The sequence below is a fragment of the Anoxybacillus ayderensis genome (assembly GCF_013761015.1).
Classification (GTDB): domain Bacteria; phylum Bacillota; class Bacilli; order Bacillales; family Anoxybacillaceae; genus Anoxybacillus; species Anoxybacillus ayderensis.
This window is the reverse complement of sequence record NZ_JACDUV010000007.1, coordinates 56,338-114,008: the sequence shown is the minus strand read 5'-3', so window position 1 is coordinate 114,008 and position 57,671 is coordinate 56,338. Positions and strand designations below refer to the sequence as shown.

Here is a 57,671-nt window from a genome sequence, read left to right as displayed (position 1 = left end):
TATAAATCTGATGAGTATTCAACTTTTACAGTAGCTAACACTTCTATTTTACTTTCCACGACCCGATCCTCCATGTGCACAAATTTTGTTACTTATATCGTTCATCGCGAACGGAAACAATACAACTACACACCGATTTTAGTGTATAAACATCTTCATTGTAGCAACGGTTTCCTACATTGGTCAATTTGAAATAAAAAAATTCCTATCGTACACACCGCGGGCCGAACGTTGGCCCTTTTTTTAAAACGTCATGACGTCATATTCGTGTAAATTACATTTCACAGCAATGACTCCGAAACGGCTCGTTTCATAGCAATCAATCCAGGCCGCATACAACCGTTCAAGCAATCGTTCATTCGGCCAACTTCCGTGCTTTTTAAAGATGATGGCCACTTGCGGATCGACATGTTTTAAAAAAGAGGTGCGCGGATAATCATTTAAACCAAAATGTGCAATTTTCAATATGTTTACATCGCTAAGTGGCATCGTCATTAATTTTCGTTCAACGTCATTGTCAGCATGCGCCATATATAAAAGGCGAAGCTGGCCGTATTGAAGCGACATCGTCACATCCCCATGGGCAATATAGAGCGGCTGCATACGAAAATGCGGAAACGGCTCATACACTTTTTGTTCTTCCCATTCATTCACAATTTTCGGACCGTACGTTTGTTTAATCCATTCTACATTCCCCACATACTCTTCATCATCGCTCGTGAGAATGAGTTCATCAATTTCAGTAATATGAAAATGTTCAAACCATCTTTTTAGTTCCCGTTCTGTATGTGGGGCACCTGTATTGAACAATATCGTCTTTCCGCTTGCATGTTTAAACAACGTCGCTTCCCCGTTACTGAGGGGCAAAAAAATGATCGCCATTTCTTCTTCTTCAAGCATCATATCAATTTTTTGAATATGCTCTCCTGTCGCAGAAGGATGCATTAAACTATTGAGTAGCAAAAATAATAACGCCCACGGCAAAACCGCCCACTCCCTTCATCTACCCCTTTTATTTTTCACCGATGAAGGGAAAATTATAGCCACTCATTTACATGTTGTAAAAGTTCCGCAAGCGGCGCATGATATACACGGATAGGCGGTAAAGACTGCAAAAAATATTTACTGTATGATGCGGTTAATACACGTTGGTCTAAAACGAAAATGATCCCGCGATCTTCTTTTGTGCGAATTAATCGTCCGAATCCTTGTTTAAAGCGCAAAATCGCTTGTGGTAACGATAAATCGTAAAATGGATTGCCCCCTTTTGAACGAATATAATCGCTTTTTGCCGCCATGACCGGATCGTCTGGTGGAGCGAAAGGTAAACGAACGATAACGACGCATGTCACTTCATCTCCCGGAAGATCTACCCCTTCCCAAAAGCTACTTGTCCCAAATAAAATGGCTTGCTCAAACTGTTGAAAATGGCGTGTTAATTTAGCTACATTGCCTCCGCTCACTCCTTGCGCAAGCAATACAAATGATTGCTCGTCATTGAGCTGTTTAGCAAATGCATACGTTTGTTTCAATAGCTCATATGACGTAAATAATACGAGCATTCGTCCTTTCGTATGTTTAGCGATGCGTATAATTTGTTGTGCCGCTTGCTCAGCGTATTGTTCAACCGTAGCGGAAGGAAACGTCGGCAAATCGGTCGGAACCATAAGCGCCGCTTGTTTTTCATACGAAAATGGCGACGGAATGGTACGTGTAAACGGATAAAAATCATCGAGACCAAGCCGTGAAATCATGAATGAAAAACGATTGTTTGTCGTTAACGTAGCCGACGTTAAAATGACGCTTCGCTTACATGAAAATAGTTGATCTGCAAAAAACTGGGCTAAATCAAGCGGCTGTGAAATAACCGTAACCGCATTGACTGCCGCTTTTGTATCTACCTCTAGCCAGCGGACGATGTCGTCATCGTCGCTCGTGAGTAAATGTTGTAACGTATATAAAACGTCTATAAACGTTGTAAAAGGTTTGACATCTTCTTTCGGAACATCGTTCATCATATGTGACAATTGCTGTACATCGCTCATAATACGCATAAGCAATTCTATCGTTCCGCTCCATTCTTTTCCGTACTCTTTCCAAGGAACGAAACGGTAACGGATGCGACCGTCCCCTTTTTGTCGGCGCAGTACGTAATGGCGAAGAGATTGAAACAGTTGATTTAGTTCATATTCTAAATCCCCAAGAAGCGAGCGAAGTGCGCCCATTTGGTGCATCGTGGCTATATCGTTCATCCGCGTCCATAATAGACGAACGTACTCATATGATACGTGCCGTCCGAAAAAATGAGCAGCGACATCTTCTAAATGATGTGCCTCATCGATAATAAGCTGTTCGTGTGGCGGCAAAAACTTTTCGTCTGCTGTTAAATCATGCATAACGAACGAGTGATTTGTAATAATCACATGCGCGTGTTTCGCTTTTTCTTTAGCGCGCACAAAAAAATCGTGTTCTTCATTTGTTTCATCGCTATGCACCTCTTCCCAAAATAGCGCGCCCCCTGCAGTTAAGTTTAATTCATCGACATCTCCTGTTTCCGTTTCCGTTAGCCAAACGAGCAATTGACATTTTGTTAAAGCAATATCATAGTTTGCATCGACATGTTTTAACGTACGGGCAAATTTTCGCACGCTCATATAGTTTCGTTTACCTTTTAACATCGCGGTCGTAAATGAAAAAGGAACGAGCTTAGCGACGCGTGGTAATTCTTTTTCAATCATTTGTTTTTGCAGCTGGATGGTATGTGTGCTAATGACGACAGGGCGCTGTTGTGTTACTGCATAAAACGCTGCAGGAAGCAAATAAGCGAGCGTTTTTCCAACGCCTGTTCCTGCTTCAATGAGCGCATGTTGACACGTTTGCAACGCTTCGTTTACGTCGATCATCATTTGCTGTTGCCCGTCGCGATATTCAAATGGCGCAACAAACGGATTTGTCGCAAGCCATTGTGAAAAAGACGGAACATGTTCATTCCGTTCTTCACGTTTCGGCAAAAACCATGCTTTTAAAGCGATTCCTTCATATTCAACGATCGATTCGTCGGTTTGAACCGTGCGTTCTTTTTTAGCAATGAAATGATTGAAAAGAGCGGTCAAATCGCTTTTTAACGGTTGGCTATGTCGGCGTAATTGCTTTAATGTCACAAGCGGTAAACGAGATAGCTTGTGAAGTAAAAAAAGAAGAAGTTGGGCAGTCGCTTCCGCGTCGTAATCGGCTTGATGTGGGCGATCGTGCGCAAGCGACAACGATTCAGCTAAATGGCTAAGCTTATAACTTGATTGTGTCGGCATGAGAAAACGTGCGAGCTCTACCGTATCTAAAAGCCGACATGTCGGTGGTTGTACGCCGCTACGAATAAATTCCTCTTGCAAAAACGCCCAATCAAAATGGACGTTATGGGCAACAAAATAAGCTCCTTCCCATTTTTCAACAAGCATCGGTGCAATATGATGAAACGAAGGAGCATCATGCACCATCGTATCATCAATGCCTGTTAGCTGTTGAATAAATGGCGGGATGTCCCGCTCAGGCTGAATGAATGTTGAAAAACGTTCGCTAACTTTGTCGCCCTCGATGACGACAAAACCAATTTGAATGATACGATCTTCTTTTTTCGGGGCATTTCCTGTCGTTTCAATATCGACGACGACAAAGCGATCATTCATATTTCTCCACCTCACATGTATAACAAATAAAAAGAGGCGGCATGGCTCCCGTTATAAAACGGTCGCCGCCGGCTCTTGAACAATAAGCTCTTTAATGCGATTATGCTCGTCCATAATCGCGATTTTCGGACGGTGTGAAGCGACTTTTTCTTCTGGTACGAGCACATATGAAATGACGATAATGACATCGTCTTTTTGAACGAGACGAGCTGCTGCTCCATTTAAACAAAACACGCCGCTCCCTCTTTCGCCTGGAATAATATATGTTTCAAATCGTGCACCGTTATTGTTATTTACAATTTGCACTTTTTCATTTGGAACCATGCCGACTGCATCTAAAATATCTTCATCGATCGTAATGCTACCAACATAGTTTAAATTCGCTTCTGTCACGCGAGCACGGTGAATTTTAGCGTTCATTAATGTGCGAAACATGATGTTTCCCCCTTATTGTACGTTCATAACGATATTATCAATCAAACGAGCGTTTGTAAACCGCACAGCGAGCGCAATAATCACATTTCCTTGCAACGTTTGAATTGGCTTTAATTCAGGATACGAATACATTTCAACATAATCAATCACACCGCTTGTATGTTGCTCGATATGGTGGACAATGGCTTGTCGTACTTTCTCTACGTTGCGTTCCCCGGCTTCGATGCATGCTTTTCCTTTTTGTAAAGCAGCATATAATGCAGGGGCTTCTTGTCGCTCACGCTCGCTTAAATACACGTTGCGCGAGCTTTTAGCAAGTCCGTCCTCTTCACGAACAGTCGGAACGGCAATTAACTCAATCGGAAAATGAAAATCCCGAATAAGCCCATCGATCACAGCGACTTGTTGTGCATCTTTCATTCCGAAATAGGCGCGATGTGGCATGACAATATGAAATAGTTTCGTCACAACCGTCGCAACACCATCAAAATGACCTGGGCGCGATTTTCCACAAAGCACATCAACGCGCTCATGCACCTTTACCGTCACAGATGGCTCGTGTGGGTACATTTCATCGACGGATGGATAAAAAACAATGTCGACACCTGCCTGTTTAGCCATTTCACAATCGCGTTCAAAATCGCGCGGATAACGATCAAAGTCTTCATTTGGTCCAAATTGGAGCGGATTGACAAAAATGCTTAAAACAACGATGTCATTTTCTTGGCGTGCTCGTTTTAATAATGCGACATGCCCTTCATGTAAATAACCCATCGTCGGTACAAAACCGATTGTTTTTCCTTTTTGTCGTTCAGCAATGATATGCGCTTGCATTTGTTCGATTTTTTCGATGATAACCACCTTATTTCCCTCCATACAATGCGATCCATTGTTGCTCGTTCATCGTAAATGATTGTTCATCGCTCGGGAATTGACGTGTTTTGACGTCAGCAACATACTCGGCAAGCGCTTGTTGCATCGTTTGTTGAACGTTCGCATATTGTTTAACAAACTTTGGCACACGGTCTACACCATATCCAAGCACATCGTGATAAACGAGCACTTGTCCGTCAGTACCAACTCCCGCTCCAATGCCAATCGTCGGAATCGTTAGTTGTTTCGTGATCGCCTCTCCAAGTTGTTTCGGCACACATTCTAACACGAGCGCGATTGCTCCTGCTTGCTCACACGCTTTCGCTTCTTCTAAAAGGCGCTTCGCACTTTCGGCATCTTTTCCTTGCACTTTATATCCTCCTAATACGCCGACCGATTGTGGCGTTAAGCCGAGATGGGCAACAACAGGAACGCCCATTTCTGTTAAAGCAGAAATGACTTGTAATACAGAACCTGCCCCTTCGACTTTCACGGCATTTGCACCGGATTGTTGCATGATCGCTTTTGCATGTTGCAAAGCGTCGTTCACGGTACTATAAGACATAAAAGGCATGTCTGTAACGATAAACGTATTCGGCGCACCACGTCGAACAGCTTTCGTATGATGAATCATCTCTTCAACGGTGACCGGGATCGTGGAGTCGTATCCTAATACGACCATGCCGAGCGAGTCGCCAACTAAAATCATATCAACACCGGCCGCTTCAGCAAGCTTGGCTGACGGATAATCATAAGCCGTCAGCATGACGATTGGCTCGTGATTTTTTTTCATGCGAAGAAAATCTAATTTTGTTTTCATATACATCCTCCTCTCATATGCAGAGGAAATGGATAAAAAAAGCCTTCTTTCTGCCAACATCGAGAAAGAAGGACTTTTTGTTTCGCTCCATCCCTCTGTCCCCGTCCGCTTCATCGGATCAAGGCAGAAACTATTTTCAACGTATCGTCGTGCGTGGTGCAGTTCTTACAAAGATACTGCCCAATTTCAACCGCTTTCATTTTAACAAACATTTCGAAATTTTCCTACTGTTTTTTTATTTCAATGTCCGCTGAGTAGACGTAATGAATCGCTCCGTCTTCTGTTTGTACTTTTAATGTTCCCGAATCTGTAATGCCAAGTGCAACACCGCGAATCGCTCCATTTAGCGTACGCGCTACAATTTGTTGACCAATCGTTACGGAATAACCTTCCCACAACAGTTTAATTGGTAAAAATCCGTGTTGTAAATATTGTTCATATAACTGTTCTAATTTTTGTAATAACGTTTGAACAATTTTCGGACGATGAAACGTTCGTCCTGTTTCGATCGCAAGCGATGTCGCAATCGGAGCAATATCGCTCGGAAATTGTGTTTGATTGACGTTCATGCCAATGCCGACGATGACCGCCCGCACTTGATCGGGATCCGCTTGCAATTCTGTTAAAATGCCCACAACTTTTTTCCCGTTGATTAATACATCGTTTGGCCATTTAATGTCCGGTACGATGTTTGTTACTTCTTGAATCGCTTGGGCAACCGCAACGGCAACTAAAAGCGTCAGCTGAGGGGCTTGTTGTGGCGGAACGGACGGACGTAAAATGACGCTCATCCAAATGCCCGTTCCTTTCGGTGAATGCCATGAACGGTTTAAACGCCCTCTTCCTGCTGTTTGTTCCTCGGCAATGACAATCGTTCCTTCTTCGGCACCTTCGTGTGCAAGTTGATGGGCTAATTGTTGCGTGGACGACACGCTTTCTTGATCGTATACGTTCCAACCAAAACGTTTCGTTTTTAACCCAAGTTGTAATTCATTCGCGTTCAGTTTGTCAGGCATTTGTTTTAGGCGATAGCCGAGCCTTCGAACAGCTTCGACCTCAAACCCTTCTTTTCTTAAGTCTTCAATATGTTTCCAAACTGCTGTTCGTGAACAACCGAGCAACTCGCTAATTTTTTGTCCCGATAAAAATGACTCGCCCGCTTCTGTAAATAGTTTTAATAGTTGTTTTCTCGTCTCTGATTGCACACCGCCCACTCCTTTAACTTCTCTTTCTCGTTTTCCACTTGACGATGCAGTACGGCACGCTCCATATTTTCAATCATTTCGGCTAACCACGGACCGGATTTTTTTTCGAATAAAGCAAGCAAATCGTGACCGTTGATCGCAAGCTCTTTCCGATCACGAATCGGCAACGCCTCCCACTGTTTCATTAACAGAGACACATGCGGTTCGTCACCATAAAGCGCTGCGCGTGTACGCTCGATATGCGGAATGTACGGTCCGTATTTATACAGGGCATCGATTGTCCAATCCGCAAGAGAACGAATATGTTCGAGCGCTTTTAAACAAATCGAAACGTCGCGAATGAGGTGGTTTGGCAATTTCCATTTTTTCAATTGCTGGTTGTCAAAATGGACGACAAATGCTAATCGCGCCCACGCTTCAATGCGATGAGCTGGCACAAATGAAGAAGCACCGAGTTGAGCAAGCTCTCCTTTTTTTGTCGCAAGCTCAGGCAAGTACAAAAATAAATTCGTTTCCATTAAAAGCTCGATCGCTTTAGACATGAACGGGCCGAGCAACAACTTTTCGAATTCAACGGCAACGCGCTCAACTGCAATATGTTGCAATAAATGACCGTATTGCATGATCGCTTGTTTTGTCTCTGTTGATAAAGAAAAGCCGAGCTGACTAACAAATCGAAGCGCGCGCATCATTCGCAACGCATCTTCGTTAAATCGCTCTGCGGCATCGCCAACCGTTTCGATGATGCGTCGTTTTAACGCTTCGATTCCGCCAAACGGATCGATCATCTCACCGTGTTCATTCATCGCAATGGCGTTCATCGTAAAATCCCGCCGCTGCAAATCTTCATAAAGAGAACGAACAAACGTGACGTCTTTCGGTCTTCGATAATCTTCGTAACGCCCCTCTTTTCGAAATGTCGTCACTTCATATGAAATGCCGCGCTCAATAACCATCACTGTTCCGTGAGCAATACCAACAGGGACGGTTTTCGGGAAGATGGCCATCACTTCTTGCGGATGGGCGGATGTCGCAATATCAATATCTCCGATTGGTCTTTGCAATATATAGTCACGAACGGCACCGCCGACAAAATACGCTTCATGCCCGTGACGTTTTAATGTTTCAATGACAGAAAGCGCCTGTCGAAATTGTTCGTTCATCATTCATCCCCTTTAAGTTGAAAATAAATATGTTCATATTGTGCCACAATTCGCTCGGAATAAAATTTTTCATACACCGTTTCGTACGCCTTTTGTCCCATCGTTTCCCGAAGATCTTCATCCGTCAATAAGCGAACCGTGTGACGCGCCGCTTCATTTATATCACCGAGCGCACATAAAAAGCCGTTTGTTCCATCTTCAATCACTTCAGGAATGCCGCCAATCGCCGTTCCTACACAAGGAACGCGACAAGCCATCGCTTCAAGCAAGACGAGACCGAAACTTTCTTTTTCTGACAATAACAATTTTACATCGCTCATGGAATATAACTCGGCTAAGTTTTCTTGTTTTCCTAAAAAACGAACGTGATCGCATAGTTTTAATTCTTTTACAAGGCGACAAACGACCGTCATTTCCGGTCCGTCGCCGACAAGAAGCAGTTTCGCAGGGACTTGTTTCACGACGAGCGCAAACGTGCGAACGACATCGCATACCCGCTTCACTTTACGAAAATTCGAAACGTGAATGACGACTTTTTCATGTGGGGCGATGCCGTATTGACGACGAAGTTCATCATTTCGCTGTTTGCTGTATACACGTTCATCAACGAAGTTGTACACCGTTTGAATTGGCTTTTGTACGTCAAGTAGCTCATACGTTTGAATCGCTAACGCATTCGATACCGCCGTTACAACATCTGATTGTTCAATGCCAAACTTAATTAAGTCGCTTAATGACGGGTCGTATCCAAGAACGGTAATATCTGTCCCGTGTAGCGTCGTCACAATTTTTAAATGGTCGCCAACCATTTGTTTTGCTAAAAAGGCGCAAAGGGCGTGCGGAACAGCGTAATGTGCATGAATGATATCTAGCTGTTCCCGCTTCGCCACTTCCGCGATTTTACTCGCCAACGCTAAATCGTATGGCGGATATTGAAATACAGAATACTGATTGACTGTCACTTCATGATAATAAATGTTTGGATACACTTTATTTAGCCGAAACGGAATGCTTGAAGAAATAAAATGAATATCATGACCGCGTTCGGCAAGCATTTTTCCTAATTCCGTCGCAACGACTCCAGAGCCGCCGACTGACGGATAACAAACAATTCCTATTTTCAGTTTCATCGTTCTTCCCCTAACAAGTCATGTGCAAGTATAAGTGGTTTTTTCGAAATAAATCCTTCCGCAAACGAAACACCAACTTCTTTTCCGAACAATCGCTCGCGGCTTTCAACGGTTTCAATATAGCCGTTTGTTAACGGCGTGTCAACTGAACCGCTCATTCGTTCAAACTGACTTTCATATGCTCGTAAACTCGCCAATTTTTTGTCGATCGTATCGCTAATATCAACGACAAAATGAGGGCGATGAAATCCGTTAATCATATAAAAATAAACCGCTTGCACGCGATGAGGAGGAAGTTCTCCGTAACGGCGAATGGCGGCTGAAAATACCGCTTCTTCTACTAACTTCGCACATTGTCCATGATCGGGATGGCGATCTTCCCAATATGGTGCAAATACGATGCGCGGCCGATACGTACGAATGACAGTCACGATCGGATCAATATGCTCCTTTTGGATCGTTAATCCGCGATCAGGAAGTTGTAGCTGTATACGCGTGCGAACGCCGAGAATGTCGGCTGCCCGCTTTGCCTCTTGTTGCCGAATATGTACGGTTCCGTTCGATGAAAGTTCTGCTAGCGTCAAATCACATATGCCGATGTCATATCCTTGTTGGGCGTATTTCGCAATCGTCCCGCCCATTCCGATCTCTACGTCGTCCGGATGGGCGCCAAACGCTAACATATGCATTATTGTTTTCCTCTCTTCACAATATTTCGCCATGCAAAATCGCCGCGCTCTAAACCGTGTATGAGCACCTCAGCTGTTCCCATGTTCGTCGCTAACGGAATGGCATACACGTCACAAAGGCGAATGAGCGCGCTCACATCCGGTTCATGTGGTTGGGCAGTCAATGGATCGCGAAAAAAAATCACCATATCCATATCGTTATTTGCAATCATCGCACCAATTTGTTGATCGCCGCCAAGCGGGCCGGATTGGAAACGATGGACAGAAAGCCCTGTCGCTTCTTGAATGCGCAATCCTGTCGTACCTGTCGCATATAACTCATGTTCCGCTAAAATATGTTGATAAGCTGTCACAAATTGGACCATGTCTTCTTTTTTCTTGTCGTGCGCAATTAATGCAATTTTCATTGTCCTCGCCTCCTTATTCAATTAAATGCTCTAATCCATATACGAGCGTTTCTAGCTTCATGACCGTTTCAACAGCAAAGCGAACGCCTGACATAAACGATGCGCGGTTAAACGAATCGTGACGAATCGTAAGCGTCTGTCCATCGCCACCAAAAATGACTTCTTGATGCGCCACAAGTCCCGGCAAGCGAACGCTATGAATGCGCATGCCATCATATAATGCACCGCGGGCACCTTCAATCGTCTCTTTTTCAGCATGATGCCCTTGCATAAACGAAGAGCGTACTTGCTGAATAAGCTGAGCTGTTTTTAACGCTGTCCCTGATGGGGCATCAAGCTTTTGATCGTGATGAAGTTCAATGATTTCTACGTGAGGAAAATATTTGGACGCCATTTGTGCAAATTTCATCATTAAAACGGCACCGATCGCAAAGTTTGGCGCAATGATTGCACCTATTTTTTTCTCTTCAGCGACTTGTGTTAAACGTGCGATATCATCTTCTGTAAATCCCGTCGTACCAACAACAGGCCGAACACCATAGCGCAATGCGATTTCTGTATGACGTTTTCCGACTTCTGGCGTCGTTAAATCGATCACTACATCCGCTTGCACCGTTTGCAAGCACCGTTCTAAATCGGTAAAAATCGGCGCCTCTATCGCAGGAAAGCCGTCAAGTTCCGCTAACGTTTTTCCTTCATTCATTCGATCTACAACTGCCACGAGTTGAAAATGTTCTGTATGATGAACGAGAGAAACAGCTTCCCGTCCCATTCGTCCACGTGGTCCAGCAATGACAATTCGAATCATCGTTCCTCTTCCTTTCTTGTCCAACGATCGCGGTCTCGCGTTTGAAATTTATGCATGACTGCATCATGTGCCTCTTGTAAATCGATATGTAACGAATTCGCCATACATATAAGTACAAACAATAAATCGCCTAGTTCTTCTTGAATCGTTTTTTCTTGTTCCGTTTTCTTTTTTGGTTTTTCTCCATAGTAATGGTTGACTTCACGAGCGAGCTCCCCCAATTCTTCTGTTAAACGAGCGATCATCGCCAGCGGACTAAAATACCCTTCTTTAAACTGTCCGATGTATGCATCGACTTCTTGTTGTAGTTGCCTCATCGTTTTCTCCATTGCGATCACCTCTTACATTCATGTTAGCCAAAAGTGGGACATTTGACAAATGTTTTTGACGGGTATGCTGACATTCCTCTATAATAAAAAACGCAGTCATATTCAAGGGGTGAAGTTAATGAAGCTAAAAAACATAGCATTTATTTTACTAGGATCGGCTATTTTTGCATTTGGACTTGTCCATTTCAATATGGAAAATAAATTAGCGGAAGGCGGGTTTACAGGGATTACGCTTCTTTTATACTTTTTGTTCGGGATCGATCCTTCGATTTCGAACTTAGTGTTAAATATTCCTCTCTTTTTTATCGGTTGGAAATTGCTCGGGAGAACGACGTTTTTTTATACGATTCTCGGAACGGTTAGTTTATCTGTCTTTCTTTGGATTTTTCAACGATACGGATTTCACATTCCGTTAAATAACGATCTCACGTTAGCTGCGTTGTTTGCGGGGGTGTTTATCGGAGTTGGTCTCGGGATTATTTTCCGCTATGGAGGAACAACAGGCGGTGTCGATATTATCGCTCGACTCGTTTATAAATATAAAGGCATTAGTATGGGAAAAACGATGTTTCTATTTGACTCGTGCGTCATTTTTCTCTCATTGCTTACGTATTTACCTTATCGTGAAGGGATGTATACGCTCGTTGCGGTGTTTGTCGGTGCGCGCGTTATCGACTTTTTACAAGAAGGAGCATATGCAGCAAAAGGGGCAACAATTATTTCTGAAAAAAGCGACTTAATTTCCGAAAAAATTATGACAGAAATGGAACGAGGGGTTACGATTTTAAAAGGAATCGGCTCTTACACAAAACGCGAGCGCGATGTTTTATATTGCGTTGTAGCGAAAAACGAATTATCCCGTTTAAAATCAATTATTACGTCCGTCGACCCGTATGCATTCGTTGCGATTAGCGATGTGCATGATGTGCACGGGGAAGGATTTACGTTAGATGAAAATAAACAACCGCTACATGAATAAAAGCGTCCGACGTTGGACGCTTTTATTGTTTATCCCTTACCATTTTTCGTTCTTTTTCACCACGGTATTTCCGCCAACCGACATACGTTAACGTCATCACGATCATGCCACCGATCGACGTCATCACCCACCAAAGTGAAGGGAGTGCCGTTTCTTTTTTTCCATCCGCAAACAACGCTTGCAAATCTTCTTCCATTTGCCGCAACTCTTTCATTCGCTCCGTTGCATGCAGTTGACGAAAAGCGGGTGCTTCCAAAAGGGAAATATGGGCAGATACACGTTGTACTTGTTCACGATCAGCGTTAATTTTCACGCTCGGTTCAATGAGTTGGTACCGTTGTAAAAATTGATGAAACGCCTGTTGAAACGATTGCTCGTCTTCTTGCTCCATCGCTTGCTTCATCTTGTCAAACGCGGACATGACAGCGTCTTTCATTTCTTTCCAAAGCGGTTGATGTTTGGCGTGAACAGCATCCACCGCAAGCCGAAATTGCGTCAATTGGTTAATTCGTTGTTCCATCGGTACACTCGATGCTGTGACCGCTTTCAACGCTTCTTCGTGTGTAGCTGTTAACACATATATGACATCCATCGAATGAATATCTTCACGAAATAAAGTGAATTGTTGTTCAAAGTATTCCAATAACTGCTTTGCTTCTTGCAAGCGGTCATTTTTTGTTAGCTGAAGCGCTTCGTCAGAAATTTGATCTAGTTTGTCCCATTCATGACCGGTTGCATATACTGTATACGGAAATAAATAAATGATGATAAACATCACGACGAGTCGAATGCGCATCTCCTTGTCCCTCCTTACGATCTTACTATTGAATATATGACCGTAAAAAGAGACATAGACCATGATTTATCGCCGACGTGAAAAAATGTAAGCCACAGCAATCGAAACGATGCTTAGCCAAAACGTAAAATAGCCGATTTGTAACGTATATTGCGCTAACATATGATATTGCGGCATCATGCCAAACACGTAATCGATGACGTCGTTATGCAACGTCCAAATCGCTGCGACAACAACATGAACGAACGACATTCGATAGTGTGGAGCATACAACAACGCTTGCGCCGCCATCGCTCCGTGCGATATGACGAGCATCCATCCTGCCCAACCGAGCTGTCCCGTCACAACAAATACAAGCATATTCATCACAACCGCCCAAATGCCATATTTCACAAGCGTCACAACGGCTAACGCTTCCATAAACGGCCAATGCGTATGACGAAGCCATGCCATTAAAACAAATACGAAAAATAAACTCGCTGTCGGACTATCTGGAACAAACGGAAGAAAGATCGTTGGCGTTTCCGACAATTGTGGTCCGTACCATATGTAGCCGTAAATCGTTCCAATGACATTTACGATCAACAAAAGCATAAGAAACGAGCGATGCATTAACAAAGTACGTATGTGTAGCATATATTGACCTCCCATATGTACAAAAAAGCTGACTGATGTTCAGTCAGCTTTTACAAATTATTCTGCTTTTAAACCGGCGACAAACTCTGCAAGTTTTTGCAATTCTTCATCTGTGCCTTTGAAAATACCAGCTGGCATGCCACCTTTACCATTTTTCGCGATGTTAGCAATTTCTTCTGGGGATAATCCTGTGCCAACGAGCGATGGTGCCGCCGGACCTCCTTGCAAGTTTTCACCGTGACATGTTAAACATGTATTTGCTTCTAAAATTTTATATCCTTCTGCATTTTTGTCAATGTCTACTTCCGCACGAATTTTTCCTTGTTCAGCCGCTGCTTCCCAGTCGTGCGTGACAACAGATTCCCATGTTAAGAAAATGATTGCCGCAAGCGTAAGCAACATCATTCCGACAGCAACTGGACGTTTTGATGGACGACGCTCTGGACCACGATCTAAAAACGGTGCAAGCAATAACGCACCAAATGCAAGTCCAGGAATAATAATCGCTCCAACAACTGTATATGGACCAGATGCAAATGAGTACTTCAATAGTTGGTATAAGAATAAGAAGTACCAGTCTGGAAGCGGAATATAACTTGTATCTGTCGGATCCGCAATTCGCTCAAGCGGCGACGGATGCGCAACGGTTAAACATAAAAAGCCGATTAAAAAGACGGAGCCGACCATCCATTCTTTTAATAAAAAGTTCGGCCAAAACGCCTCTGTTTTCCCCGGATATTCGGAATAGTCTTTCGGAATGTTCGGCTTGCGCATTGCAGGTACGCGCGAGTCGCCGACAAATTTCATCCCTTTTCCGCGATGCATAGCGTTCCCTCCCTTATGCTAAATTTTACAGTGGACCAGAAATTCCTTGTTTTCGAATCATTAAGAAGTGTGCAGCCATTAATCCTAATAACGCTCCAGGCAAGAAGAAGACGTGAATGGCAAAGAAGCGCGTCAACGTTTGTGCCCCAACGATTTCGTGATGACCTGCTAATAACGTTTTAATCGCTGGACCGATTACTGGTGTCGCTTCAGCAATTTGCAATCCTACTTTTGTCGCAAAGAGCGCTTTCATATCCCAAGGTAATAAGTATCCTGTGAAACCAAGACCCATCATGACCATAAAAATAAGTACGCCAACGATCCAGTTTAATTCACGTGGCTTTTTGTAAGCACCTTGGAAAAATACGCGCAACGTATGTAAAAACATCATCACGATAACGAGACTTGCTCCCCAGTGATGCATGCCGCGCACAATTTGTCCAAAGGCTACTTCGTTTTGTAAGTAATAAACAGATTCCCAAGCGTTTTTAATATCTGGTACGTAATACATCGTTAAAAACATACCAGATAAAATTTGAATGACTGTCACGAAAAATGTTAATCCACCAAAGCAGTAAACAAAGGCAGAAAAGTGATGCGCAGGGTTTACGTGCTCTGGCACTTCATGGTCTGCGATATCGCGCCACAAAGGCGTAATATCTAGCCGTTCGTCAACCCAATCATAAATCTTATTAAGCATGTATTACGCCTCCCCTCGTGGTTTCGCTTTCCCTAAATACAACGTGCCATCTTTTACTTCGTATTCGTAACGGTCTAACGGAGCTGGTGGTGGCGTGTTTGGCACGTTCGTTCCGTCCTTTTCATATAAACCGTAGTGACAAGGACAGAAGAAACGGTTCGGATTGCTTTTGTCACCATTCCAGTTCACCGTACAGCCAAGATGTTTACAAATTGGTGATAGCGCAACGATATCCCCTTTTTCATCTTTAAATACCCAAGCCGATCTTGGCTCTTCTGATTCGTACCACGCGTCTTTTACTTTTACTTTAAAGTCAAAGCGCTGTGGCTCTGTCGTAATGTCTTTCACTTGGGCAACCGCAACCATATCTTGCCCAGCTTCTTCTTTCAAGATTGGATCTAAGGCGAAGCGTACCATCGGTGATAAAATGCCAGCCGCCATAAATCCGCCTACACCTGTTAACGTGTAGTTTAAAAATTGCCGTCTTGACACGCGATGCTTTTTCTCGCTCATCGTTTTCCCCCCTCTATGCGAAGTTAAGTCCATCCGGACGAATTGTTATAACACATATATAAAACTAGGACAACCTAATGATATATCATGTTTTCACCAAGGTCAATATAATGATAGTGTAAACGCTATCTAATTTTTTAACGTCCATTTTGCGACTAACGCATCCATTACTTGTTCCACTTGTTGACGAACAACTTTTTGCTTATATGCTTCATCTGCATGTTCAAGCGGAAGCGCTGGTACATAAATAAACGAATCATCAGCAATGTCCGCATGTGAAGTGACAAAACATACATGTTGAAATCCCGCTTGTTTAAGCACGTTTGTCCATTCATGCACGCGCGCTTGTATTTGTTCTTGCACGAAATATGTCAATGGTGGAAATAACATCACCCTCCCTTTAAACTGTCGTTCTACTTCATTTGTAATAAACAACGTATGCTCGCTCATTTCAGCAAACGCTTTCATATTTGTGCTTCCTATCGGTATGCACGGAACGAGCGCTGTATCAACATACTCTTTTGCTTGATGATACGCATCTACATCTTTTGCTGTCCATTTCATTGAAACCACTCCTTATGTTTCCATCTTACACGAAACGCATATGTATTTTTTTGAACATTTTGTGAAAAATATATGCATCGTAAAAAGCGTTGCGAAACCACGAGGTTAACGCAACGCTTTTAATTGTTCGGTCAGCTCGCGAAATTTTTGTTCATCTTGCTGATCAAGCGCCTCGTCAATTAATCGCATAATTTTTTGCCGTTGAAAATGTTGAATCGATTGATGAACGATTGTTTCTACCAGTTGTTCATCTTGTTTATTCACCCGTTTTGGCATGTACGGGTTTTCTTCAAGCACCGCCACATATTGTGGCGAATGAAAGGCCCCACGAAAGTTTAGTTGAATGAAAATATCTTCATCGCGGTTTAACCGAATGTCATGAAACGATTTTTCTGCATCCGTCGTGATGACGTTTTGCTTATAAAACCGAAACGGTACGTCGTCTACACAATGCGTCGACATCATCATGCCGCGCGGGCAATATTCAGCATGTTCTACAAAATGCACTTTTTCCATCAGCGCATCATGGCTAAGTAAATAGTTTAAAATCCATACGCATTCGCGCCGTTTTAATTGGTAATTGTTTAAAAACCAGCGCACGAACTCTTTTTTCTCCCGAACGGAAACCATTCCCTTCCCCCCTTGCATCCGAATGACATCTTCATTCAAATTGCAACATCATGTGGGCAATCTCTTCGTTTGTCGGATCAATACGCAATAGTTGTTCAAATATGTCTTTCGCCCTTTCTCTTCTTCCCTCCTCAAATAAAAAATAGCCAAAATCATATAAAAAGTTTGGGTCATCTTTAAAAAAAGTATATGCCTCTTCATAATGATTTAATGCCTGATCATACATTTCAAGCTTTTGCTTCGCTTTCGCAAGCTCCCACTCAAATTGCGGATCGTATTCCCCTTGATCGAGCGCTTGTTGAATGATACGAACGACATCTTCGTACCGTTCTTCGTGAAACAACAAGCTTGTCTGTATGAACAACGCTTCTAAATAGCCCGGATCGATATGAAGCGCTTGTTCGATATACCCGATCGCTTCTTCCCGCTTCCCAAGCTTCAATGCAATTTTTCCAGCATATACAAGCAATTCTTTATTCCATTCATCAATCGTTAACCCTTCTTTTGCTATTTCGTAACTTTGTTGTATATCTCCTTCTTGTTCATACGATTTTGCTAAAAATAAATAAAGCGGCACGTATTCGCGGTCAAGCGCCTTTAACTCACTTAGTTTGGCAATCGCTGTTTTATATGCTTCCGCTTGATATGCCGTAAATCCGTATTGGAATAACGTGTGAGCATCGAAACGTTCATTTAATGCTTGTTCATAATAAACCATCGCTTGTTCAAATTCACCTAGCAAACTGTATGCTTCCGCCATGCGCTGGGCGATTACTGTACCTGCCATCATTTTTGCTTGCTTCATGACTTTCTCATAATACGGCAAGCTTTTTTGATATTGTCCGCTCGTGAAATATAGCTCAGCTAACGCAAATTGAACAAGTGGTTCGTTTGGCATTTTTTCGTACGCTTTTAATAGTTTTTGTTCACTTACTTCATCTAACCCTTGCATTTGATAAAGATCCGCCATTAACAAGCATGCGCGCACGTAATACGGATCGTCTTCTTCTATATCAATCAACAACTCAAGCGCTTCTTCCTCTTTATCCATTTCTGTATATATTTCTGCTAAAAAAAGTTGCAGTTCACGTTCATCTGGATAGCGCGCAAGCAACATGTGAACGAGCGCTTCCGCTTCTTCTAACAACCCCCATGAAAACAATTGATCGGCTAACATATATCGCTCTTCATCGCTTCCGTTTTGTTTCACTTCCTCCGCAAGCGCTAACGCGCGTTCAACGTCACCTTGCTCAACAAGTTGCACGATTTCATCTAGTTTTCCCATCAATCTCACCCTTATCATTCATATCGTCACGCTTTATCATACCATCGAACAAATAAGCATGCAAAAAAAGAAGCTGATCCATGATCGAATCAGCTTTGTAATATGCGGAGATGGTCAAAAAACGTCGGATATGACACTGCAATCGCTTCCGGACGTTGAAGAGTAACATGTCCTTTTGTGATGCACGATGCGATCGCTAACATCATGCCGATGCGATGGTCGCCATAACTATCGACGAGAACATCGTTCGCATGCAGCGGCGTTTTCCCATGAATAATCATTCCGTCTTCTGTTGCTTCAATGTGTGCGCCAAGCTTTCGCAATTCAGACACGACCGTCGCAATTCGATCTGTCTCTTTCACTTTCAACTCGTTCGCATCTGTAATGACTGTCGTTCCTTCTGCTTGCGTTGCCAAAAGAGCAATGATTGGAATTTCATCAATTAATCGCGGAATGATGTCACCACCAATATGCGTTGCCTTTAACGTCGATGTGCGAACAGTGATGTCAGCTACCGGTTCACTTTCTTCGTGGCGAACATTTTCGATGGAAACGTCTGCTCCCATGTCTTTTAACACATCAATAATCCCTGTGCGCGTCGGGTTTATTCCGACATGCTTTAGCGTAATTTCGCTGTTTGGAACGATCGCACCAGCGACTAAAAAGAAAGCTGCTGAAGAAATATCCCCTGGCACTTCTATATCGATCGCGCGAAGCGTTTGCCGTCCTGTAATAGAAACGCTCAATCCATCCACGCGCACATCTGCACCAAATGCCCGCAACATTCGCTCAGTATGATCGCGCGACTGATGTGGTTCGATCACGGTCGTCGTTCCGTCCGCATGCAAACCTGCAAGCAAAATGGCCGATTTCACTTGCGCGCTTGCCACTGGGGAATGATATGTGATTGGCTGGAGTTGTCCACCACGAATCGCTAACGGTGTGTATCGTCCTTGTTCCCTTCCATCGATGTGTGCGCCCATTTGTTTTAACGGTTTTGTCACACGATCCATCGGCCGTTTAGCGATCGAATCATCCCCAATTAAACAAGCATGGAACGGACAAGCAGCTAAAATGCCTAACAGTAAACGTGTCGTTGTACCTGAGTTACCGACGTTTAATATATGTGTAGGCTCTTTTAAACCGTCAATTCCTTTTCCTTCAATGATCACTTCATTTCCTTGTTGCGTAATGGCTACACCCATTTTCCGAAAACAATCGATTGTACTTAAACAATCTTCCCCTGTTAAAAAGTTTGTCACCCGTGTCGTTCCATTCGCCAATGCTCCAAACATAACGGCACGATGGGAAATAGACTTATCACCTGGAACAGCAATTTCTCCTCGTAACGCATGGATATTTGTTTTTAAATTCACAATTTCACCCTCTTTTACACAACGTACGTTTCGTAGTTCGTATTCGCTTCAATGCAATGTTTTGCGCGTTGCCGATCATCTTCCGTTTGAAAACTTAAACGAAGCACACCGTAAATATCTTCTCTCGTTTCAATGATGCGAATGTTTGTAATGCTAATACGCTCCTTCGCCAAATAACCGGTAATTTCAGAAATAACCCCCGGGTAGTCTGGCACATCAACATATAAATCGTAAAAAGAAGGAATAGCCCCTTTCGTTCGGACAGGCAACCCATCACGAAACTGTTTCGCTTCATGAAAGTATTGATAAATCCGTTCGCTATCCCCATCAGCAACGTACGTACGAATTTTTTTCATTTCCTCTATCCAACGATCAAACAAATGTAGCAATTCCTCTTTATTATGTATGAAAATATCGCGCCACATTTCTGGGTTGCTAGAAGCAATGCGCGTAATATCACGAAAACCGCCTGCCGCTAATCGACTCACAAGCTCATCTTCCCGTTCGTACTGTTGCGCTTGGTGAACGAGGCTTGCCGCAATGATGTGCGGAAAGTGGCTAATAACGCCAGCGATGCGATCATGTTCTTTCGGTGTTAATGTAACAAAGTGTGCTTTCGTTCCTTCAAGCCATCGCTTTAATCGCGTGATTTGTTCTTCTTTTACATGTTCTGTCGGTGTTAAAATGTAAAAGGCATTTTCGAACAAGTGTGCCCGCGCAGCCGCAACTCCGCTTTTATGCGAGCCGGCCATCGGATGTCCGCCGATAAACGTGACTCCTTGTTCTAATAACGGCCATGCTTGTTTCACAATGCGCTCTTTCGTACTCCCAACATCTGTGACAATGACGTCTGGTCGTAAAGGAAGATCGGCCAATTCACGAAGCAATTGTTCCGTTTGGGCAACAGGTGCAGCAAGCACGATGACATCCGCCTCACAAGCCGCATGAGCAAACGACGGTACCGCTTCATCAATTACGCCAAGTGAGCGAGCCAAACGCAACGACTCGCCTGATACGTCATACCCAATCATTGCCGCGTCCGGATGCGCCCGCTTGATCGCAAGCGCAATCGAACCGCCAATTAAGCCGAGACCGGCAATTAAAACGTTTCCTCGCAAAGTTTTTCCCTTCTTTCTTTCAACATGTTTGTTAACGCTCGGATGATCGTTTCGTTTTGTTCTGCCGATCCGACTGTAATGCGCACAGCTGTCGGAAAACCGAGAGCGCATCCTGAACGTACAATGATGCCACGTTGAAGCAAATACGTAAACACTTCATCACCGCTAAAGCCAAAATCAATTAAAATGAAATTTCCCTCGGACTTGTAGTAGTGCAAACCGTATTGATCACAAAAAGAATAAAATTCGTTTAACCCTTGTTTATTTTTTTGGACACATTGTTGAATAAATGTTTGGTCGTTTAATGCGGCTAATGCAGCGACTTGCGCAAGACGAGATGTATTAAATGGCTCGCGTGCTGGCTCCATCGCTTGTAACATATGCTCATGTCCAATGCCGTATCCGATACGAAGCGCGGCTAACCCGTATGCTTTTGAAAACGTGCGTAAAATCATCATATTTTCATATTGTTGAAGCAAAGAAACGGTATTTGGATAGTCATCCGCTTGCACGTATTCATAATACGCTTCATCGACAACGACGAGCACATGTTTCGGTACTTTGTCTAAAAATGCACGCAAAGAAGCGTCATTGACATACGTACCTGTCGGATTGTTTGGACTACAAATCCAAACAACGCGCGTATCGTCATCGATCGCTTCAAGCATCGCTTCTAAATGATGATGTCCGTCTCGAAGCGGAATTTCACGCACTTCTGCACCTTCGATGATCGCGTTATGACGATATTGCGGAAACGTTGGTGTAGCCATCACCGTGTTCGTTCCTTTTTGTAAAAAAGCGCGACAAATGATTTGAACAACTTCATCCGACCCGTTTCCAAAAATGAGTTGCTTTTCATTGACGCCAACATGCTTAGCGAGCGCCTCGCGCAACGCTCGGCTATATCCGTCAGGGTACAACGCCAAATGAGCAAGCTCGGCAGTGATCGCTTGCTGAACGAGCGATGAGCAACCGTACGGATTTTCATTGGATGCTAACTTAATGACCGTCTCTAATTGATATTCGCGTTTTACTTCTTCAATCGGTTTGCCCGGTTGATACGGTTTTAGTTGTTTTAGTTGTTGTTTCACTTTCATTTTTTCTCACCCTCATTTTCAATGGTTCAATGAGCGAAGCGACGTATTGCGAAAAAACGCGAAGCGCCTCTTGACGTGTATGCACATCGTTCAATTCGTCTTGAAGTTGTTCAATTTTTTGTACAATGGCGCTGCCGATGACGATTCCATCACATACATGCTGAAGTCGCTCCACTTGTTCTGCTGTCGAAATGCCGAATCCGACGACAACGGGAACACGGCTATATGATTTCACTTGTTGCAAAAATTCGTGCAATTTTGTCGGCAACGAGTCACGAACACCTGTGACGCCTAATGATGAAACACAATATAAAAACGATTGTGCTTTCGATGCAATCATCGCGATGCGTTCATCAGACGTTGGAGCAACAAGTGAAATATAAGGGATGTCGTACGTTTCGCCTAACGTTCTCATATGCTCGCTCTCTTCGAAAGGCAAATCTGGAATGAGCACACCGCTCGCACCGTTTTGTTGCGCTAAAGCAAAAAAGCGTTCTTCTCCTAATTGTAACACAGGATTATAATACGTAAAGACAATAATCGGAATTTTTACACCTTTTTTTCGCATTTGGCCGATGAGAGTAAGCGCTTTTGTTAACGTCATACCATTTTTCAACGCCCGACTCGCTGCTCGCTGGATAATCGGTCCGTCTGCAAGCGGATCAGAATAAGGAACGCCAAGCTCTAACATCGTTGCCCCTGTCTGCTCAAGAGCGATCGCTAAATCAATCGTCACTTCTTCACACGGATCGCCCGCCACGATAAATGGAATAAAATGTTTCATTCCTGTTCATCCCCTTCCAAATAGTTCATCACTGTCTGCACATCTTTATCTCCTCTTCCTGATAAACAAACGAGAATGATTTCCTCTCGTGAGCGAAGGGGAGCGATTTGAAACGCTTTGGCGAGCGCGTGTGCGGACTCGATAGCTGGGATGATCCCTTCCATTTCTGCTGTCATTTGAAGGGCAGCGATCGCTTCTTCATCTGTGACACTTTCATAGCGAACGCGTCCAATGTGTGCTAAATACGCATGCTCCGGTCCGACACCTGGATAATCTAAACCGGCTGAAATCGAATACGGTTCCGTAATTTGACCGTGCTCATCTTGCAATACGTATGTGAGCGAACCGTGAATGACACCTTTTGTTCCTTTTGTGATTGTGGCGGCGTGTTCCGTTGTATGCACACCTTTTCCAGCCGCTTCAACACCGATACATTCCACGTCATCGTCTAAAAATGGATGAAACATGCCGATCGCGTTACTTCCTCCACCAACACAAGCGATAATTGTATGAGGAAGTTTTCCTTCTGCTTTTAACATTTGTTCGCGCGCTTCTTCCCCGATAATGCGTTGAAATTCCCGTACCATCATCGGATACGGATGAGGTCCAACGACAGAGCCAATCATGTAAAAATGATCATCACAATGCTCCACCCAATAACGAATCGCTTCATTTGTCGCATCTTTTAACGTACGATTGCCGCTTTTCACCGGAATGACTTGCGCACCAAGCAATTTCATGCGAAAGACATTTAATGCTTGCCGTTTCACATCTTCCTCGCCCATAAATACTTTGCATTCCATGCCAAAACGAGCGGCAACGGTCGCCGCAGCTACTCCATGTTGCCCTGCCCCTGTTTCAGCAATAATTTTTCTTTTTCCCATTCGTCTCGCTAGCAACGCCTGCCCAATGGCATTGTTAATTTTATGAGCACCTGTATGGTTTAAGTCTTCACGTTTAAAGTACATTTTCGCCCCGCCTAATCGTTCTGTCAAGTTTTTTGCAAACGTTAAGGCGGTCGGTCGTCCCGAATATTCATACAAATGGCGCATATATTCAGCGTGAAACGAAGGATCGGCTAACGCTTCATGCAGTTGTTGTTCGATGTCAGCTAACGGACGCATTAATGTTTCAGGCACAAATTTTCCACCAAACATGCCAAAACGGCCGCGTTCATTTGGTAATGTCAACATGTTTTCACCTTCTGTTCGATTGTTTTTATTTTTTGTTCACTTTTCCGCTCATTTTCTTCAATTCCGCTACTAATGTCTATCCCGAACGGATCATATGCCAACAATTGTTCAACGTTATCTGGCGTAATTCCCCCTGCGATGAAACAAGGTACACCTTGGCGATTCGCTTCTTCCATGTAATAAGGGACAACGCTCCAATCAAACGAGATACCTGTTCCACCCCATGCTCCTTTTCGGCCGCTATCAATAACAAAACCGTCGGCTATTCCTTTCCAAACGCGCATATATGTCCACGCCTCTGGGGCATGATGAATGGCTTTCCAAACAGGAAGTTGGAACGTTTCTTTTAATTGCCTTACCGTTTGGATCGTCTCCATCCCATGACATTGAATGATCGATAAAGGAACGTGCGCAAGAACAGAAGCGACAGACGTCATTGTTGGATGAACGAAGACGCCAACAATTTGTTTCGTTTCTAGTTGAACGACAGATAGCCATCTTTTTACATGTTGCGGTTCGACCTTCCGCTTACTTTCAGCAAACACGAATCCGATGTAGTCTGCTTCGCTTTTTGCGACAAGTTGCACATCTTGCAATGAGCGATTGCCACAATATTTTAAAACGGTCATACACAACGCTCCCCAAACAATTCATAAACAGCCTCATGAACATCTGGCTTGCGCATGAGCGCTTCGCCGACGAGCATCGCGTGCGCACCTGCTTGTTGTACCGTCTGCACATCATCGTATGTGTGAATGCCGCTTTCACTAACAATGATGCAATTTGGCAATAGCGGAACGATTTGTTTTGTTACATGAAGCGATGTATGAAACGTCATTAAGTCACGGTTATTAATGCCGATCACTTTTGGTGTAAACCGTTTTAAAATGGCCTCTACCGTGTTTGGAGCATGCACTTCCACTAAACAGTGCAATCCCATTTCGTGCGCTTCTTCGTATAGTTCGTGTAAAAAACTTGGATCGAGCGCCTCACCGATGAGCAAAATTGCATCTGCTCCAATACGCACACTTTCAACAAGCTGTTTGCGATCAATAATAAAGTCTTTACGTAAAACCGGTATTTGAATATGTTTTTTCACCTGCGTGACATATGAGCGATGACCGGCAAAATATCGTTCATCTGTTAATACAGACACAGCATCCGCACCTGCTTGTTCATATGCACGTGCAATATCAACGACATTCATATGTTGTCGAATGACGCCTTTCGACGGCGACGCTTTTTTCACTTCCGCAATTAACCCTAAAAAGCGATGCGGCTTTGCTAATGCGTCATAAAACGAGCGACGAGAAAATCGTTCGCACGGTTCTGGTAATTGTAACGATGCCACTTCTTCTCTTTTCGTTTGCAAAATCGTTTCAAGCATATAGTTCACCTCTTAATCTTTGTAAATACGCATATGCATTGCCGCTCTCAATCGCACGTTTTGCCATATTTACTCCATCTGAAATATTCGACACAACACCAGCGACATATAAAGCAACTCCCGCATTTAGTAAAACAACATGAGTTGCACTTTCATTCGCGCAGTTCGCAAACACGCGCTCAATGAGTTGGGCACTTTCATCTACACTATGAACACATATGTCGGACAACCGCCCGCGCGGTAAACCTACATGTTCTGGAGCGATGATGCGTTCAATCATATGTCCGTTTTTTAGTTCAATGAGTTTTGTTTCCGCAGCAATGCTACATTCGTCTAAACCATCGCGGCTTGTAACGAATACGGCATGTTCGGTTCCGATTCGCCGCAACGCTTCCGCCATTTTTCGCGCATCTTTTTCATCATGTACACCGATCACTTGTCGTTTCGGTTGAGCCGGATTAACGAGCGGTCCAAGCAAATTAAATACCGTTCGCATTTTTAAACTTTGACGGACAGGGGCAACGTGCTTCATCGCTTCGTGATAAAATGGAGCAAATAAAAAGACGAGTCGATGGGTACGCAACGCTTTTTTTGCTTCTTCTTCCGTTTTCGGCATCGGAATGTGAAAATGTTCAATGACATTTGCGCTTCCACTCTTTGATGAAACCGCCCGATTCCCATGTTTTGCAACTGCGACATCGAGCGAAGCAACAAGCAAAGCGACCGCTGTCGAAATGTTAAACGTCCCTTTTCCGTCTCCACCTGTTCCACACGTATCGATCACCGATTCCCCAAGGGAAATCGTCCGCATTCGGTCGCGCATCGCCTGAATAAAGCCGACAAGCTCATCGACCGTTTCACCGCGAAACCGTAATAAAGCTAGAAAAGCTGCCACTTGCTTTTCATCCACTTCCCCGCTCATCATCGCATGCATCGCTTCATACGCCTCATGCTCCGTTAACGTTTCGCGTCTCGCACATTTATGAAGCAACTGTTCAAACACGTTGTTCTCCTCCTTTAAATACGTGCTCTGCAAGCTGAATCGCCTGAATTAAAGCGCTCGCTTTATTTCTCGTTTCTTTCCATTCTAGCTCGGGCAATGAATCAGCAACGACTCCCGCCCCTGCTTGCACATATGCTACTTTATTTTTTAACACCGCCGTTCGAATGGCGATGCACGAGTCAATATTGCCGTCGAAGCCGATATATGCAATCGCCCCTGCATATACGTTGCGTGCCGTCGGTTCTAACTCTTGAATAATTTGCATCGCGCGAATTTTCGGTGCCCCGCTTACCGTTCCAGCAGGAAAAGCAGCGATCAACGCATCAAGCGGATGAACGTCATCGCGAAGTGTTCCCGTTACTTTTGAAATTAAATGCATGACGTGAGAAAACTTCCCTACTTGCATAAATTGAGGTGTACGAACTGTCCCATACATAGCGACGCGACCAATATCATTGCGGGCAAGATCGACAAGCATATAATGTTCCGCTCGCTCTTTTGGGTCATGAAGCAACTCATTCATAAGTGCAGCATCTTCTCGTTCATCTTTTCCGCGACGACGCGTCCCTGCGATTGGATCGATCTCAAGTTCCCGATTTCGTACTTGGATAAGCTTTTCCGGAGAGCTGCCGATAATTTGTTGTTCACCGAGTTGTAAATAAAATAAATACGGCGATGGATTTAATAGACGTAATAATCGATATAGCTCAAGTCCATCAATGGACGTTTCGATCGCAAATCGTTGCGACAAAACCGTTTGAAACACATCTCCGCTTGCAATGTATGATTGAATGTTTTCCACCGCTTTATAAAACGTTTGTCGATCCATATTCGAATGAACACGATCAAACGAAACCGAAATATTTCGATCGAACATCATATGTGCTTGTTCATTACAGCCTTGAACCATTTTGCGCGCAAGCTCATCGATTGTTCGACATGCGGCTTCATACTTCTCTACTCGCTTTGCCTCGTCATCTGTTTCTTGTACACGCACATAATGGATAAGCAACAACTCTTTTTTTACATGGTCAAACGCAAAAAGTGATTCACAAACGACGAAATGGACGATTTTCATTTGTAAATCGTTATACGCATGATAAGGAACTTTCTCAATAGAAGAAATAAAATCGTAGCTAATATAACCAACAGCTCCCCCACGAAACGGAACGTCTAATGATAACAGTTGAACGTGAAGATGTTGCTGCATAATAGCAAACGCTTCTTGAATCGTCCCGGTGCACGCTAGCACTTGTTGTTGTTCTTTTACAAAAAATTGTTTGCCATCATCGCTTTCGATGGACATGAACGGCCGAATGCCGATGAATGAATAGCGAGACCAAGGCGACATGTCGTCTCCACTTTCAAGCAAAAAGGCTGCCTCATCGCGTAAAGACATAAATAGTTGAATCGGTTGAAGCGTGTCAGCGAAAAAACGACGCACAATCGGAATCGTCCGAAATTGGGAAGCTGTCTGCAAAAATGTAGATATATTCATGATCGTTCTCCTTTCTCGGAGAATGAACATGAGGGGAAACAAAGAGGAAACAAAAAAGCCTAAAGACGGGCAGTCTTTAGGCATACGTACCTTAACGATCCTCTGCTCCGCTCTCACTCATTCTCTACTCAACTCTTACTCTACTCAGCTAACTTATAAACCATCATATTATATGTCTGACTTTTTTGTCAACTGCAGATCCGGCCGAAGCTGGATTGCATCGCGTAAATATACATGATGAATATCTTGCTGCGCTCGCTTCGTATGTACAGTCATCATGACGCGAATACATTTCGGTAATGCATGCGGAACGTTAATTTCGCGCATACACATCACTGGAACATACGTCCATCCATCGAGATGACGCAACGCTTTCGCCGGGAACGTGGCGTTTAAATCATCGGTCATCGAAATGAGTACCGATACGACGTCTTCTGCGTTCACATCGTTTTGGCGGATCATTTCTATTAACAATCGTTTCGTTTCATCGACAATCTCTCGTTCATCGTTATTGCTCACAGTCGTTGCCCCGCGAATCGCTCGAATCACATGTTTTCCCTCCTTCTTCGGCAAACGCGTATAACCATTGCAACAATTGTTCATCGCTTATCCGTTCTACACATACCGTTCCGATCTCTTTCATTAACACCATGCGCACCGTTTGATCTTTCGCCTTTTTATCTTTTTTCATTTTTTCAAGCAAACGTTCAGGCGATACGTGTGATGGAAGCGAAGTCGGAAAGCCGTAATGATGAAATAACGTCCGAAACGACGAGTAAAAAAGCGGTTGGTTGTAAAAACGTTCACTGACAAAAATGGCAAATAACATCCCGAGAGCAACCGCATCTCCATGCGTCATCACTCCGTACCCGAGCTCGCTTTCTAGCGCATGACCAAGCGTATGACCGAAGTTCAAATGGGCGCGAACCCCATGCTCTTTCTCATCTTGTGAGACAACTGCCGCTTTAATTTCAATTCCTTTTTGAATCGCATATTGTAATCGTTCGCCATTCAAATCCTCTATCTTTTCTACGTTCGCTTGTAACCAGCCAAAAAAAGCGCGATCATAAATTAAGGAATGTTTAATAATTTCCGCAAAACCAGATCGCATTTCTCTTTTTGGGAGGGTAGACAGAAAAGAAATATCATAAAAAACGAGTTCAGGCTGATAAAAAGCACCAATCATATTTTTCCCAAGCGGATGATTGATGGCCGTTTTTCCTCCAACAGCGCTATCGTGCGCTAATAACGTTGTCGGCACTTGAACAAACCGAATGCCACGCATATATGTCGCTGCGACAAAACCAGCTAAATCTCCAACGACCCCTCCGCCGAGGGCAACAATTAATGAATCACGATCTAAATGGTTTGTTAACGCTGCGGTATGACAAGCATAAAATTGTTCAAACGACTTCGCCTCTTCTCCGCTTGGAATCACATGCGCGTACACACGGTCATATGTTTGATGAAGAGCTTGTTGCACATCAGCTAAATAAAGCGAAGCGACCGTTTCATCTGTAATGATGAGCACAGCTGTCACATGCGGGCAAACGCGATCAATCATCCGATCCATCATGTGCAATAATTCATTCCCAATGACGACTTCATATCGTTTCGACGGCGTAGCGATGTGAATGCGTTTCATCATTAAAACTCCTTTGCGTACCGACGCATGTTTTCGACATTTTGAATAATCAGATCCATGCGATCTTGTCCAAATTGTTCGACAATGGCTGCGGCAATTTCCCACGCCACTACTGCTTCAGCGACAACGCTTGCGGCAGGGACAGCGCAACTATCCGAACGTTCAATGCTTGCGGCAAACGGTTCTTTCGTTTCAATATCGACACTCATAAGCGGTTTATATAACGTTGGAATCGGCTTCATCACCCCGCGCACAACGATTGGCATCCCTGTCGTCATGCCACCTTCAAATCCGCCAAGTCGATTCGTTTTTCGCGTATATCCCGTTTCTTTGCTCCATATAATTTCGTCATGCACTTCACTTCCGAAGCGGCGTGCCGCTTCAAAGCCGATGCCAAACTCAACTCCTTTAAACGCATTAATGCTTACAATAGCTGCGGCAATTTTTGCATCTAACTTGCGATCATAATGGACGTAGCTTCCAACGCCAGTCGGAACACCTTCCACAATGACTTCGACAATTCCACCGATCGAATCACCTTTTTCTTTCGCTTCATCAATGGCCGCCATCATCTTTTTTTCCGCTTCTGCATCAAAGCAGCGAACAGGAGATTGCTCTGTCACTCGTTGCAACTCTTCAAGCGATGTATATGCGGTATGCTCCGCCTTGACTCCTCCAATTTCAACGACGTGGCTTGCGATACGGATGCCTAACTCCGACAAAATTCGTTTCGCTACCGCACCAGCAGCGACGCGCACCGTTGTTTCACGCGCTGACGAGCGCTCTAACACATTGCGCATATCGCGGTGGCCGTATTTTATCGCCCCATTTAAATCTGCATGCCCTGGGCGTGGACGCGTCACTTTTCTTTTCACTTCTTCTGTATCGTCAACTAACGGTTCAATGCCCATAATGTTCGTCCAATGTTTCCAATCGCGATTTTCAACGACAAGGGTAATTGGAGAACCGAGCGTTTTCCCGTGTCGCACCCCGCTTAAAATTTTCACTTCGTCTTTTTCAATTTGCATGCGTCGTCCGCGACCGTATCCTTTTTGCCGACGCGCTAAATCTTCGTTAATATGCTCTGCGAAAAGCGTCAATCCTGCTGGAACACCTTCAATAATTGTTGTGAGTTGTGGACCGTGAGACTCACCAGCTGTTAAATACCGCAATTCCCTCTCTCCCTTCATCTCTTTAAAGCGATTATGTATGAATATAGCACATTTTTTCTACAGACGTAACCCCTTAATTATACAGAAAGCGACCGAGTTCGGCCGCGGCTACATTTTTCGATAAAAAAACGTATCTTCCACTTCAAAACCGTATGCTGCCGGATTAAAAATTTGTTCCGTGCTACCGACGAAAAATATTCCTCCCGGACGAAGAGCGCCATTAAATTTCAAATACAATTCGTGTTTTGCTTCTTCAGTAAAGTAAATGAGCACGTTGCGGCAAACGATTAAGTCGAAATTCGTATCAAATGGGTCGGCAAGCAAATTATGTTTTTTAAATGTGACCGTTCGTTTAATGTCATCAATAATTTTGTAATGAGATCCTTCTTTGACAAAAAATTTTTTCTTTACATCTTCTGGCACTTCTTGAAGGGAACGTTCCATATAAATGCCGAGCTTCGCCCGAGCCATTGCGTTATCATCAATGTCAGTCGCTAGCACACTTACTTGCGATAGCGGCATAAATTTGGACAAAATGATGGCCAACGTATACGGCTCTTCTCCTGTCGAGCAGGCAGCGCTCCATACTTTTAATCGTTTGTTTTTTTCAAGAAGTTTTGGAATAATCTTTTTTTCAAGCACTTCCCATCGTTTCGCATTGCGGAAAAATTCAGATACATTAATCGTCATGCGATCTAAAAACTCATGGAACAACGCTTGATCATGATTCATCGCCCGAAAAAATTCATCAAAATTTTTAAACCCTTTTTTTTCGTACAGAGAAGTTAAGCGCCGTTTCATTTGCGCTTCTTTATACAGAGCTAAATCAATGCCTGTTTTTCGTTTCACGTTTGCAATAAATTGTTGATAATCACTCATACAAAAAACTCCTCTTCCTTTTCTTTCATAAATACAGTATAACGAAAATGTGAAAAAACAGAAATAAAAAAATTAAAGGTAGGCGTGTGCCTACCTTTAATTTTTTTAATATATCCACTCGTTCATAAGCTTGCTGTAAGAAACGAGCTCTTCTTCTTTAAAAAATAGTTGAATTTCGCGCGCTGCGCTTTCTTTTGAGTCAGAACCGTGAATAATATTTTTTCCGACCGTTAAACCGAAGTCGCCACGAATCGTCCCAGGCAACGCTTCTTGCGGGTTTGTTTTCCCCATCATTTGACGAGCTGTAGCGATGACGTTTTCGCCTTCCCATACCATCGCAAATACTGGACCGGACGTAATAAATTCAACAAGTTCACCAAAAAATGGGCGCTCTTTATGCTCTGCGTAATGTTGTTCAGCAAGCTCGCGCGATACTTGCATGAGCTTTGCGCCTACAAGCTGAAAACCTTTGCGCTCAAAACGCGCAACGATGTCACCAATGACACCGCGTTGTACCCCATCTGGTTTGACCATTAGAAATGTTCTTTCCATGACGAATTCTCCACCCCTGATACGTTATGTATTGGAATTCACTCCTCCGCAATTATACCATCTTGTATGCAAATTAGCAATATTCCCCATGAAAACGATTTAATTTTTTCTTTTCATACGTCTAATATTTCCGTTTTCCGATATATTTCGCAATGTTGTAAAGTGCCGTCCAAGCACGGTTGCGTGGCAGTTTTTGTAATGTGTGAAGCGCTTTTTGTAAGTAGCGATCTCCGAGCTCATATGATTTTTCAATGGCGTCTGTTCGCTTAATGCCATCAATCACGTGCGCCATTTCATGACTTGTTGTATGTTCGTTTACTTTTATAATTTGTTCTTTTAACGTCTGTTCATTCATCGCGTACAAAACAGGGAGCGTCACATTTCCTTGCGATAAATCGCTGCCTGCTGGCTTACCGAGTTGTTTTTCTGTTCCGATAAAGTCAAGAATATCGTCTGTAATTTGAAAAGACATCCCAACGTAATAGCCAAACCAATACAACTTTTTATGAACCGCTTCAGGCGCCCCTGCAACGACGGCGCCAAGCTGACAGCTTGCCGCAATAAGTAGAGCGGTTTTTCTTTTGATTCGTTGTAAATAGCGACGCAAATTTTGGTCAAAGCGATATTTGTCGCTAATTTGTTCGATTTCTCCACGACATACTTCGACAATTGTTTTTGCTAAAATATGATGGGCAACAGGATCATCAATTTCACACATTTGTTCAAGCGCTCGAGCGAACAAATAATCGCCAACGTACATCGCAAATTGGTCGCCCCATTTCGCTTGAATCGTCTCTTTTCCGCGTCGTAACATCGCGCCATCAATGACATCGTCATGGACAAGAGAAGCCATATGAATAAGTTCAAGAGCAACAGCTACCCGTTTCATTTTCTCAAAATGATATGTGCCAAATTGTCCACCAAGTAAAACAAAAACCGGACGAATGCGCTTTCCGCCCGCCTCAAGCAAATGCAACGATGCTTCATTGACGAGCGGATCAGACGTTTGCACAGTCATTTTTAATTGTTCTTCAATTCGGTTTAAATCTCCGTTTAAAAACGAATACATCGCTTTTAGCTTCATCACTATTCACCTTAACGTCCATCAGGTTTATATCCGAGATGCATCGCTGCCACTCCGAACGTATACGGTTTCACTTGTACGCGCACGAGACCAGCTTGGCGAAACATGTCTGCTAGCTCGTCCATTCCCGGAAATTCACGTGCCGATTCTTGCAACCATGAGTATTCTTCATAACTTTTCGCGAAAATTTTCCCGAAAAAAGGCATGATGTAACGAAAATATGCATAGTACAGTTGTCGAAAACCGATGAGCGTTGGCTGTGACGTTTCTAAACAAACGACTTTTCCACCTGGCTTTGCTACGCGATACATTTCTTTTAATACGGTCATATAGTCGGGAACGTTACGCAATCCGAAACCAATCGTCACATAGTCAAACGTGTTGTCAGGAAACGGTAAGTTCATCGCATTTCCGTGCACGAGCGTCACATGTTGAAACCCGCGCTCTTTTACTTTTTCTTCCCCTACTTTTAGCATATTGCGACTAAAATCAAGCCCGTACACTTCGCCGCTCGGTCCGACCGCTTCCGCCAACGCAATCGTCCAATCTGCTGTTCCACAACATACATCGAGCGCTTTCGCTCCTTTTTGTACATTCATTCGTCTCATCGTATCTTTTCGCCATGCGACATGACGTTTAAAGCTAATGACTGAGTTCATGCGATCATAATGATCTGAAATTTTTTCAAATACGCGATGAACACGTTCTTCTTTCGACTGTTGCATAAAAATCCCCTTCTTTCAACTGAAATCAAGCGAGGAGATGAGAAAACCGCTCTTTTACCTCTTCGTGTATATGAAGCGGAAGAAGATCTTGTAATTTCCGCTTACAGTAGTCGATATAATCTATCGATGCTTTCGATTTCGCTCCATCACGATGAACGCGTTTCAGCGAGAACAAGTAATACGCTAATTCTCCCCATTCATCAGCATGAACATGCTCTGCAAGCTTACAAAGCAAGGCGGACTCAATGACACCGATGCAATGAAAGCGCTCAAGATCATCTAAGGATAGTTGCCGTAAACGAATTTTTTGTATATTGATCTCTTTGATCGCTTCAGCAAAGCGACGAATGAGCGAAATGTCATGCCGTCGCGCTAAAAACTCGTAATACAATCCGCTATATAAATCTCCCGCAAGCACTGTTAATTGCCTTTGTTGTATCGTTTGTTGCTCATCTATTTCATCATGGGTATCAAGGGCGAGCTGAATGAGCATCATGGCAAACACATAATCGAGTGCGATGTTTGCGTCCACTTGAGCCGAACGTAGCATAGAAAGAGCAAACAATATGCGATCTTCGTCTACGATGCGTGGCTGTATATAGCGATCGACATACGAATGGGCAATTGCCCGTTGAATGCGCGTTCGTACTTGTTCCATTTGCTGTTGCATATCCATGACTCATCACCCTTGCTTCCCAAAAACTCAAACTTTATTATATCATAAACTGCCTTTACGTTAACGATGATTTTTCGCATCAGATTGGATTTCACCGTGCTGCGTTTGAATCAGTGCTTTCCCGCGCACTTTGATCGCTGATGTATGCTCCGTAAATTGCGCAATGAGCACTTCTCCTTGATCGAGCTTTTCTGAATGATGGAAACGCGTATCTGAACCGCGCGTCAATCCAATGACGTTCACTCCGTCCTCTAACGCTTTAATGACGACATAATCTCCTTGCATCATGATCCCTCCTACTTAATGAGCGCTAATATTTCAGCACGTGCTTTCTCGTCTGTTGCAAGCGTTCCACGAACCGCAGTTGTGACCGTTTTCGATCCTGGTTTTTTCACGCCGCGCATCGTCATGCACATATGTTCTGCCTCAACAACAACCATCACTCCATGCGGCTCGAGCGTCTCCATAATCGCATCAGCGACTGTTGCCGTAATTCGTTCTTGTAACTGCGGACGGCGCGCCACTGTTTCGACTGCTCGTGCGAGTTTGCTTAACCCTGTGACTTTGCCGCCACGCGGGATGTATGCAACATGAGCCACACCGAAAAACGGGACGAGATGATGTTCACACATGGAATAAAACGGAATATCTTTAACGAGGACAAGCTCTTCATGATCTTCACTAAACACCGTTTGCAAATGTATTTTCGGATCTTCATTCAAGCCTGAAAACACTTCTGCATACATTTTCGCCACTCGCTTCGGTGTATCGAGCAACCCTTCGCGATTCGGATCTTCTCCAATCGCTTCTAAAATTAAGCGGACAGCCTGTTCGATTTGTTCTACATTCATTTGTTGCATCCTCCTAGCATTCAACTTCACGTAATCCGATTCTAGCATATAAAGATGAAAAAAGGCAAAAAAGAAGAGGTAGCTCGCAACCGGCTACCTCTTGGCTGTATGTAATTTCTTACTTTACAGCATCTTTTAACGCTTTCCCAGGTTTGAAAGCAGGAACTTTACTTGCAGCAATTTCGATTTCTTCTCCTGTTTGCGGGTTGCGTCCTTTGCGCGCCGCACGCTCACGCACTTCGAAGTTACCAAAACCGATTAATTGCACTTTATCACCGTTTTTAAGCGCTTCTGTAATCGCGTCAAAAACAGCATCAACTGCTTTAGATGCATCCTTTTTAGAAAGACCGCTTGCTTCAGCTACCGCATTAATTAATTCCGTTTTGTTCATGCCATTCACCTCCTCCCAAAGCGTATGTATCATACATTACTTTCAGTTGTTTACACTTTCTATTGTTTCTATACATTAACATGCCTTATATTAACTGATTCTTGCTCATAATTCAACATTTTTTCAGCAAAATCATGCAATTTGCCTATTATTCTCCAAGGAGCCTAACATTTTCTGAATAAAGATTATCATATTGCTCTTTTTCACTGCAAGAGAAAATTTTCGTTTAAAAGCAAAAAAGACCCCAAATGGAGTCTTTTTATAAGATGATGGCAATGAGTCCACCGGATCCTTCATTAATGATGCGCTCTAACGTCTCTTTTAATTTATAACGCGCATTTTCAGGCATGAGAGCAAGCTTGGCTTGAATGCCTTCACGAACGATCGAGCTGAGCGAGCGGCCAAATATATCTGAGTTCCAAATAGAAAGCGGATCATCTTCAAAATCTTGCATTAAGTAACGGACGAGTTCTTCGCTTTGTTTTTCTGTTCCGATGATCGGTGCAAACTCCGATTCGACATCGACTTTAATCATATGAATAGACGGTGCTACCGCTTTTAAACGCACACCAAAACGTGATCCTTGGCGAATAATTTCCGGTTCATCTAAGCTCATATCAGAAAGCGATGGAGCAGCAATGCCATAACCTGTTTGTTTCACCATGCGGAGCGCATCAGCAATTTGGTCGTATTCCGCCTTCGCATAAGCGAAATCTTGCATTAATTGCAACAAATGATCTTTCCCACGAATTTCTACGCCGACAACTTCTTTTAAAATTTGATCGTACAGTTCGTCTGGGGCGTATAAATCAATTTCTGCGATGCCTTGCCCCATTTCAATGCCAGCCAAGCGAGCTTCATCGATAAAATCGTACTCACTAAATTGTTGAACGACGCGATCGACATCACGCAAGCGCTTAATATCTTTTACTGTATCGCGCACCGCTTCTTGATAGCTTTCACGCAACCAATGGTTTTCGCGCAAAACCATGACCCAGTTCGGTAAATTTACATTCACTTCTAATACCGGGAATTCATACAATGCTTCACGAAGCACTTGATACACATCCGCTTCACGCATTCCTTCCACGCTTAACGCTAATACTGGAATATCGTATTTTTCACTTAGTTGTTGCTTCAATGTTTCTGTTTCAGGATGTTGTGGACGAACGGTATTAATAATCATAATAAATGGCTTACCAACTTCTTTTAATTCATTTACAACACGTTCTTCTGCTTCCACATAGTTTTCACGCGGAATTTCTCCAATCGAGCCATCCGTTGTAATGACAACACCGATCGTCGAATGTTCTTGAATGACTTTGCGCGTACCGATTTCAGCTGCTTCTTGAAATGGAATTGGTTCTTCATACCACGGTGTATGGATCATACGTGGCCCATTTTCATCTTCAAATCCTTTTGCCCCTTGTACGGTATAGCCGACACAATCAACGAGGCGAATATTTACTTCCAATCCATCGTCTACTTTTACTTTTACCGCTTGATTCGGAACAAACTTCGGCTCTGTCGTCATAATTGTTTTTCCCGCTGCGCTTTGTGGCAGTTCATCTTGTGCTCGAGCTTTATCTGCTTCGTTTTGAATATTCGGAATGACAACAAGTTCCATAAACTTTTTAATAAATGTTGATTTGCCTGTTCGAACGGCGCCGACAACTCCTAAATAAATATCTCCGCCTGTTCGTTCGGCAATATCTTTAAAAAGATCGACCTTTTCCAACTGCCTTCCCTCCCTTATATTTAAAACATATGAGGACACTATATGCATATGTCGTTGTCCTAATTGTTTATGACTAAAAAAATCCCTTCTCTAAAATGTATTTGCTTAGAGAAGGGATCATGACTTATTTCACAAGAAAAATAGGTTCTTTTTTCTTTTCATCAATCGTGTAGGGAAGGGAATAAGCTGGGACAAAAAGCGAATGCTTGACAAGCAAGTCGCGAATATCATCTCCATAGCGATAGTGATGCGCCTCTGATTGCAATTTTTCATACAAGTCGATACGGTAGTCGATATAAATTTCTCCCTTGCCGTCAATAATGAGCGGAAGATTTTTTCCTGAATATGGGCTGACGACATAAGGCGGTGCGTCTAAACGAAGTTTTTTATAATCGAGCGTAAATACTCCTTTAGCGAGCACATCTTTAAATGGTGGATAACCGTGAGCGTCTTGATACATGCGAATGCGCAACTTTAAATCGCGAATGGCTTCCGCCGCACGCAAATCTAGCAATTTGACCGTCGGATTTGTTTCTACATCGACAAGAACGTATTGATATACCCCGCCGCTTTCAAACGCATTGCCCGGTGGTTCAGCCATATATCGCGGCACAAGCAAATTGAAATCAATCGGATATTTTTGATAAATGGGCGTAGACATATCTCGTGTTTTAATAGGTAACAAACCGCCTGTCGCCTGCTTATATTCATTTACTGCTTGTTGAACACGTTCGACTTGTTCTTTATATGGAATTTGGTTTTGCGCTAGCCGCTCTTGCGGGTATAAACACCCAGATAATAACACAGACACGACAACGATCATTGCAGAAAGTATCCACTTTTTCATCATTCATCCATCCTTCTATTCTTGCACCGGCCCGCTAAATACGACAAATACAATAATAAGGCCAGCGATGATCATACTTATGTATGCAATCGTCGCTAAAACAATTTTTACGACCTTATTTTTCACCTTATATCGACTAAAATAAATCGAAAATACAGCAACAAACATTAACCCGATTCCTGTTAACGAAATCCACATTTTTAAAAGACCCGGTGACATTCCTCTCCCTCGCTTTCTCTTAATTGCTGCATAAAAAAGCTGAAGTAAAGCGGGGCTTCTTTACTTCAGACGATGACTAAACATGCACCATCCATTCGAGTCTGAGAATGTTTTCATAGCATTGTATGCAACATACATAACAAAGCTCTCTTCACATGCCTATTTCAAAGAAAATTATAACGAAATGTTCGCTAAATCTTCAAGTTCCGACGTTTTCCCGCGCGCCATAAGCGAGTCGACCGCGCTTTTCACATCTTTTCTGTTAAACAAAACATCGTAAAGTGCATTTGTAATCGGCATGTCCACATTCATTTTTTTCGCTAGCTGATAGGCCGCTTTTGTCGTTCGAACACCTTCAACGACCATTCCCATATTCGCGAGCACATCATCAAGCGCATATCCTTTTCCAAGCAAATTGCCCGCACGCCAGTTGCGTGAATGGACGCTTGTACACGTCACAATTAAATCACCGATCCCAGTCAACCCTGCAAATGTGAGCGGATTGGCACCGAGACGGCTACCGAGACGAGCCATTTCTGCAAGTCCGCGCGTCATAAGCGCCGCTTTTGCATTATCCCCATAACCGAGTCCATCCGTAATTCCAGCAGCTAGCGCAATAATATTTTTTAACGCCCCGCCAATTTCTACGCCAATTAAATCTGGGTTTGTATATACGCGGAAATATTGATGATTCATAAATAAATCTTGAATGCGTTCGGCTGCTTCCATGTTTTTCGATGACACCGTCACGGTCGTTGGATGGCGTAAACTCACTTCCTCCGCATGACTTGGACCTGATAAAACGACGACATCTTGCAATTGTTCTCCCATTTCTTCTTCAATAATTTCTGAAATGCGTTTATGTGTATCCGGTTCAATTCCTTTACTAACCGAGACGATTGTAATTGGCTGTTTCAAGCACGTACGAACACGCTGCAACACTTCGCGAATCGCTTTTGTCGGAACGGCTAATACAACCGTTTCAGCCCCTTCAAGCGCTTTGGCAAGATCGGTATAACCAACAATCGCCTCAGGAAGATGAATATTTGGCAAATATTTTTCGTTCGTATGTTTTTCATTTATTTCATCCATTTGTTCTTGACGTTGTCCCCATAGCCGAACGTGATGTCCGTTATCAGCAAGAACGATCGCTAAAGCTGTGCCCCAACTACCTGCACCTAATACAGTAACCATTTTATCCCCCCTTAATTTCGTGGGCGTGCAATAATTTTAATTGGCGTTCCTTCAAATCCGAACGTATCGCGAATTCGGTTTTCTAAAAAGCGTTCGTATGAGAAATGCATCAATTCCGGATCGTTGACGAATACAACGAACGTTGGTGGCTTTACCGCTACTTGCGTCATGTAATAAATTTTTAATCGTTGTCCGTTATGCGTTGGTGTCGGATTCATCGCCACGGCATCCATTAGCACTTCGTTTAATACGTTCGTTTGAACGCGCATCGCATGATTTTCACTGACCATTTGAATAACTGGAAGTAACTTATGCAATCGTTGTTTCGTTTTTGCTGATACGAATACAATAGGCGCATAGTCAAGAAATTGGAAATGATCGCGAATTTTTTGCTCAAATTCGTTCATCGTCTTTTCATCTTTTTCAATCGCGTCCCATTTATTCACAACGATTACGACACCACGACCCGCTTCATGCGCATATCCCGCAATTTTTTTATCTTGTTCAATAATTCCTTCTTCTGCGTTAATGACGACAAGCACAACATCGGAGCGCTCAATGGCTTTTAACGCTCGCAACACACTATATTTTTCGGTGCTTTCATACACTTTTCCTCTTTTGCGCATCCCTGCTGTATCAATAATGACATATTCTTGGCCGTCGCGCTTAAATGTCGTATCGATCGCATCGCGCGTCGTTCCTGCTATATCGCTCACAATGACCCGTTCTTCACCTAAAATGGCGTTCACGAGCGAAGATTTCCCAACATTTGGACGACCAATTAAACAAAACTTAATGACATCCGCATCATATTCTTTCGTCTCGCGCTTTGGAAAATGGGCAACGACAGCATCTAACAAATCCCCGATCCCTAATCCGTGCGTACCAGAAATCGGAATCGGCTCTCCGAATCCGAGCGTATAAAAGTCGTAAATGTTTTCACGCATGTCTGGATTATCAATTTTGTTTACTGCCAAAACGACTGGCTTATTGGAACGATATAAAATTTTCGCCACTTCTTCATCTGCTGCTGTGACACCGTCCCGACCATTCGTCATGAAAATGATCACATCCGCTTCATCGATCGCAATTTCGGCTTGTTGACGAATTTGCGTTAATAGCGGCTCATCGCCAATATCAATGCCGCCTGTATCAATAATGTTAAACGTTGTATTTAACCATTCTGCGCTACTATAAATCCGGTCGCGTGTCACTCCCGGTACATCTTCTACAATCGAAATGCGTTCCCCGACAATGCGGTTAAAAATCGTCGATTTTCCGACGTTTGGACGACCAACGATTGCTACAACTGGTTTCGTCATATTCTCACACTCCTTCATTAAATTTCGAAACCCGAACAAAAAAGAAGCCCTTCGACTGAAGGGTCTAGCTTTCCCATTTTATCAAAAAAATCAATGTTTCACAATAATGAGCAAATCGTCGCTTAGCGCATGGGCAATCCCGTCTAAAATCGCTTCTAAATTCGCTGCGATTCGTTGCATTTCTTCATTGTTTTCACAAACGAACGTAACGCCGCCAGCCACTTTATGCGGCGACGTTGTAATGACCGCTAAAATCATTTTTTCTACAGTCATCGTAACACTCTCCCTGCTTGATTCGTTTCAGATTTCGTCGGCATGCGAATCGCATTTTCTAACGTCGGTACATTGCGAATGATCGCTTTTGCTTTTTCGACATCTTTTTCTTGAGGCAAAATAAAAATACCGACTCGTCCATCGTCTAAATCGCGTTTCGCAAGTGGCACAAGCGCTGGCGTACCTGAATCGCGGTATACGCCTAATGCCGTTGAAATATCATGTAAAATCGCTTGGCGTTGTCCGAGATTAGCGATTGTTGAGCGAGCATTAAAGTTTTTTGGTTTCAAAATAAACCCCATACCATACCGTAAAATCTCTTCCCGCCGCGCTTCTAAACCGATGTTCATAATATAAATATTGTCGACGTATAATCCCGCTCCTTTGAAATGCGGCTTCACGTATTCTACTTCGACAATATCGCCGAGCCGACTGCCAGACATAAGTTTGCGAGCAACGATAAAGGCAATCGCTGCCGCAACAATTCCAAGCCATATATTCCAAACTAAATAAGCGAACGTGCTTAAAAATGACGCAAAAATAACTAAATAGTTTCTCCCTTCAAAAACAATAGCAATTCCTTCAATATACGTTTTTCCGCGCGGAACGAGTTCACATTGGTCAAGTTCATTTAACGTATTTCGCTCCATATTGCGCACATCACGAAACTGTGAAGCAGCGAGTGCTAAAAATGTAATGGCAGCGAACTCTTTTTCCATAATGGCAGGCACTGCAATCGTCCCAAGCCCTGCAGCAATAAAACCTAAAGCAATATGAATAATTTTCCCATGCAAATACGTCGGATATTGACGATAATCTGTTTTTAATAAATACAAGCGGGTCAATACACCAATGGTTACGCCAAATAAAATCGGATACGTATATTCGTTCACGTATTAGCCTCCTTTGCTCGCTTTTGAAATCGTGCATCGATATATATTGGTAACTGTTCGAGCCATTTCCATAAAAATAAACATACGGTTGCTAACGCCCATCCATCTAAAAACGAAAGGGAACCGATCGAATGAGGAAAAGAAAATTGCTTTAACACAAATACGTATAAAAAATCACCTTGACAGCATCCGACCGTCAAAACAAGCAAGCGTTCATCAAACGATCGATATAGCGCAAACGAAGCAAACAAAAGCACAAATACAAGCAACCATGTCGCTTCAACAAACGCCCAAACCGGATCGAACAATAACAAAAAATGAAACGCAGCATACAACATCGTGACACTTGCACTTGCAAAAGAAAAATAAATGAAGGCTGTTCCTGTTTGTTTCATGACAAACGAGTAACTAACAATCAACATCAATATGTAAGCAAATGAAATATGAAAGGAATAAATCGTTATCTCATGCGCAGATAGGGTAATTAACAATAAAATATATAGACAAATGCGTAAACGAACATGATTTTTCGGAGCGAGAAACGTATACACAATCCATAAAAACCAAGAAACCCAGTAAAAATAACTTCCTTCCAACCATAACACCTCCACTTTCCATTATGTCTTATTTTTAAAAATTTAATCTTTGTATGCGAAAAAAGGGAATGGAGAAAATAAAGGACTAAGGAGGGATGAAAATGGGGAAAGATCGCCAAGAAAAAAAATTAAAGCAATCGCGTCGTGTCGAGTCCGATCGGGATCCAGCAAAAAATTTTAAAGGAAGCACAAAAACAGAACAGTAAATATACACATAGGAAAAGGTGTCCTCTCAAGGACACCTTTCTCCGTTATCGCTGGCTATAACGGGTCGTTTCAATGCCACGCTCCCGCAACCAATGGTATGTTGTTCCCGTAACGACGAGCGGGACGTTTTGCAAATCAGCAATCGTTCGAGCACCGAGCGCAGTCATGATGAGTGTTAAATCTTCGTGCAATTGATTGATTTCGGCAATTAACGCTTCCACTCCTTGCTCGATAAGAAGACGCAACATATAGCCAGCCATTCCTACCGCGGAAGCGCCGAGTGCAATACATTTCGCTACATCAAGCGCATGCTGCACCCCTCCGCTTCCAATAACACGGATGCGTTGAACTTCCGCTGCTACTTCGGCAATCGATGCCGTCGTTGTTATTCCCCACTCATTAAAATAAGCAAGCTGTCTTTCGCGTCGCTTATTTTCAATTTGCGCAAAATTTGTGCCTCCAAAACCGCCAACATCAACGGCACATACCCCTACGTTTTCTAACTGTCGCGCCGTTTCTTTACTCATTCCAAATCCGACTTCTTTTACGATAACAGGTACATCAACAGCAGACACAATTTGTTCAATGCGTGAAAGCGCCCCGCAAAAGTTGCGATCTCCTTCGGGCATAACGAGCTCTTGAACGACGTTTAAATGAATTTGAAGGGCATTCGCCTCGATCATATCGATCGCTCGTTTTGCTTGTTCAACCGTTGCTTCGCTCCCTAAGTTCGCAAATACAATGCCACGTTTATTGACTTGGCGAATAATTGTAAACGATTGTCGCTCTCGTTCATCTTTTAAAGCGGCCATTTGCGAACCAACAGACATCGCAATACCGCATTCGTTCGCAACATAAGCGAGCTGCTCGTTAATTTTTGTCGTTTCTTCGCCTCCACCGCCTGTCATCGCATTAATAAAAATCGGCGAACGCAGAGAAAGTTCGCCGATTTTTGTTTGCAAGTCAATATGGGCAGTGGAAATATTCGGCAAGCTATTATGCACAAATGTAATATCTTCAAACCCATGCAAGCGACGTTGTCCCGTTGAGAGCGCATATTCAATATGTTGTAGTTTTCGTTTTGCACGTTCCACTGCCATCACCGTTTATTTTAATTTTTTTAACTGGTCTCCGATGACTTCACCAATTTGAAATCCTGTCGTCGTCTCTGTTGACGTTGTATATTCATGATAGTCTTCTTCCACATCTTCTTCAAGCAACTCACGAATGCTTAACGATAATCGTTTTTCTTGTTCGTTTACTGCAAGCACTTTCACTTTGACGACATCGCCTTCTTTTAACACTTCATGCGGCGTGCCGATATGCTTTGTTGAAATTTGCGAAATATGAACGAGCCCTTCAACGCCCGGCAATACTTCGACGAACGCTCCAAACGGGGCTAAACGTTTCACTGTCCCTTCTAATACATCGCCTTCTTTTATTTTTTGTTCGATTCCATCCCAAGGAGCTGGCAATGCTGCTTTCACAGACAAAGAAACGCGACCGCTTTCTTCATCAATCGCAAGCACTTTTACTTTGACGACATCGCCTTCTTTTACAACATCTGACGGATGATCTACGCGCGTATGGGCAAGTTGAGAAATATGTACGAGACCATCAACCTCGCCGATATTGACGAATACGCCGAAGTTCGTCATGCGCACGACGGTCCCTTCAAGCACTTGACCAACTTGAATCGACTGTAATGCGGCTTTCTTTTTCGCTGCCTCTTCTTCTTCTACAACCGCCCGATGTGATAAAACAACGCGATTTTTTTCACGATCGAGCTCAACTACTTTTACAGTTAATGTACGTCCTTTATAGTCTGAGAAATCCTCGACAAAATCTTTTTCCACAAGCGACGCTGGGATAAATGCGCGAACACCGACATCCGCAACGAGCCCACCTTTTACAATATCTTTCACGACTACATCAAACGTTTCACCGTTTGCAAGCTTCTGTTCAAGCACTTCCCATGCTTGTTCTGCATCTGCTGCTTTTTTCGATAAAATAAGCGCTTCATCTTCTACTTTTTTCACTTTTGCGACGACTGCATCTCCGACTGACAGAACATCGCTTGCTTTTTCGATATGAAGACTTGATAGCTCGCTGATCGGGATAATGCCGACAAGCTTGCTTCCTTCCACATCAATGAGCACTTGTTTGTCTTCTACTTTCGTTACTTGACCTTTCACCGTGTCGCCTACTTCATAGACGCGCACATCGACTTGATTCATCTCTTCCATAGTGAATACCTCCTTACACTCCACACCTGCTCGACGACAGAAATATATGTTCAATGGGCGAACAACAATATGCTCGTCCATTTGACACAAAGAAAAAACTTCCTTTTTTACTAATCTGTATTAAAACATTCATTTTGTCAAGTCATAACTATTGATGTTCATGTAAAAGTTGTTGAATATGTTCCATAATGACTGCGGTCACTTCATCGGCACTCGCCTTTCTTTCCCGCCATGGTGTAAAGTCAATTGGGGCACCGTATACAACTTTTAATTTTTTTCCAATACGATAAGGACCGACAATCGCACAAGGCACGACAACCGCATCGCTGCGCAATGCAAAAAATCCTGCCCCGGCTAGCCCTTTTTTCAACTTTCCATCCTTACTTCGCGTTCCTTCAGGAAATAGCCCAAGTACATGTTTCTCTTTTAATAAAGCTAATCCTGTTCGCAACGCTTCACGATCACCCATTCCGCGACGAACAGGGAACGCATGTAAGCGAGAGACGAGTTGTTTAACAATAGGTGTGCGAAACAGTTCTTCTTTTGCCATAAAATGAACCGGGCGCGGACATGTAATACCGACAACTGGCGGATCTAAGTTGCTAATATGATTGGCACAAATGATAACCGCACCTTCTTTCGGAATATGTTCCACTCCACTAACTTCAATACGATAAAGCGGAGTAAGCACTTGTTTCACAAGCGCGCGGGCAAACGTGTAAAAACTCACTACCCCTTCACCCTTTCTTGGACAATGCGCATAATGCGATCAACAACTTCATCAATGGATAGCGATGTTGTATCAATTTCAATGGCGTCTTCTGCTTTTTTCAACGGAGCGACGCTACGTTCAGAGTCAATTCGATCACGCTGAGCAATTTCCTCTTTTAGTTGCTCTAAATTAGAAGGAATGCCCCGCGCCACGTTTTCTTCATGACGACGTTTTGCCCGCTCTTCCACAGAGGCGAGCAAAAAAATTTTTACTTCAGCGTGTGGCAACACGTGCGTACCAATATCACGACCGTCCATCACAACACCGCCATGCTGCCCTAACTCGCGTTGGCGTTTCACCATTTCTTCTCGCACTGCCGGATGTTTAGCAACGTACGACACGTTGTTTGTCACATCGTTTTTCCGAATGGCCTCCGTTACATCTTCACCGTTGGCAAACACAAGCTGTCCAATTGGAGACGGCTTTAATTCAATATATGTATCATGAAGGACGTTCATTAATTGTTTTTCATCATGAACATCTACTCCGCGCTGAAGAGCGCAATATGTTAAGGCGCGATACATCGCTCCTGTATCAATATAAACATAAGATAATGCTTCAGCTAATCGTTTCGCAACCGTGCTTTTTCCAGCCGCTGCCGGTCCATCAATCGCGATCGAAATTTTCTTTTCCATAATGCCTCCCATACATCGTTTTGTTTTCAACAAAAAAGCAGGAACACTCCTGCTTCTTATATTGTATCATACCGTTTATCATTGGTCGAATGTTTCAACCGTTTTCGTAGCGGAATTTTTCATTACCCCTTCGTAATGAATGACTTTCACAATATAAGGGGCAATGGACGAATGGGAAACGACAAGTTGGGCGATAAATAAAAAAATAAATTGAATGATCGCTAGCTTCCATAACATTCGTTCAATCGTCTTCATTCGTTTCTCCCTCTCTAATTTTTTTATTTTTATTATGGGAGAAAACGGCTATATTTATGCGTCCAACTGTTCTTTTTTCCTCGTTTCCAGCTGTTTTTCAAAGCTGTAACGAATCAATGTCAGACGGTCTACATCGTTCACTTCTAAAAATTGCAAAGATGCTTTTAAAACATTTTCTTCAAAAATGCGAACAACGCGCGCAAGAAAACGTAAATAGTGATAATCTCCTGAACGCATATGGAGTGCGAGCCAAATTTCAATGGTCATCCCGTGTTTTAACCCTGTTTCACCGTTTGGCAATACAATCGCTGCACCACCCGCACTTATATCGCTTGTCACAGTCGTAAATGGGACAAATTCGTCATTGAGCGGATGAACAGCCACGTCTACAATCGCATCGACACGTACAAACTGACGACGTTGAATACGAATAAGATGTTGATCCCCAGGATATGACAAAACAAGAAGCGGAATATTGCGCTTTGTTCGGCCTAACACTTCTGCTTCAAACGCATAAACCGCTTCATCTTCCCCGACAAAACTTACTTTTAATTGCGTTCCGTCGAGCAAAAATGCGGTGCGATTCGTGCTCATATCAATCGGATAATCAATGTAAATTTTCCCATATTCTACTTCTGCTACTTTACATTTGTATTTTTCCATTTTTTCGCTATATTTCGGTTCAATCGTTAACGGCACCCCAATTTTAATCAACGTATAAATCCCCCTCGCTAAAAACAGTTCTTTCTTTATTGAAAGAAAATACACCTTATAGCATTTTCAATTTGACAATAACATGATACCATCAAAATGAAAAGAAAAGAATTGGGAACGAGGAAAAAATGATGTGGGCTATTATTTCTGCAGGGATTGCTCCCGGATTAGCGCTGCTCAGTTATTTTTATTTAAAAGATGAATACGAAACGGAACCGTTATCACTCGTTTTACGCATGTTTTTATACGGTACGTTTTTAGTGTTTCCACTCATGTTTATTCAACACGTATTAAAAGTCGAGCATATGCTCCCAAACGCCTTTGTTGAAGCGTTTTTGTCAACAAGTTTGCTAGAAGAGTTTTTTAAATGGTTTGTTTTTTACTATGCGATTTATGACCATCGGGAATTTAACGAACCATATGACGGCATCGTTTATGGGGTAAGTGTATCGCTCGGATTTGCTACGCTTGAAAACATTTTATATTTATTTGCAAATGGCGTTGAATTTGCGGTTACGCGCGCCCTTTTACCTGTATCAAGCCATGCGTTGTTTGGTGTCATTATGGGCTTTTATTTAGGAAGAGCAAAATTCGGTTTACCTAAAAAAGAAAAAAACTATATATGGTTATCTTTTCTCCTTCCGTTTTTCTTTCACGGCATATACGACTATATTTTATTAACGCAAGAACGTTGGATATATTACATGCTTCCGTTTATGATTTTTTTATGGTGGCTCGCTTTGCGAAAAGTCAAACTTGCGAGAGGCATGACGATCGACATCACACAATCATCAAGCCAGGCATAACGCTTGGCTTTTTTATTTATGTGTATAAAAACGTTATTGTGACAAAAAATAGCGTCAAAAGGTATTGTTTACACATCAAGGGAGGAGTCACAATGCGCAAATGGTTCATTTGTTTATTTTTGATTTTTTCGTTTAGTTATACATCGCAAGCACACGCGTTTTCGAAACAAGTCATCCAACGCGGAGCTGTCGGCGATGATGTCATTGAACTACAAGCACGATTGCAATATCTCGGATTTTACAGAGGGAAAATTGATGGTGTGTTCGGTTGGCGGACGTATTGGGCGCTAAGAAAGTTTCAATACAAATTTAAGTTGCCCGTCGATGGGCTCGCAGGAGAAACAACGAAACAAAAACTCGTACGCGCTTCAAAATATTACAAATCATTTGTTTATAACAATTTACGAAAAGGACATACGTTTACTCATTACGGCGGAGTTCCGTTAAGCAAACAAGTGAAAGCACATCAAACAAAAACGAAAAATCAAGCAACCTCTGCAAAAGCAACAAATACCCGTGCTACCTCGAAACAAATGGCCGTAAAACGCGTCAAATCGGCTGCAGTAAACGTCCCAAACGGATTCTCACAAAATGATATACAGCTTATGGCGAACGCTGTACACGGTGAAGCACGCGGTGAACCGTATATCGGACAAGTGGCTGTTGCCGCAGTCATTTTAAATCGCATCAATAGCCCTTCGTTTCCAAACACCGTCGCAGGCGTCATTTTTGAGCCAGGAGCGTTTACAGCTGTCGCAGACGGACAAATTTGGCTTACCCCAAACGAAACGTCTCGCAAAGCGGTGCTTGATGCCTTAAACGGATGGGATCCATCAAGTGGAGCGTTATATTATTTTAATCCACATACAGCGACAAACGGGTGGATTTGGGGCCGCCCGCAAATTAAACGAATTGGAAAACATATTTTTTGTAAATAGGAGGGGAGTTTTTTGCTACGAATTTTACTTATTGGAGCACTATCGATCGGCATTGCTGGCACAGCCTATTGGGGATACCGCGAGCACCAACAAAAAAATGCGATTTTAATTCATGCGGAAAACAATTATCAACGCGCATTTCATGATTTAACATATCAAATCGACTTACTTCATGATCAAATTGGAACAACGCTCGCGATGAATTCTCGCCAATCGCTGTCACCAGCACTTGCGGAAGTTTGGCGTCTTGCGTCAGAAGCACACGCGACAGTCGGTCAACTTCCGCTCTCACTTTTACCGTTCAATAAAACAGAAGAGTTTTTGTCTAATATCGGCTCATTTAGCTATCGTGCTGCCATTCGCGATTTAGATAAGCAACCATTGAACGCTGAAGAATATAAAACATTACAACAACTATATAAAAAATCTGCTGACATTCAACAAGAGTTGCGAAATGTACAACATCTCGTATTAGAAAATAACTTACGCTGGATGGATGTCGAGTTGGCGCTCGCAACAAACAATCGCCCAAATGACAACACCATTATTGATGGATTTAAAACGGTAGAGAAAAACGTTCAATCTTATAACGAAACCGACTTCGGCCCTTCGTTTACAAGCATCGAAAAGAGGACGAAAGGGTTTGAACATATTTCTGGGAAAAAGATTACAAAAGAAGAAGCAAAGCAAATTGCAAAAACGTTTCTCGGTTTAAAAGGAAATGAGGACATACAAGTCGTGCATAGCGGAGAAGGAGCAAGCGATGCCTTTTATAGTGTGACAATTAAACACCCGAAAACGAAAAACGAAACGTATATGGATATTACCGAAAAAGGAGGATATCCGATTTGGGTCATTGAAAACCGCCCGGTCAATAAACAAAACATTAGTTTAAATGAAGCAACGATGCGCGGGCTGCAGTTTTTAAAACAACATAAATTTAACAACTTCGAATTGTACGAAAGCACGCAGTATGATCACGTCGCTGTTCTCACATTCGTTACAGCACAGGATGGCGTTCGTATTTATCCTGAATCCATTAAAATGAAGATTGCATTAGACGATGGAAATATTATCGGCTTTTCCGCTCGCGATTACTTATCGTCGAAACGCGAACGGAAGATTCCAAAACCATCTATTTCTATTGAACAAGCACGAAAAAAAATGAACCCAAATGTCACCATTATGGAAGAGAGAAAAGCGATCATTATGAACAATATGAATGAAGAAGTGCTTTGCTATGAGTTTTTAGGAACGCTCGGGGATGACACGTATCGCATTTTTATTAATGCGCAAAATGGAATGGAAGAGAAAGTGGAAAAACTTCAAAATCCTGAACCTATATACGGCGAAATATAAGGGGCTGACCATTAGCCCCTTTTTTCTGTCGTTTCAATAATCGCCTCTTTCATGATCGCAATCATCGCCTCTAGCTGCTCAAACGTACTCGCTAACGGTGGCATAAAGACGATGACATCGCCAAGCGGACGTGTTAACATGCCTTTTTCTCTCATTTTTAACGTTGTTTTATATCCCATCCGTTCCGTCCATGGATACGGTTCATGGGTATGACGATCGCACACAAGCTCGATGCCGCACATGAGCCCAAGCTGTCGCACATCACCGACATGATGGAGTTCATTAAAAGATGCGAGCTGTTCGGCGACAAATGCGGCTTTTTGCTCTATTTGTTCAATGAGTCGCTCGCGCTCAAAAATTTGTATATTGGCTAAAGCAGCTGCACAGCCAAGCTGATTTCCTGTATAAGAATGGCCATGAAAAAACGTTTTAAACTCCGTGTAATCGCCATAAAACGCTTCATAAATCGTTTCCGTCGTCAACGTAGCAGCAATCGGCAAATAACCGCCCGTAATTCCTTTTGCAACTGTCATAATATCAGGTTTCACATCTTCATGTTCAATCGCAAATCGTTTTCCTGTCCGTCCAAATCCAGTCGCCACTTCATCGACAATGAATAAGATGTGATAACGGCGGCATAATTGCTCTACCCCTTTTAAATACCCCGCTGGCATGACATGCATGCCACCCGCTCCTTGAATCATCCCTTCGACAATAATCGCAGCAATTTCTTCATGACGTTCGGCTAGTAGCGTTTCTAATGCGTGCAACGCTTCATCGCGCACAACGTTTGGATCGTTGCTCGGATGGCGATAGACGAGCGGAAACGGTGCTTTATAGCTTGTAAACATAAGCGGTTCGTATACGGTATGAAAAAGATCAATTGCTCCGACGCTAATGGCGCCGACTGTATCTCCGTGATAACCATTTGTCAATGTGACAAATTTTTGTTTTTTATGTTCCCCGATGTTTCGCCAATATTGAAAGGCGATTTTGAGCGCAATTTCTACAGCTTCCGCTCCGCTGTCTGAATAAAACACGCGCGTTAAATGACTTGACGTCCATTCAATTAATTTTTCTGCCAATGCAATTGCAGGAATATTCGCTGCGCCTAAAAGCGTCGAATGGGCAATTTGCTCAAGTTGGGCACAAATCGCATCATCAATTTCTTTTTTGCGATGCCCGTGAACGTTTAGCCAAAGTGATGAATATCCATCATAATACGTTTTTCCGTTCACATCTGTTAAAAAAATTCCTTCCCCACTTTCAATGACGAGCGGATGTTGTTCATAATCTTTCATTTGCGTAAACGGCAACCATAAATATGTTTTGCTTTTTTCGATCCACTCGTTCATTGCCACCATTCCTCTCTCCATACAATGTCACTATCAGAAACGCTTGTCATATGCGGAATTTCACCGATCACCGGAACACCCGTCATCGTTTCAATCATCCGTATGTTGTCTTGTTCAATTTCATTTTTCGGTGTAGAAAAGCCGTTCATCATAATGCCGGCAATTTGCAAGCCAAACGCTTTCGCATATTCCACCGTTAACACCGTATGGTTAATTGTTCCGACGCTCGCTCGCGCAACAATAATAAGCGGAAGCGATAACAATTGAGCTAAATGAGCAACGAGAAATGATTCGTCAACGATCGGAACAGCGATTCCCCCCGCCCCTTCGACAAGCACGAAATCATACGTTTGTTGCAGCTTTTGCATATGCGCCACAATCCGTTCCGGCTCTATAGTTACCCCATCGATTTTGGCAGCTAAATGCGGAGAACAAGGGGTTTTTAATATATATGTACATCCTTCTTCATCGGTAATATCAATGATTTTTCGATACATGTCCACATCAGGGGCAATCCATTTCCCCTCTTTCCATTGCGCTCCGCTTTGAACAGGTTTATAAGCCGTTGCACGTATACGTTTGTCGATCAGTGTACGCAACATACAAGTGGTGACAAATGTTTTCCCTACATCTGTATCTGTACCTGTAATAAAAAATCCTCTCATCCTCTTCCCCTCCTTTTTGTTAACTTATATTTTACGATAGTTAACAAAAAGAAACAATAAAAAAAGCGTCCGAAAGTTATTCGGACACTTTTCCCTCTCTTTTTGCGATACACGCAGCAATTAAATCGCCATGAAAGCGACCGTTTTCAATAAAAATTTCATTCGCGTTATTTCCAGCGGCAATGACGCCAGCAATAAAAATACCTTCCACATTTGTTTCCATCGTTTCTGGATGATACATCGGTCGCCCTGTTTCAACATCGATATGAACGCCCATTTTCCTTAAAAAATCATGGTCAGGATGATAGCCTGTCATTGCAAAAACGAAATCGTTTTTGATTGACTTCACTTCATCGCCAACGCGATAAATAACCGCGTCTTCCGTAATTTCTTGCACATGAGCGTTAAATTCCATTTGAATGACCCCTTGGCGTACAAGCGAGTCAAATTCGGGCAAAATCCACGGTTTGATGCTCGAAGAATATTGTGAGCCGCGATATAATACGGTGACGCGCGCCCCTGCTTTCACGAGTTCTAATGCTGCATCGACGCTTGAGTTTTTCCCACCAATGACGACGCAATCTGTATTGTAATAAGGATGTGCTTCTTTAAAATAATGCGTCACTTTCGGCAAATGTTCCCCAGGCACGTTCATATAGTTCGGGTTGTCATAATATCCTGTCGCAATCACGACGTACGTTGCTTCGTACGTATCTTTGCTCGTTTCAATGATGAATGTTCCATCCGCTTGCTTCGTGACACGCTCTACTTTTTCAAACGCATGAACGCGAATGTTTTTCCGCGTCACCACTTCACGATAATAAGCAAGCGCTTGATTGCGTTTCGGCTTTCGATTTTCTGTAATAAACGGCACGCCACCAATTTCTAACCGGTCGCTCGAACTAAAAAAAGTTTGATGTGTCGGATAATGGTATATAGAATTCACGATATTTCCTTTTTCAATGACAAGCGGTGAAAAGTGCGCGTTTTGTAATGCAATCGCAGCAGCTAATCCACACGGTCCTCCACCAACAATAATGATTTGTTCTTTTTTCACTTTACGCTCACCTCAATGAAAAATCTCCTATCATACAATGATAGGAGATTTTTCGCATTCGTGCAAATATTAAATCCAGCCACGGAAACGGCACGCTTCCGCCATTTTCCGCACCCCGACCATATATGCAGCTAAACGCATATCAACGCGACGTGTTTGCGACGTTTCATATACGTTATTGAACGCTTTTACCATCACTTTTTCAAGCTTTTCTTCCACTTCTTCTTCCGTCCAATAATATCCTTGGTTGTTTTGTACCCATTCAAAGTAAGAAACGGTGACTCCACCAGCGCTTGCTAGGACGTCAGGAACTATTAAAATTCCGCGTTCTGTTAAAATTTCTGTCGCTTCTAATGTCGTCGGACCGTTTGCGGCTTCAACGACAATTTTCGCTTTAATGTTGTGCGCATTTTCTTCTGTAATTTGATTCTCAATCGCTGCTGGAACTAAAATGTCACAATCTAACTCAAGCAGCTCTTTATTTGTAATTGTATTCTTAAATAGTTTCGTCACCGTACCAAAGCTGTCGCGACGATCTAATAAGTAATCAATGTCAAGACCGTTTGGATCATATAAACCGCCGTATGCATCGGAAATGCCGATCACTTTCGCTCCCGCATCGTGCATAAATTTCGCTAAATAGCTTCCAGCGTTACCAAATCCTTGCACAACAACACGCGCGCCTTTTAAGTCAATGCCGCGCTTTTTCGCTGCTTCACGAATACAAATCGTAACCCCTTTGGCCGTGGCCGTTTCACGACCGTGTGAACCACCTAACACAAGCGGTTTTCCGGTAATGAATCCCGGTGAGTTAAATTCATCAATGCGGCTATATTCATCCATCATCCACGCCATAATTTGTGAATTCGTAAACACATCGGGTGCAGGAATATCTTTTGTTGGACCGACGATTTGGCTAATGGCGCGAACGTAACCACGACTGAGTCTCTCTAGCTCACGGAATGACATCGTACGAGGATCACATACGATTCCACCTTTTCCACCGCCATACGGTAAATCGACAATGCCACATTTTAAACTCATCCAAATGGAAAGTGCTTTCACTTCGCGTTCTGTTACGTTCGGGTGAAAGCGAATACCCCCTTTAGTTGGACCGACCGCATCGTTATGCTGTGCACGGTAGCCAGTAAACACTTTCACTGAGCCATCGTCCATGCGCACCGGAATTTTCACCGTTAACATGCGCAACGGCTCTTTTAACAGCTCGTATACTTCTTCAGGATATCCGAGCTTTTCAAGCGCTCTATGTATGACGATTTGCGTCGCTCGTAGGACATCATGTTTTTCTTCGTTGGTATGCTTTTCGGCTACCATTTGTAAACCTCCCATGACCTTTTGTAAAATATTGTCCGCCCTTCATGTCATAGTATACACCTTCTATGCGCATATGCAAAGAAGTTTTTATCGATTTTTTGTAATCGTTTTCAAAAAAATCGCTCATTCACATCATTATACGAAAGAGATATAATGAATGTACACATAGAAAGGGGCGAAAAAATGAAAAAGCGAATTTTATTTTGCTTTGCACATCCGGATGACGAAACGTTTACTGTTGGAGGGTTGCTTGCTTCATTAGCGAAACGTGAAGATGTAGAAACCATTGTATATAGCGCGACACTTGGCGATGCAGGAAAATGCGGGAATCCACCGATTTGTACAAAAGAAGAACTACCTCACGTACGTAAAAAAGAATTAGAACAGGCGACAGCGATTTTAGGCGTCGATCATGTCATCACTGGTACATATCCAGATGGAAAGCTGCCTGAATATGAAAAACAACTTGTCGATTCGATTTGTCATATCATTGAACAGTATAAGCCGTCCGTTGTCGTTACGTTTCCGCCACACGGCATTTCCGGTCATCGAGACCATCAAGCTATTCAACGGGCAACGTATCAAGCGGTCAAAGCAATGGATCATATCGTAGAACAGCTATATTATGTGACTGTCGTCGGTCGTCCGGATCGCTACGGTGATCCGATTGAAAATATTGATATCGTCTTCACGTTTACAGATGAAGAGGCAAAAAAAGTGCGTCAAGCGTTGCTTGTGCACCGTACGCAACATTTATCGGTCGAACGTGTATTTCCAACCGTTCATCATGATTCGTTTCATAAGTTTCAAAATCGCGAATACTTCATCCGCGCATGGTCAAAAGAAAGCGAACCACCTTATCCATTTTAAAAATAACCTTCGCTTATACGCGAAGGTTATTTTTTCACAAAGTATTGATATAGCTGGGCGATCGCTTCATTTGCGATCAATTTTTTCCCGTACTCTTCGACACGATAAATCGTTAATGTGGACGGACTACCATATTCAGCCAAAATGGCAACAAAGTTATCTGTTTGAATGACAGATTCAGCAAAATGTAAATAAAAGCGTCCTTCATAACTGTAAAGCAAGCCACCATGGCAACCGAGCGAATAGAGACGCGTCGCTAATTGAATAACATCTTCAAACGTTTGAAATTCGAAAAATATATCATCGCTTTCATCTAGCGTGACTTGCATTTCAATATAATCATCGCTAAACTCGTCTTCCTCATCTGTCATCTCACCTTCGCTCGTTACGATGACAACCATCCCCTGTGCCGGTAAAGAGTACACTTCCACAGCGACCGACCCGTTAATTTCAAAGCCGAGCTCTTCACTTGCTTCCTCAATCATATCACGAAATAGCTCATGCACTTTGAACGTATCTTTCCATAAATCTTCTTTCGTTAAACCGCGCTCGACTAAATCGTCAAATGTGAGGAATATTTTAATTTTATTGTAGTTTAAGCGTTCAAGCCGCATAAACATCCCTCCTTACCTACACAGACTTTACTGTTAGCATATGACGAACGCATAAAAACGTTCGTCATATTACTAATGAGTTTACATCGTTTTCTCCCTTTTAGACAAGTATTTTTCATTCGATTTTAGCCATTCGTCCCATTGTTCTTTCGATTGTCCAAGAAAATGAGCACCGTACGTTTTTTTCATTTGCTCATCCACTTCATCAAACGCCCGTCCACCTACTCCAATACGAATGGCTGGATACGTTTGTTTCAATTGATCGACAAGTTGTAGCGTCGCCCGTACGTTTTGTTGTAACGTGCACGATAAAAATATATAAGATGGCTTCACTTCATCAATGACAATAGGTAAGTCCTTTTGGTCAATACTTGCCCCTAAATAAATCGTTTCGTATCCTCTTCTGCGTAAGTATAAGGTAAAAATAAGCAGCCCAAGTTCATGCCATTCATTTGGCCCGCAAACTGAAATTGTTTTTGGTAACAAACGATTAACGGGTAGCATAGAAAAAGCCATTCCAAGTCGTGAACGTAAAAAAGCAGAGGCGAAATGTTCATGAGCGCTCGTAATTTTTCCGTTTTCCCATAAGTCCCCGATCCGTACAAGAAGCGGACCTAATATATCAATTGCCACTTTTTCAACCGTATATAAACTGAACGCCTCATTTAGCAATTCATGCGCTGTCCACTCTTCAAACGATAAAAGAGCTTGCAACAAACGTTCACGAAGCCCAGTCACATGATCTTCTGCTTGCACCCCCACGTCAGAAGGTTGTTGTTCTAAGAGAGATACGGCTTGACTAATCGTAAAACCTTGATTCACTTTATCAACAAGCCATTTTAATATTTGGACTTGTTCCT

The 57,671-nt window shown here is 43.0% G+C and carries 67 protein-coding genes (2 of these 67 only partly in view); 6 read left to right on the top strand and 61 right to left on the bottom strand.

The window, feature by feature from the left end:
* The 13 genes from HNR63_RS11235 to HNR63_RS11175 all read right to left on the bottom strand — a co-directional run.
* Positions 1–59, bottom strand: the 5' end (the start) of a protein-coding gene (locus tag HNR63_RS11235) for a YpmA family protein (RefSeq protein WP_006319505.1). Its footprint begins 112 nt before the window's first position; 59 of the gene's 171 nt are visible here — the first part of the coding sequence; it begins with the start codon at positions 57–59; its stop codon lies off the left edge, out of view.
* A gap of 184 nt (positions 60–243) precedes the next feature.
* Positions 244–984, bottom strand: a complete 741-nt coding sequence (locus tag HNR63_RS11230; RefSeq protein WP_181520746.1) for a ComEC/Rec2 family competence protein — start codon at positions 982–984, stop codon at positions 244–246.
* A gap of 53 nt (positions 985–1,037) precedes the next feature.
* Complete coding sequence (gene dinG / locus HNR63_RS11225) at positions 1,038–3,683, bottom strand: ATP-dependent DNA helicase DinG (RefSeq protein WP_181520745.1); 2,646 nt, start codon at positions 3,681–3,683, stop codon at positions 1,038–1,040.
* Positions 3,684–3,734: 51 nt separating this feature from the next.
* The gene (gene panD, locus HNR63_RS11220) at positions 3,735–4,118 is read right to left on the bottom strand and encodes an aspartate 1-decarboxylase (protein ID WP_009373643.1); all 384 of its coding nucleotides are present in this window, start codon (positions 4,116–4,118) and stop codon (positions 3,735–3,737) included.
* 12 nt (positions 4,119–4,130) lie between these two features.
* Entirely contained in the window at positions 4,131–4,979 is an 849-nt protein-coding gene (panC, locus tag HNR63_RS11215; protein WP_085788012.1) for a pantoate--beta-alanine ligase, read from the bottom strand.
* Position 4,980: 1 nt separating this feature from the next.
* Complete coding sequence (gene panB, locus HNR63_RS11210; RefSeq protein WP_181520744.1) at positions 4,981–5,811, bottom strand: 3-methyl-2-oxobutanoate hydroxymethyltransferase; 831 nt, start codon at positions 5,809–5,811, stop codon at positions 4,981–4,983.
* A 224-nt stretch (positions 5,812–6,035) separates the two neighbouring features.
* Entirely contained in the window at positions 6,036–7,016 is a 981-nt protein-coding gene (locus HNR63_RS11205) for a biotin--[acetyl-CoA-carboxylase] ligase (protein ID WP_181520743.1), read from the bottom strand.
* Positions 6,986–8,179: a CCA tRNA nucleotidyltransferase gene (locus HNR63_RS11200; RefSeq protein ID WP_181520795.1), complete on the bottom strand. Its 1,194-nt coding sequence runs from the start codon at positions 8,177–8,179 to the stop codon at positions 6,986–6,988. Before HNR63_RS11200 ends, HNR63_RS11205 begins: the two co-directional genes overlap by 31 nt.
* Complete coding sequence (gene bshA, locus HNR63_RS11195) at positions 8,179–9,309, bottom strand: N-acetyl-alpha-D-glucosaminyl L-malate synthase BshA (protein WP_181520742.1); 1,131 nt, start codon at positions 9,307–9,309, stop codon at positions 8,179–8,181. The genes HNR63_RS11200 and bshA overlap by 1 nt, the downstream gene beginning before the upstream one ends.
* On the bottom strand, positions 9,306–9,998 hold the full coding sequence (gene bshB1 / locus HNR63_RS11190) for a bacillithiol biosynthesis deacetylase BshB1 (protein WP_181520741.1): 693 nt from the start codon (positions 9,996–9,998) through the stop codon (positions 9,306–9,308). Before bshB1 ends, bshA begins: the two co-directional genes overlap by 4 nt.
* Positions 9,998–10,405 carry a methylglyoxal synthase gene (mgsA, locus tag HNR63_RS11185; RefSeq protein WP_042535577.1) on the bottom strand — a complete coding sequence of 136 codons (408 nt, stop codon included), beginning with the start codon at positions 10,403–10,405 and terminating at the stop codon, positions 9,998–10,000. The genes bshB1 and mgsA overlap by 1 nt, the downstream gene beginning before the upstream one ends.
* Positions 10,406–10,418: 13 nt before the next feature.
* Positions 10,419–11,213 carry a 4-hydroxy-tetrahydrodipicolinate reductase gene (gene dapB, locus HNR63_RS11180; RefSeq protein WP_085788006.1) on the bottom strand — a complete coding sequence of 265 codons (795 nt, stop codon included), beginning with the start codon at positions 11,211–11,213 and terminating at the stop codon, positions 10,419–10,421.
* The gene (locus tag HNR63_RS11175; protein ID WP_181520740.1) at positions 11,210–11,542 is read right to left on the bottom strand and encodes a nucleotide pyrophosphohydrolase; all 333 of its coding nucleotides are present in this window, start codon (positions 11,540–11,542) and stop codon (positions 11,210–11,212) included. Before HNR63_RS11175 ends, dapB begins: the two co-directional genes overlap by 4 nt.
* A 118-nt stretch (positions 11,543–11,660) precedes the next feature.
* Between HNR63_RS11175 and HNR63_RS11170 the strand changes: the two genes are divergently transcribed.
* Positions 11,661–12,521, top strand: a complete 861-nt coding sequence (locus tag HNR63_RS11170) for a YitT family protein (RefSeq protein WP_223249751.1) — start codon at positions 11,661–11,663, stop codon at positions 12,519–12,521.
* 22 nt (positions 12,522–12,543) lie between these two features.
* On the opposite strand, the gene ypjB is transcribed toward HNR63_RS11170, so the two are convergent.
* The 36 genes from ypjB to HNR63_RS10990 all read right to left on the bottom strand — a co-directional run bounded on the left by ypjB (position 12,544) and on the right by HNR63_RS10990 (position 42,992).
* Positions 12,544–13,317 (bottom strand): sporulation protein YpjB, encoded by a 774-nt coding sequence (ypjB, locus tag HNR63_RS11165; RefSeq protein ID WP_181520739.1) that lies wholly within the window; start codon positions 13,315–13,317, stop codon positions 12,544–12,546.
* Between the two features lie 66 nt (positions 13,318–13,383).
* Positions 13,384–13,953, bottom strand: coding sequence for a lipoprotein heptaprenylglyceryl N-acetyltransferase LhaT (gene lhaT, locus HNR63_RS11160; RefSeq protein ID WP_181520738.1), 570 nt, complete (start codon positions 13,951–13,953; stop codon positions 13,384–13,386).
* A 57-nt stretch (positions 13,954–14,010) separates the two neighbouring features.
* Positions 14,011–14,778 carry a menaquinol-cytochrome c reductase cytochrome b/c subunit gene (locus HNR63_RS11155; RefSeq protein ID WP_006319470.1) on the bottom strand — a complete coding sequence of 256 codons (768 nt, stop codon included), beginning with the start codon at positions 14,776–14,778 and terminating at the stop codon, positions 14,011–14,013.
* Between the two features lie 25 nt (positions 14,779–14,803).
* Complete coding sequence (gene qcrB / locus HNR63_RS11150) at positions 14,804–15,478, bottom strand: menaquinol-cytochrome c reductase cytochrome b subunit (protein ID WP_006319468.1); 675 nt, start codon at positions 15,476–15,478, stop codon at positions 14,804–14,806.
* Between the two features lie 3 nt (positions 15,479–15,481).
* Positions 15,482–15,991, bottom strand: a complete 510-nt coding sequence (locus tag HNR63_RS11145) for a Rieske (2Fe-2S) protein (RefSeq protein WP_035019805.1) — start codon at positions 15,989–15,991, stop codon at positions 15,482–15,484.
* A 129-nt stretch (positions 15,992–16,120) separates the two neighbouring features.
* Complete coding sequence (locus HNR63_RS11140; protein WP_181520737.1) at positions 16,121–16,555, bottom strand: YpiF family protein; 435 nt, start codon at positions 16,553–16,555, stop codon at positions 16,121–16,123.
* 105 nt (positions 16,556–16,660) lie between these two features.
* Positions 16,661–17,185, bottom strand: coding sequence for a ReoY family proteolytic degradation factor (locus tag HNR63_RS11135; RefSeq protein WP_033383409.1), 525 nt, complete (start codon positions 17,183–17,185; stop codon positions 16,661–16,663).
* Between the two features lie 31 nt (positions 17,186–17,216).
* Positions 17,217–18,470: a tetratricopeptide repeat protein gene (locus HNR63_RS11130; RefSeq protein ID WP_181520736.1), complete on the bottom strand. Its 1,254-nt coding sequence runs from the start codon at positions 18,468–18,470 to the stop codon at positions 17,217–17,219.
* Positions 18,471–18,559: 89 nt separating this feature from the next.
* Positions 18,560–19,846 (bottom strand): 3-phosphoshikimate 1-carboxyvinyltransferase, encoded by a 1,287-nt coding sequence (gene aroA, locus HNR63_RS11125; protein ID WP_181520735.1) that lies wholly within the window; start codon positions 19,844–19,846, stop codon positions 18,560–18,562.
* A gap of 14 nt (positions 19,847–19,860) precedes the next feature.
* On the bottom strand, positions 19,861–20,964 hold the full coding sequence (locus tag HNR63_RS11120; protein ID WP_085787998.1) for a prephenate dehydrogenase: 1,104 nt from the start codon (positions 20,962–20,964) through the stop codon (positions 19,861–19,863).
* Positions 20,946–22,061, bottom strand: a complete 1,116-nt coding sequence (gene hisC / locus HNR63_RS11115) for a histidinol-phosphate transaminase (protein ID WP_085787997.1) — start codon at positions 22,059–22,061, stop codon at positions 20,946–20,948. Before hisC ends, HNR63_RS11120 begins: the two co-directional genes overlap by 19 nt.
* Positions 22,003–22,845 (bottom strand): tryptophan synthase subunit alpha, encoded by an 843-nt coding sequence (gene trpA / locus HNR63_RS11110; RefSeq protein WP_181520734.1) that lies wholly within the window; start codon positions 22,843–22,845, stop codon positions 22,003–22,005. Before trpA ends, hisC begins: the two co-directional genes overlap by 59 nt.
* A complete protein-coding gene (trpB, locus tag HNR63_RS11105) occupies positions 22,842–24,038 on the bottom strand; it encodes a tryptophan synthase subunit beta (protein WP_181520733.1) in 1,197 nt (398 codons plus the stop codon). The genes trpA and trpB overlap by 4 nt, the downstream gene beginning before the upstream one ends.
* Positions 24,032–24,667: a phosphoribosylanthranilate isomerase gene (locus tag HNR63_RS11100; RefSeq protein WP_181520732.1), complete on the bottom strand. Its 636-nt coding sequence runs from the start codon at positions 24,665–24,667 to the stop codon at positions 24,032–24,034. The genes trpB and HNR63_RS11100 overlap by 7 nt, the downstream gene beginning before the upstream one ends.
* Positions 24,664–25,425 carry an indole-3-glycerol phosphate synthase TrpC gene (gene trpC, locus HNR63_RS11095; RefSeq protein ID WP_085787994.1) on the bottom strand — a complete coding sequence of 254 codons (762 nt, stop codon included), beginning with the start codon at positions 25,423–25,425 and terminating at the stop codon, positions 24,664–24,666. Before trpC ends, HNR63_RS11100 begins: the two co-directional genes overlap by 4 nt.
* A complete protein-coding gene (gene trpD, locus HNR63_RS11090; protein WP_181520731.1) occupies positions 25,418–26,428 on the bottom strand; it encodes an anthranilate phosphoribosyltransferase in 1,011 nt (336 codons plus the stop codon). The genes trpC and trpD overlap by 8 nt, the downstream gene beginning before the upstream one ends.
* On the bottom strand, positions 26,421–27,926 hold the full coding sequence (trpE, locus tag HNR63_RS11085) for an anthranilate synthase component I (RefSeq protein ID WP_181520730.1): 1,506 nt from the start codon (positions 27,924–27,926) through the stop codon (positions 26,421–26,423). The genes trpD and trpE overlap by 8 nt, the downstream gene beginning before the upstream one ends.
* Positions 27,927–28,094: 168 nt before the next feature.
* The gene (gene aroH, locus HNR63_RS11080; protein ID WP_021095008.1) at positions 28,095–28,475 is read right to left on the bottom strand and encodes a chorismate mutase; all 381 of its coding nucleotides are present in this window, start codon (positions 28,473–28,475) and stop codon (positions 28,095–28,097) included.
* Complete coding sequence (aroB, locus tag HNR63_RS11075) at positions 28,435–29,574, bottom strand: 3-dehydroquinate synthase (protein WP_181520729.1); 1,140 nt, start codon at positions 29,572–29,574, stop codon at positions 28,435–28,437. Before aroB ends, aroH begins: the two co-directional genes overlap by 41 nt.
* The gene (gene aroC / locus HNR63_RS11070; protein ID WP_181520728.1) at positions 29,574–30,743 is read right to left on the bottom strand and encodes a chorismate synthase; all 1,170 of its coding nucleotides are present in this window, start codon (positions 30,741–30,743) and stop codon (positions 29,574–29,576) included. Before aroC ends, aroB begins: the two co-directional genes overlap by 1 nt.
* Before the next feature lie 108 nt (positions 30,744–30,851).
* The gene (locus HNR63_RS11065) at positions 30,852–31,622 is read right to left on the bottom strand and encodes a CheR family methyltransferase (protein ID WP_181520727.1); all 771 of its coding nucleotides are present in this window, start codon (positions 31,620–31,622) and stop codon (positions 30,852–30,854) included.
* Positions 31,623–31,727: 105 nt separating this feature from the next.
* Entirely contained in the window at positions 31,728–32,174 is a 447-nt protein-coding gene (ndk, locus tag HNR63_RS11060; protein ID WP_009373682.1) for a nucleoside-diphosphate kinase, read from the bottom strand.
* Between the two features lie 121 nt (positions 32,175–32,295).
* Positions 32,296–33,258: a heptaprenyl diphosphate synthase component II gene (gene hepT / locus HNR63_RS11055; RefSeq protein WP_181520726.1), complete on the bottom strand. Its 963-nt coding sequence runs from the start codon at positions 33,256–33,258 to the stop codon at positions 32,296–32,298.
* 11 nt (positions 33,259–33,269) lie between these two features.
* The gene (locus HNR63_RS11050; protein WP_021095013.1) at positions 33,270–33,983 is read right to left on the bottom strand and encodes a demethylmenaquinone methyltransferase; all 714 of its coding nucleotides are present in this window, start codon (positions 33,981–33,983) and stop codon (positions 33,270–33,272) included.
* 25 nt (positions 33,984–34,008) lie between these two features.
* Positions 34,009–34,659, bottom strand: a complete 651-nt coding sequence (locus tag HNR63_RS11045) for a heptaprenyl diphosphate synthase component 1 (RefSeq protein ID WP_181520725.1) — start codon at positions 34,657–34,659, stop codon at positions 34,009–34,011.
* Between the two features lie 60 nt (positions 34,660–34,719).
* Positions 34,720–34,947 (bottom strand): trp RNA-binding attenuation protein MtrB, encoded by a 228-nt coding sequence (gene mtrB, locus HNR63_RS11040; protein ID WP_004889838.1) that lies wholly within the window; start codon positions 34,945–34,947, stop codon positions 34,720–34,722.
* 8 nt (positions 34,948–34,955) lie between these two features.
* Positions 34,956–35,519: a GTP cyclohydrolase I FolE gene (folE, locus tag HNR63_RS11035; RefSeq protein WP_085787986.1), complete on the bottom strand. Its 564-nt coding sequence runs from the start codon at positions 35,517–35,519 to the stop codon at positions 34,956–34,958.
* A 109-nt stretch (positions 35,520–35,628) separates the two neighbouring features.
* Entirely contained in the window at positions 35,629–35,901 is a 273-nt protein-coding gene (locus tag HNR63_RS11030) for an HU family DNA-binding protein (RefSeq protein ID WP_003394524.1), read from the bottom strand.
* Positions 35,902–36,160: 259 nt separating this feature from the next.
* The gene (gene spoIVA / locus HNR63_RS11025) at positions 36,161–37,639 is read right to left on the bottom strand and encodes a stage IV sporulation protein A (protein ID WP_009373691.1); all 1,479 of its coding nucleotides are present in this window, start codon (positions 37,637–37,639) and stop codon (positions 36,161–36,163) included.
* Positions 37,640–37,763: 124 nt separating this feature from the next.
* A complete protein-coding gene (locus HNR63_RS11020) occupies positions 37,764–38,486 on the bottom strand; it encodes a hypothetical protein (RefSeq protein ID WP_042535585.1) in 723 nt (240 codons plus the stop codon).
* A 15-nt stretch (positions 38,487–38,501) separates the two neighbouring features.
* Positions 38,502–38,705 (bottom strand): DUF2768 domain-containing protein, encoded by a 204-nt coding sequence (locus HNR63_RS11015; RefSeq protein ID WP_042535560.1) that lies wholly within the window; start codon positions 38,703–38,705, stop codon positions 38,502–38,504.
* A 174-nt stretch (positions 38,706–38,879) separates the two neighbouring features.
* The gene (locus tag HNR63_RS11010) at positions 38,880–39,899 is read right to left on the bottom strand and encodes an NAD(P)H-dependent glycerol-3-phosphate dehydrogenase (RefSeq protein ID WP_181520724.1); all 1,020 of its coding nucleotides are present in this window, start codon (positions 39,897–39,899) and stop codon (positions 38,880–38,882) included.
* Between the two features lie 11 nt (positions 39,900–39,910).
* On the bottom strand, positions 39,911–41,221 hold the full coding sequence (gene der, locus HNR63_RS11005; RefSeq protein WP_042535557.1) for a ribosome biogenesis GTPase Der: 1,311 nt from the start codon (positions 41,219–41,221) through the stop codon (positions 39,911–39,913).
* 90 nt (positions 41,222–41,311) lie between these two features.
* A complete protein-coding gene (locus tag HNR63_RS11000) occupies positions 41,312–41,494 on the bottom strand; it encodes a capping complex subunit for YIEGIA (protein WP_042535555.1) in 183 nt (60 codons plus the stop codon).
* Positions 41,491–42,387 carry a YIEGIA domain-containing protein gene (locus tag HNR63_RS10995; RefSeq protein ID WP_181520723.1) on the bottom strand — a complete coding sequence of 299 codons (897 nt, stop codon included), beginning with the start codon at positions 42,385–42,387 and terminating at the stop codon, positions 41,491–41,493. Before HNR63_RS10995 ends, HNR63_RS11000 begins: the two co-directional genes overlap by 4 nt.
* Entirely contained in the window at positions 42,384–42,992 is a 609-nt protein-coding gene (locus HNR63_RS10990) for a YphA family membrane protein (protein WP_327850361.1), read from the bottom strand. Before HNR63_RS10990 ends, HNR63_RS10995 begins: the two co-directional genes overlap by 4 nt.
* Positions 42,993–43,084: 92 nt before the next feature.
* Between HNR63_RS10990 and HNR63_RS10985 the strand changes: the two genes are divergently transcribed.
* Entirely contained in the window at positions 43,085–43,189 is a 105-nt protein-coding gene (locus HNR63_RS10985; RefSeq protein WP_009373698.1) for a YpzI family protein, read from the top strand.
* Positions 43,190–43,234: 45 nt separating this feature from the next.
* Here the strand turns inward: HNR63_RS10985 and fni are convergent, their stop codons facing one another.
* From fni to HNR63_RS10955, 6 genes are all read right to left on the bottom strand, one after another.
* A complete protein-coding gene (gene fni / locus HNR63_RS10980) occupies positions 43,235–44,284 on the bottom strand; it encodes a type 2 isopentenyl-diphosphate Delta-isomerase (RefSeq protein WP_181520794.1) in 1,050 nt (349 codons plus the stop codon).
* Between the two features lie 12 nt (positions 44,285–44,296).
* Positions 44,297–45,436: a 30S ribosomal protein S1 gene (gene rpsA, locus HNR63_RS10975; RefSeq protein WP_042535547.1), complete on the bottom strand. Its 1,140-nt coding sequence runs from the start codon at positions 45,434–45,436 to the stop codon at positions 44,297–44,299.
* Positions 45,437–45,584: 148 nt separating this feature from the next.
* Positions 45,585–46,166 (bottom strand): lysophospholipid acyltransferase family protein, encoded by a 582-nt coding sequence (locus HNR63_RS10970; protein ID WP_009373701.1) that lies wholly within the window; start codon positions 46,164–46,166, stop codon positions 45,585–45,587.
* Positions 46,166–46,843 (bottom strand): (d)CMP kinase, encoded by a 678-nt coding sequence (gene cmk, locus HNR63_RS10965; protein ID WP_181520721.1) that lies wholly within the window; start codon positions 46,841–46,843, stop codon positions 46,166–46,168. The genes HNR63_RS10970 and cmk overlap by 1 nt, the downstream gene beginning before the upstream one ends.
* Positions 46,844–46,921: 78 nt before the next feature.
* A complete protein-coding gene (locus HNR63_RS10960; RefSeq protein ID WP_181520720.1) occupies positions 46,922–47,098 on the bottom strand; it encodes a YpfB family protein in 177 nt (58 codons plus the stop codon).
* A gap of 54 nt (positions 47,099–47,152) precedes the next feature.
* Entirely contained in the window at positions 47,153–47,812 is a 660-nt protein-coding gene (locus HNR63_RS10955) for a flagellar brake protein (RefSeq protein ID WP_181520719.1), read from the bottom strand.
* 131 nt (positions 47,813–47,943) lie between these two features.
* On the opposite strand from HNR63_RS10955, the gene prsW reads away from it, so the two are divergent.
* The 3 genes from prsW to ypeB all read left to right on the top strand — a co-directional run bounded on the left by prsW (position 47,944) and on the right by ypeB (position 50,915).
* Entirely contained in the window at positions 47,944–48,618 is a 675-nt protein-coding gene (gene prsW, locus HNR63_RS10950) for a glutamic-type intramembrane protease PrsW (protein WP_181520793.1), read from the top strand.
* 92 nt (positions 48,619–48,710) lie between these two features.
* Entirely contained in the window at positions 48,711–49,556 is an 846-nt protein-coding gene (gene sleB, locus HNR63_RS10945; protein WP_220127499.1) for a spore cortex-lytic enzyme, read from the top strand.
* 12 nt (positions 49,557–49,568) lie between these two features.
* Positions 49,569–50,915, top strand: a complete 1,347-nt coding sequence (gene ypeB / locus HNR63_RS10940) for a germination protein YpeB (protein ID WP_075039690.1) — start codon at positions 49,569–49,571, stop codon at positions 50,913–50,915.
* A gap of 11 nt (positions 50,916–50,926) precedes the next feature.
* Here the strand turns inward: ypeB and bioA are convergent, their stop codons facing one another.
* From bioA to HNR63_RS10920, 4 genes are all read right to left on the bottom strand, one after another.
* Entirely contained in the window at positions 50,927–52,291 is a 1,365-nt protein-coding gene (bioA, locus tag HNR63_RS10935) for an adenosylmethionine--8-amino-7-oxononanoate transaminase (RefSeq protein WP_181520717.1), read from the bottom strand.
* Positions 52,267–52,935, bottom strand: coding sequence for a dethiobiotin synthase (gene bioD, locus HNR63_RS10930; protein ID WP_181520716.1), 669 nt, complete (start codon positions 52,933–52,935; stop codon positions 52,267–52,269). Before bioD ends, bioA begins: the two co-directional genes overlap by 25 nt.
* Positions 52,936–53,011: 76 nt before the next feature.
* Positions 53,012–53,992: a YpdA family putative bacillithiol disulfide reductase gene (locus HNR63_RS10925; RefSeq protein ID WP_085787972.1), complete on the bottom strand. Its 981-nt coding sequence runs from the start codon at positions 53,990–53,992 to the stop codon at positions 53,012–53,014.
* A gap of 69 nt (positions 53,993–54,061) precedes the next feature.
* Entirely contained in the window at positions 54,062–55,327 is a 1,266-nt protein-coding gene (locus tag HNR63_RS10920) for a Glu/Leu/Phe/Val family dehydrogenase (protein WP_006319394.1), read from the bottom strand.
* A 183-nt stretch (positions 55,328–55,510) separates the two neighbouring features.
* Between HNR63_RS10920 and HNR63_RS10915 the strand changes: the two genes are divergently transcribed.
* On the top strand, positions 55,511–56,197 hold the full coding sequence (locus HNR63_RS10915; protein WP_181520715.1) for a PIG-L deacetylase family protein: 687 nt from the start codon (positions 55,511–55,513) through the stop codon (positions 56,195–56,197).
* Between the two features lie 26 nt (positions 56,198–56,223).
* Here the strand turns inward: HNR63_RS10915 and HNR63_RS10910 are convergent, their stop codons facing one another.
* A complete protein-coding gene (locus HNR63_RS10910; RefSeq protein WP_181520714.1) occupies positions 56,224–56,811 on the bottom strand; it encodes a genetic competence negative regulator in 588 nt (195 codons plus the stop codon).
* A gap of 81 nt (positions 56,812–56,892) precedes the next feature.
* Positions 56,893–57,671, bottom strand: partial view of a MerR family transcriptional regulator gene (locus HNR63_RS10905; RefSeq protein WP_181520713.1) — the 3' portion only. Its footprint extends 142 nt past the window's final position; 779 of the gene's 921 nt are visible here — the last part of the coding sequence; its start codon lies beyond the right edge, outside the window; it ends in the stop codon at positions 56,893–56,895.

Excerpts from the sequence above, each read along its gene's own strand:
- dinG (WP_181520745.1), bottom strand. The coding sequence starts at position 3,683 with ATGAATGATCGCTTTGTCGTCGTCGATATTGAAACGACAGGAAATGCC.
- panD (WP_009373643.1), bottom strand. The coding sequence starts at position 4,118 with ATGTTTCGCACATTAATGAACGCTAAAATTCACCGTGCTCGCGTGACA.
- panB (WP_181520744.1), bottom strand. The coding sequence starts at position 5,811 with ATGAAAACAAAATTAGATTTTCTTCGCATGAAAAAAAATCACGAGCCA.
- HNR63_RS11200 (WP_181520795.1), bottom strand. The coding sequence starts at position 8,179 with ATGAACGAACAATTTCGACAGGCGCTTTCTGTCATTGAAACATTAAAA.
- bshA (WP_181520742.1), bottom strand. The coding sequence starts at position 9,309 with ATGAAACTGAAAATAGGAATTGTTTGTTATCCGTCAGTCGGCGGCTCT.
- bshB1 (WP_181520741.1), bottom strand. The coding sequence starts at position 9,998 with ATGCATATGTTAGCGTTTGGCGCCCATCCGGACGACGTAGAGATCGGA.
- mgsA (WP_042535577.1), bottom strand. The coding sequence starts at position 10,405 with ATGAAAATTGCATTAATTGCGCACGACAAGAAAAAAGAAGACATGGTC.
- dapB (WP_085788006.1), bottom strand. The coding sequence starts at position 11,213 with ATGATTCGAATTGTCATTGCTGGACCACGTGGACGAATGGGACGGGAA.
- HNR63_RS11175 (WP_181520740.1), bottom strand. The coding sequence starts at position 11,542 with ATGGAGAAAACGATGAGGCAACTACAACAAGAAGTCGATGCATACATC.
- HNR63_RS11170 (WP_223249751.1), top strand. The coding sequence starts at position 11,661 with ATGAAGCTAAAAAACATAGCATTTATTTTACTAGGATCGGCTATTTTT.
- ypjB (WP_181520739.1), bottom strand. The coding sequence starts at position 13,317 with ATGCGCATTCGACTCGTCGTGATGTTTATCATCATTTATTTATTTCCG.
- lhaT (WP_181520738.1), bottom strand. The coding sequence starts at position 13,953 with ATGCTACACATACGTACTTTGTTAATGCATCGCTCGTTTCTTATGCTT.
- HNR63_RS11155 (WP_006319470.1), bottom strand. The coding sequence starts at position 14,778 with ATGCATCGCGGAAAAGGGATGAAATTTGTCGGCGACTCGCGCGTACCT.
- qcrB (WP_006319468.1), bottom strand. The coding sequence starts at position 15,478 with ATGCTTAATAAGATTTATGATTGGGTTGACGAACGGCTAGATATTACG.
- HNR63_RS11145 (WP_035019805.1), bottom strand. The coding sequence starts at position 15,991 with ATGAGCGAGAAAAAGCATCGCGTGTCAAGACGGCAATTTTTAAACTAC.
- HNR63_RS11140 (WP_181520737.1), bottom strand. The coding sequence starts at position 16,555 with ATGAAATGGACAGCAAAAGATGTAGATGCGTATCATCAAGCAAAAGAG.
- HNR63_RS11135 (WP_033383409.1), bottom strand. The coding sequence starts at position 17,185 with ATGGTTTCCGTTCGGGAGAAAAAAGAGTTCGTGCGCTGGTTTTTAAAC.
- HNR63_RS11130 (WP_181520736.1), bottom strand. The coding sequence starts at position 18,470 with ATGGGAAAACTAGATGAAATCGTGCAACTTGTTGAGCAAGGTGACGTT.
- hisC (WP_085787997.1), bottom strand. The coding sequence starts at position 22,061 with ATGAAAGTGAAACAACAACTAAAACAACTAAAACCGTATCAACCGGGC.
- trpA (WP_181520734.1), bottom strand. The coding sequence starts at position 22,845 with ATGAAACATTTTATTCCATTTATCGTGGCGGGCGATCCGTGTGAAGAA.
- trpB (WP_181520733.1), bottom strand. The coding sequence starts at position 24,038 with ATGTTGACATTACCAAATGAACGCGGCCGTTTTGGCATGTTTGGTGGA.
- HNR63_RS11100 (WP_181520732.1), bottom strand. The coding sequence starts at position 24,667 with ATGACCGTTTTAAAATATTGTGGCAATCGCTCATTGCAAGATGTGCAA.
- trpC (WP_085787994.1), bottom strand. The coding sequence starts at position 25,425 with ATGCTTGAAACGATTTTGCAAACGAAAAGAGAAGAAGTGGCATCGTTA.
- trpE (WP_181520730.1), bottom strand. The coding sequence starts at position 27,926 with ATGAATATATCTACATTTTTGCAGACAGCTTCCCAATTTCGGACGATT.
- aroB (WP_181520729.1), bottom strand. The coding sequence starts at position 29,574 with ATGATGAAACGCATTCACATCGCTACGCCGTCGAAACGATATGAAGTC.
- HNR63_RS11065 (WP_181520727.1), bottom strand. The coding sequence starts at position 31,622 with ATGAGTGATTATCAACAATTTATTGCAAACGTGAAACGAAAAACAGGC.
- ndk (WP_009373682.1), bottom strand. The coding sequence starts at position 32,174 with ATGGAAAGAACATTTCTAATGGTCAAACCAGATGGGGTACAACGCGGT.
- hepT (WP_181520726.1), bottom strand. The coding sequence starts at position 33,258 with ATGAAGCTAAAAGCGATGTATTCGTTTTTAAACGGAGATTTAAACCGA.
- HNR63_RS11050 (WP_021095013.1), bottom strand. The coding sequence starts at position 33,983 with ATGCAACAGTCGAAAGAAGAACGTGTTCATCGCGTATTTGAAAAAATT.
- HNR63_RS11045 (WP_181520725.1), bottom strand. The coding sequence starts at position 34,659 with ATGGATATGCAACAGCAAATGGAACAAGTACGAACGCGCATTCAACGG.
- mtrB (WP_004889838.1), bottom strand. The coding sequence starts at position 34,947 with ATGATGCAAGGAGATTATGTCGTCATTAAAGCGTTAGAGGACGGAGTG.
- folE (WP_085787986.1), bottom strand. The coding sequence starts at position 35,519 with ATGCAACAAATGAATGTAGAACAAATCGAACAGGCTGTCCGCTTAATT.
- HNR63_RS11030 (WP_003394524.1), bottom strand. The coding sequence starts at position 35,901 with ATGAACAAAACGGAATTAATTAATGCGGTAGCTGAAGCAAGCGGTCTT.
- HNR63_RS11020 (WP_042535585.1), bottom strand. The coding sequence starts at position 38,486 with ATGAAAAAGTGGATACTTTCTGCAATGATCGTTGTCGTGTCTGTGTTA.
- HNR63_RS11015 (WP_042535560.1), bottom strand. The coding sequence starts at position 38,705 with ATGTCACCGGGTCTTTTAAAAATGTGGATTTCGTTAACAGGAATCGGG.
- HNR63_RS11010 (WP_181520724.1), bottom strand. The coding sequence starts at position 39,899 with ATGGTTACTGTATTAGGTGCAGGTAGTTGGGGCACAGCTTTAGCGATC.
- der (WP_042535557.1), bottom strand. The coding sequence starts at position 41,221 with ATGACGAAACCAGTTGTAGCAATCGTTGGTCGTCCAAACGTCGGAAAA.
- HNR63_RS11000 (WP_042535555.1), bottom strand. The coding sequence starts at position 41,494 with ATGACTGTAGAAAAAATGATTTTAGCGGTCATTACAACGTCGCCGCAT.
- HNR63_RS10985 (WP_009373698.1), top strand. The coding sequence starts at position 43,085 with ATGGGGAAAGATCGCCAAGAAAAAAAATTAAAGCAATCGCGTCGTGTC.
- rpsA (WP_042535547.1), bottom strand. The coding sequence starts at position 45,436 with ATGGAAGAGATGAATCAAGTCGATGTGCGCGTCTATGAAGTAGGCGAC.
- cmk (WP_181520721.1), bottom strand. The coding sequence starts at position 46,843 with ATGGAAAAGAAAATTTCGATCGCGATTGATGGACCGGCAGCGGCTGGA.
- HNR63_RS10960 (WP_181520720.1), bottom strand. The coding sequence starts at position 47,098 with ATGAAGACGATTGAACGAATGTTATGGAAGCTAGCGATCATTCAATTT.
- prsW (WP_181520793.1), top strand. The coding sequence starts at position 47,944 with ATGTGGGCTATTATTTCTGCAGGGATTGCTCCCGGATTAGCGCTGCTC.
- sleB (WP_220127499.1), top strand. The coding sequence starts at position 48,711 with ATGCGCAAATGGTTCATTTGTTTATTTTTGATTTTTTCGTTTAGTTAT.
- bioA (WP_181520717.1), bottom strand. The coding sequence starts at position 52,291 with ATGGAGAGAGGAATGGTGGCAATGAACGAGTGGATCGAAAAAAGCAAA.
- bioD (WP_181520716.1), bottom strand. The coding sequence starts at position 52,935 with ATGAGAGGATTTTTTATTACAGGTACAGATACAGATGTAGGGAAAACA.
- HNR63_RS10920 (WP_006319394.1), bottom strand. The coding sequence starts at position 55,327 with ATGGTAGCCGAAAAGCATACCAACGAAGAAAAACATGATGTCCTACGA.
- HNR63_RS10915 (WP_181520715.1), top strand. The coding sequence starts at position 55,511 with ATGAAAAAGCGAATTTTATTTTGCTTTGCACATCCGGATGACGAAACG.
- HNR63_RS10910 (WP_181520714.1), bottom strand. The coding sequence starts at position 56,811 with ATGCGGCTTGAACGCTTAAACTACAATAAAATTAAAATATTCCTCACA.